This window comes from Brevundimonas sp. (assembly GCF_003248455.1).
In the GTDB taxonomy this organism is placed as follows: domain Bacteria; phylum Pseudomonadota; class Alphaproteobacteria; order Caulobacterales; family Caulobacteraceae; genus Brevundimonas.
Map to the genome: position 1 here is coordinate 113,637 of NZ_QFNM01000004.1, position 55,402 is coordinate 169,038.

Sequence of the window (55,402 nt, forward strand, 5' to 3'; positions counted from 1 at the left end):
AGCTTGGCCGAGCGGGCGCGGGGATTGGTCGAACGCTCTTCGTCGCCCGCCTCGCGCGCGCCCTTGAACTGCAGGGTGAAGCTGGGCCGGCGCGGATCGACCGCCATCGGGGCGTGGCGCGAGCCGGCGGGCGCATTGCCGGTGCGTTCGGTCAGGAAGGTCTTGACGATGCGGTCTTCCAACGAGTGGAAGGTCACGACGGCCAGACGGCCGCCGGGCGCCAGGGTCGCCTCTGCCGCCTCCAGCCCGCGCTCCAGCTCGCCCAGTTCGTCGTTGACCGCGATGCGCAGGGCTTGGAACACCCGCGTCGCCGGGTGGATCGGCGCGCCGCGACGACCGCCCAGGGCCTTTTCGACCACCTCGGCCAGATCCAGGGTGCGGGCGAAGGGCTGTTCGACGCGGCGACGCAGGATTGCGGTCGCCACGCGGCCCGACTGACGCTCTTCGCCATACAGTTTGAAGATGTGGGCCAGGGGGCCGTGGTCCCAGCCGTTGACGATGTCGGCGGCGGTCGCCCCCTCATCCGACATCCGCATGTCCAGCGGCCCGTCGCGCATGAAGGAGAAGCCGCGCTCGGCCTGGTCCAGCTGCATCGACGAGACGCCGATGTCGAACACGGCGCCGTCCAGCCTCGCCTTGCCCGTCTCGGCGAAGGCGTCCGCCAGGCCCGAGAAAGGGGTCCGCACCAGCTGGAACTTGCCGGGGTAGTCGTTGGCGAGCGCATCGGCGTGCGGCTGGACCGTCGGGTCGCGATCCAGGGCGACGACCTCGGCGCCGGCCTTCAGGATGGCGCGGCTATAGCCGCCGGCGCCGAAGGTGGCGTCGATCACGACATCGCCGGGCGCGGGCGCCAGGGCCTCGATCACCTCGGGCAGCAGGACGGGGGCGTGGGGAGAAGCGTCGGTCACGATCCGCCCCCCGCCAGCTTCATCTGAGCCGCCAGTTTCAGGGCGCCGATCTGGGCCATGCCGGCCTTGGCCAGCGCACGCTGCTCGGCGCGCCGGGCCGCCCATTTCTCGCGCGACCAGATCTGGAACCGGTCGTTCAGGCCGACGATGACGACGGTGTCGCCCAACCCGGCTTCGGCGCACAGGGCTTCCGGCAAGGTGATCCGACCGCCCGCGTCGTAGGACAGACGCACCTGCTCGCCCATCACCTGCCACTCCAGCGCGGACCGCTCCTCCGACCCGAACGGCAGGGCCTCGATCATCTCGGCATAGACGGCGAACAGCCGGTCCCCGCCCGCTTCCAGGCAGTCCGCCTCGATGGAGGGGAAGATGAAGACGCCGCCTGCGGCGCCGTTCTCGGTCGTGCGGAAATCGTTGGGGATCAGGAGACGGCGCTTGCCGTCCAGCTGCTTCTCGTAGGTGGAGAGAAACACGCCCTGCCCAATCGAGCCCTTCGGCCCGTCCCTAGATGCCTTGGCGAACGCCCGCCGCGCCCGCCTCTCAGCCCCAAATCATGAAGCTGGGATAGCATGGGATGAAATGGGCCTCAATGGGATCGAAGCCCAGATTTAACCATGTTTTGACGTGTGACGACTTGAGCACGCCCGCCAAGCCAGAACATACATGGAACAAACGAAGTATTCACAGGCTGTGAGCGGTTCTAACCTTTCCAGAACAGACAAGAAGTTAACGGGCGACCCCCTGTGCACGTCCCGTCAGAACGCTGAAATGCGGGGATAATCCGGCAGCCGACCCAGCGACGTGCAAGACGATCGCTGGGTCGGCGGGCGAGGCGCCCTGTCCGCAGGCCCCGAGCAGGCGGAAAGCCGAAAGGCGATAAAAAATGCCAGACGGCCTGTAAGCCGGGTTTTGTTCCGCCCCTTGCCGAAGCACGAGACGGCGACGATCATTCCTCTGGACCGACCATTGCTGATCGGTTCTCGCGACCTACCCGGACATCTGGGGCGGTGAGCCCTGCGAAACAGGACGAATCCTGTCCCGCGCGATGTCCCTATTTGGTCTTGCTCCAGGCGGGGCTTGCCATGCCGTCCCTGTCGCCAGGTCCGCGGTGGGCTCTTACCCCACCCTTTCACCCTTGCCGCCCGCGAACGGGAGGCGGTTTGCTTTCTGTGGCGCTATCCCTCGGGTCGCCCCGGGCGGAAGTTATCCGCCGCCTTTTCACCGTGGAGCCCGGACTTTCCTCGACGGACGCGAAGTCCGCCGCGACCGCCCGGCCGTCTGCGCCGAGGTCAACCTCGCGCCGGCCCTCGGTGGGCGAATGACGAAATCTCAAACGCCTCTTGCAAAACGGACACCGTTGTCCATTTAAGCGCGACATCATGTCGCGCCCCGCCTCCAAATCCGTCCGCAAGGACGCCGCCCACAACCACGCAGCCCTGCTGGAGGCCGCGCGCGAGGTGCTGTCCGAACAAGGGCTGGACGCGCCGCTGGACCTGATCGCGGAAAAGGCCGGGGTCGGACGCGGGACCCTGTATCGGCATTTCGCCGACCGCAGCGAACTGGCCCTGGCCGTTCTGGAAGCCGATGTCGCGGACCTGGGCCGCCGCACCGAGGAACAGGGCGACGATCCGGCCGTCTTCTTCTGGTTCTTGGACCGGCTGGCCGAGGACATGGTGCGCAACGCCGGCCTGGCGGGGGTGGTGCGGAACGTGCGCTCGCCCGACGCGCTTACCCCCCTGCGGCAGAGCTTGATGCAGGCGGGCGCCGCGCCGTTGAAGCGGGCCCAGGCGGCCGGCCTGGTCAGAGGGGATTTGCGGCCGATGGACATTCGTCTGATCGCCACGCTGCTAGGCGCCGGTTTCCAGGGCGCGGACGCAGCCGAGCGCCAGGCGGTGTCGCGACGCACCCGCGCCATCATCCTGGACGGGCTGAGGCCCCGCGCGGGGGCCTGCTGATGGCGCGCGTCGACCGTCATTGGCACCTGCCGTGGGACCAGTATGTCGCCACGTTGAAGCCGCACGAACTGCCCGCCCTGCCCGGCTCGCCCGCCACGCCGGACCATCCGGCCTGGCTGAGGGTGCAATACGCCCTGACCGGCGTCCTGGTGGCCATGGTCGGCGCCCTGGGCAATGCGGCCGTCACCGCCAACATCGCCAATCTGCAGGGCTCGCTGGGGATCACCCTGACCGAGGCGGCGTGGCTGCCGGTCGTCTTCGTGATGACCAACGCCTGCATGAACCTGATCCTGGTCAAGTTCCGCCAGCAGTACGGGCTTCGCCTGTTCACCCAGATTTGCCTGGGGGCGTTCGTGGCCACCTGCGCAGCGCACCTGCTGGTCGACAACTACGAATCCACCCTGGTCGTGCGCGCGGCGGCCGGCATGGCGGCGGCGGGCCTGAGCAGCCTGGGCTTCCTCTATATGATCCAGGCCTTCCCGGCCAAACACCGCCTGAAGGGGCTGGTGATCGGGATCGGCCTGGCCAGTTTCGCCGTGCCGCTGGCGCGCCTGGTCATGCCGACCCTGCTGCAGTTGAACGACTGGAAGGCCTTCTACACCTTCGAACTGGGCATGGCGCTCCTGGCCTTGGCGGCCGTGCAGGTGCTGCATCTGCCGCCATCCGAGCGGCTGAAGCTGTTCGAGCCGCTGGATTTCGTCACCTTCGCCCTGTTCGCGCCGGGCGTCGCCCTGCTGGCGGCGGTGCTGGGGCTAGGCCGGATCGTCTGGTGGACGGAAGCGGCCTGGATCGGCTGGGCGCTGGTCGGCTCCATCGTGCTGCTGACGGTCGCCCTGGTGATCGAGCACAACCGCGCCAATCCGCTGATCAACACCCGCTGGCTGACGGGCCGGGACGTGCTGCGCCTGTTCGGGGCGATCATCCTGATCCGCGTCACCCTGTCGGAACAGACCTCGGGGGCCGTGGGGTTCCTGAGCGTCGTGGGCCTGGGGCAGGACCAGCTTCATGGCCTGTTCCTGCTGATCCTTTTGTCGATGATCGCGGGCACGGCGGTCAGCGCCCTGACGCTGAACATGACCAAGCTGCACAAGCCCATCGCCATCGCCTTGGGGCTGATCGCCATCGGCGCCTTCATCGACAGCCACGCGACCATACTGACGCGCCCGGCCCAGCTTTATTTCAGCCAGGCCCTGGTCGCCTTCGCCTCGGCCATGTTCGTCGGCCCGGCCCTGCTGATCGGCGTGGGCCGGGTGCTGCAGACCAATCCGCGCAACCTGATCAGCTTCATCGTCATGTTCAGCGTGCTGCAGAACGTGGGCGGCCTGGCCGGCTCGGCCCTGGTCGGCACGATCCAGGTCCTGCGCGAGAAGTTCCATTCCAACGAACTGGCGGCCGGGATCAGCGCCGTCGACCCGCTGGTCAGCCAGCGCCTGGCCCAGCTGTCCGGCGCCTACGCCCACGTCATCGCCGATCCCGCCCTTCTGAAGGCCGAGGGCGTGGCCATGCTGAGCCGCCAGGTGACGCAGCAGGCCAACATCCTGGCCTACAACGACGTCTTTCTGATCGTTTCCGTCATCGCCGCCCTGGGCTGCGCCTGGGTGACGGCCATCCATCTTCGCCCCCGTTTCAAGGCCCGCAAACAAGCGCGCCGCGACGCCCGGCTGGCTGAGCGGCAGGCCGCAGCCGCCGCCGCCGTCGATTGAATTTCGAAAGCTGACCCCGCCATGACCGACACCGCCGCCCCCGCACCCGCTCCCGCCGCCCCCCAGGCCGCGCCCGCGCCTGAACCGAAGAAGCGCGTGCTGTGGTCGGTGATCGCGGCCTGCGTGGCGGTGGCGGCCGTCGGCCTGGTGCTTTACGCTTGGCAGTTGCCGCCCTTCACCGGCCATATCCAGCGGACCGACAACGCCTATGTGCGCGGCCAGGTGACGCTGATCAGCCCGCAGGTCAGCGGCTATGTCACCGACGTTCCGGTCCAGGACTTTCAGATGGTGCGACAGGGCCAGTTGCTGGCCCAGGTCGACGACCGCATCTATCGCCAGCGGCTGGAGCAGGCCGAGGCCAACCTGCACTCGGCCGAGGCGGCCCTGTCCAACTCTACCCAGACCCAGGCGTCGGCGCGCGGATCGGTGGCCCAGCAGCGCGCCTCCATCGCCGCCGCCGAGGCGACCCTGACCCGCGCCCAGGCCGACGCCGATCGCGCCCGCACCCTGAAGGCCGGCGGCTGGGTGTCGCAATCCAATGTCGACATCGCCGAGGCCGCCCTGCGCAGCGCCCAGGCCCAACTCGCCCAGGCCCGCGCCGCCGAGGGCATCGCCCAGACCGGCGTCGCCTCCGCCGTCGTCGGTCGCGACAGCCTGGCCGCCGCCGTGGAGAATGCGCGCGCCGCCGTGCGCCTGGCCCAGATCGACCTGGCCAACACCCGCATCGTCGCCCCCCGCCCCGGTCGTCTGAGCGAGGTCGGCGTGCGCCAGGGCCAGTATGTCACCGCCGGCACCCAGCTGATGGGCCTGGTGCCCGACGTGGTCTGGGTCACGGCCAATATGAAGGAGACGCAGATGCGCGACATCCGCGTCGGCCAGCCCGTGATCCTCACCGTCGACGCCCTGGGCGGCCAGCGCCTGACCGGCCGGGTCGAGCGCATCGCCCCGGCCGCCGGGTCCGAATTCAGCGTCATCCGTCCCGACAACGCCACCGGCAACTTCACCAAGGTCGCCCAGCGCATCCCCGTGCGCATCCGTATCGACCCCGGTCAGGCCGCCGCCCAGCGCCTGGCGCCGGGAATGTCGGTGGTGGCCAGGGTGAACACGGCGGGCTGAACGGCGGCCCGACGGAACGGGATCGGCCGCGCCGCGCTCCTCTTTCGAAAATCAGGAGCGCATCATGGACCGCCAACAGACCGAAGGCCGCGAAAAGAACGGAGCCGACCCCGCCGGCAAGCCAGACCCCGCCACGTCGGACAAGGCCGTAAAGGCCGTAGGCGAGGCCGAACAGCAGAGCGCCGGCCCGGACGGCCCGGATGCATCGGCCGTCGGCGAAACCTTCAAGCGCAAACCCTAGCGGCGGTCAGCAGCTAGGCGGCCCTGCGCCGCATCGACAGGCGCGCCGCCAGCAGATGGGCGTCATGGGCGCGCATCCGCTCGAAGTTGCCCAGGCCCAGGGCCAGGGCGCGCAGGATCTCGGCCTGACGGATCTGCTCGGGGCAGGCCGGCAGCGACGGCTCGGCCCGCGCCAGTTCGGCGTCCAGTTCGGCCATCATATCGGCCAGTATCGCATCGTTCATCTGATCCTCCATCGCGCCACGACCGCAGAGGCGTTTAGAGCACGAACGGAACAAAAGCGGAACACCAGAGACGGCGCCGATTGTGGACGAACGAAAAAGGGCCGGGCGACGCATCGCCCGGCCCCTTTGATCGGTAGATCGCGCCAGCGTCAGCCGTCGGCCTGCCAGCCGCCGGCCAGAGCGCGGAACAGGGCGATCTGGTAGGTGGTGACAAGAGCGTCCGACTGGGCCAACGCCGCCTCGGCCGCCGCCTGGGTGCGCTCGGCGTCCAGCACCAGCAGAAAGCTGTCGGCCCCGGCGTTGAAGCGCTGCCGCGACAATTCGGCGGCGCGGGCCGCCTGGTCGCGCGCCTCGGTCAGGGCCGCGCGGCGGTCCAGCTCGTTGGCGTAGTTGGAAAGCGCCGTCTCGGTTTCCTGAAGCGCCGTCAGAACCGTCTGGTCGAAGGTCGCCAGCGCCGCGTCGGAACGGGCGCCGGCGGCCCTGATCTGGGCGCGGGCGGCGAAGACGTTGGGGAAGGACCAGCTGATCAGCGGGCCGAAGCTGAAGCGGAAGTTCTGGTCGTCGCCCAACTCGCCCGAGTCCAGCGCGGTCGAGCCGTAGGACCCGCCCAGGCTGATCTGCGGAAACAGATTGGCGGTGGCCACGTTCACGCGGGCGGCGGCGGCGGCCAGTTCGGCCTCGGCCTGGCGCACGTCGGGGCGACGCGCCAACAGGGCCGCGCCGTCGCCGACCGGGATGGGCTGGCTGAGCTGGGGCGGCCGGACGCAGGCGGCCGCGGCCTGGCTGGCCTCGGCCGGGGTGCGGCCGATCAGGGTGGACAGGCGGAACAGCGCCTCGTTGCGAGCCGCGCGCAGGGTCGGCAGCGTCGCCGCCGTCTGGGCCACGGCCGCGCGGGCGCCGGCCACGTCCAGCCCCGTTCCTGCACCGCCGTCCAGCAGGGTCTGGGTCAGATTGGCGGTGTTGCGTTGCAGCTCAAGCGTCCGCTCGGCCACCGCGATCTGGGCGTTGGCCGAGCAGGCGTCGGCATAGGCGCGGGCCGTTTCGGCCGCGACCGTCACCTGGACCGTGGCCAGGGCGGCCTCGGCGGCGCGGGCGTCGGCGCGGGCGGCGCGGATGGTTGATTCCACCCGGCCGAACAGATCGACCTCGTAGGCCGCCTGCACGCCCACGTCGTAGGTGTCGATCTCGGGAGCCTCTTCGCCGGCCGGCAACCCCTGGACCGTGGCGGCCGAGGCGCGGCTGCGCTGGGCCTGGGCGCTGGTGGTCGTGGTGGGGAAGCGGCCGACGCGCGCCTCCGACAGCGACGCCCGCACCGCGCGCAGATTGGCGAAGGCCGCCTCCAACTGGTTGTTCTCGGCGAAGGCCTGCTGGATCAGGGCGTCCAGCTGCGGATCGTCGTAAAGCCGCCACCAGTCGTCGCGCGCCGCAGCGGTCGAGACGACGGGGCTGGTCGAGCCGACGAAGGCGCCGGTTCCGGCCGTCGGCAAGTCCGCCGGCGGCGCCTTCGGCCCGACCGCGCAGGCGGCCACGAGGGCGCTGGACGCCGCGGCGCCCAGAAGGCTGAGGGTTCGATTGCGGCTCATCAGATATCCCCTCCCCGGCCGGTCGCGGGCGCAGGCGCGTTCGGATCGGTCAGGTCGCTGGTTTCGTCGTAACGCTCGATCCGATCAGGGTTCGAGGTCGGCTTGGGTCCGGGATTGTGGCCCTGCGGCAGCTTGGAGGAAAGCCAGCGGCAGACCACATAGAAGACCGGGGTGAAGATCAGGCCGAAGAAGGTCACGCCCAGCATCCCCGAGAAGACGGAGGTGCCCAGCGATTGGCGCATCTCGGCCCCCGGCCCCGTCGCCAGCATCAGGGGCACGACGCCCAGGATGAAGGCGAACGACGTCATCAGGATCGGGCGCAGGCGGGTCCGGGCGGCGGCGACCGCCGCATCGAACCGGTTCATGCCATGCTCTTCCTCGGCCTGTTTGGCGAACTCCACGATCAGGATGGCGTTCTTGGCCGCGAGCGCGATCAGCACCACCAGCCCGATCTGGACCAGGATGTTGTTGTCCAGGCCGCGCAGATTGACCCCCAGAATGGCCGCCAGCAGACACATGGGCACGATCAGGATGACCGCCAGCGGAAGGGTGAACGCCTCATACTGCGCCGCCAGCACCAGGAAGACGAACACCACCGCCATCACGAAGATGAGCGTCGCGCCCGAACCGGCCGCCTTCTGCTGATAGGCCAGACCCGTCCATTCGTAGGAGAAGCCCTGGGGCAGGGTCTGGGCGGCCATGTTCTCCATGATCTGCAGCGCCTGGCCGGACGATACCCCAGGCGCGGCGTTGCCCTGAAGCTCGGCCGCCGGGAACAGGTTGTAGCGGACGATCCGCGACGGGCCGGAGTCGTCGATCAGGTTGGCGACGGAACCGATCGGCACCATGGCTCCCGAGGACGAGCGGGTCTTCAGGTTGGCGATGTCGGCGATGTCGTCGCGGTACTGCGGCTCGGCCTGGGCCGTCACGCGGAAGGTGCGGCCCAGCATGTTGAAGTCGTTGACGTAGGACGACCCCAGATAGACCCCCAGCGTATCGAACACCGCGCTGGGCTGGACGCCCAGCATCAGCGCCTTGCTGCGGTCGACGTCGGCGGTCACGCGCGGAGAGGCGGTGTTATAGGTCGAGAAGACCTGGCTCACCTCGGTCGGTGCCTGGGCGGCCGCCCCCATCATGGCGAAGGTCGCCCCTTCCAGCGCGCGATAACCGGCCCCGTCGCGGTCCTGGATCATCATCGAGAAGCCGTTGCCGGTGCCCAGACCCTGGACCGCCGGCGGGGCGATGACGAAGATCTGCGCGTCCTCGATCTGCCCGGTCGCCTGGGTGATGGCGCCGGCCAGGGCGGTGGCGGCCTCCTCCTTGGTGCGATCCTCGAACGGATTCAGACGCACGAAGATGGTGGCGGCGTTGGAGCCGAACGAGAAGCTGGACCCGTCCAGGCCGGCGAAGGCCACGGTGCCGTTGACGCCGTCGGTGTCCTGAATGATCTGGCGGGCGCGCTGCATCACATCCTCGGTGCGGTCCAGCGAAGAACCGGCCGGAAGCTGGATCACGCCGATCAGGAAGCCCTGATCCTGCTCGGGGATGAAGCCCGAGGGCGTGTCGATCAGACGCCAGGCCGTCAGGCCCAGCAGGCCGACGTAGACGACCAGCACCAGGCCCACCGTGCGAACCAGACGCGCGGTCAGGCGGCCGTAGCGGTCCGACAGCCAGTCGAAGCCCTCGTTGAACTTACGTCCGGCCCAGCCGCCGTAATAGACGATCGTGCCCCAGACGCCCGGCTTGCGGGCATGCTCATGGTGATCCTTGTGCGGCTTCAGCAAGAGGGCGGCCATGGCGGGCGACAGGGTCAGGGAGACGAACAGCGAAATGACCGAGGCCGAAGCGATCACCACTGCGAACTGGCGGTAGAAGATGCCGGGGATGCCGGGCAGGAACATGGTCGGGATGAACACCGAGATCAGCACCAGGCCGATGGCGATCAGGGCGCCGGACACCTCCTGCATCGAGCGATAGGCGGCCTCCTTGGGACTGAGTCCCTCGCTGATGGCCCGCTCCACGTTCTCGACCACGACGATGGCGTCGTCGACCACGATGCCGACCGCCAGAACCAGGGCGAACAGCGACAGGGAGTTGATCGAATAGCCCAGCGCCAGCTGCACCGCGAAGGTGCCGACCAGGGCGACCGGAATGGCGATGATCGGAATGATGGCCGCGCGCCAGGTCTGCAGGAAGACCATGATCACGATGACGACCAGGATGACAGCCTCGACCAGCGTATGCTCGACCGATTCCACCGAGGCCGCGACGAATTCGGTCGGATTGTAAGGCACCGCGATGTTCATGCCGGCGGGAAGCTCGGCTTTGATCGCCTCGACTTCCTGCAGGACCCGCTGGGCGGTGCCCAGCGCATTGGCGCCCGGCTGCTGAACGATGGCGACGCCGATGCCGCGTTGGCCGTCGAAGAAGCCGCGAATGCCGTAGTCCTGCGCGCCCAGTTCGATGCGGGCCACGTCGCGCAGACGGGTCACACGCCCTTCGGCGTCGGTCTTCAGGACGACATCGGCGAACTGGTCGGGATCGCTCAGGCGGCCTTGGACCTGGACCGGCAACTGGAAGGCGGCGGCGTTGGTGGGGAAAGGCGGCTGGCCGATGGAGCCGGCGGCGGCCTGGACGTTCTGCGCGCGCAGGGCGGCGACGACGTCGGGTCCCGTCAGGCCGCGCTCGGCCGCCTTGGCTGGGTCGATCCAGACGCGCATCGAATAGTTGCCGCCGCCGAAGACGTTGACCGCCCCCACGCCCTCGATCCGCAGCAGGCGGTCCCGCAGCGTCGAGTTGGCGTAGTTGCCGACATAGTCGTTATCCAGCGAGCCGTCGGGCGAGGTCAGGCCCAGGATCATCAGGAAGCCGCTCTCGGCCTTGTTGACCACCACGCCGGTCTGTCGCACGGCGTCGGGCAGGCGCGGCTCGGCCAGGGCGACCCGGTTCTGGACCAGCACCTGGGCGGCGTCCAGATCGGTGCCGGGCTGGAAGGTCACGGTGATGGCCACCGCCCCTTCGGAGGTCGAGGAAGAGGAGATGTAGAGCATGTCCTCGACGCCGTTCACCTCCTGCTCGATGGGGGCGGCGACGGTCTCGGCCAGGGTCTCGGCCGAGGCGCCGGGGTAGGAGGCGTTGATGGTGATCGTCGGCGGGGCGATCTCCGGGTACTGCGATAGGGGCAGCAGCGGATAGGCGGCCACGCCGATGATGGAGATCACCACCGCGATCACGGCCGCGAAGATCGGCCGATCGATGAAGAAACGAGAAATGTTCATGGCTTAACCGCCAGTGGGGAGGGCGTTGGCGAACGAGGCGCTGGAGGCCGGGGCCGCCTGGGTGACGGGCGCGGGAGAAGCGGCGGCGGCGACCGGCGTGATCCTGCCGGTCTTGGGCGTGACCTTGGAGCCCGGCTGGGCGGCGCGTTGCAGGCCGGCGATGATGACGCGGTCGGTCGGCGCCAGGCCCGAACGGACGACGCGCAGGCCCTGGACGATCGGACCCAGCTGAACCGCCTTGTTGGTCACGGTCCCGTCGGCGTTGACGACGGCCACGGTGCGGCGGGTCTGGTCGGTGCCAATGGCCGAATCCGGCACCAGCAGCGCGTCGTAGGCGCCGGCGCCGGCGACCTGGGCGCTGCCGAACATGCCGGGGCGCAGGAAACCGTCGGCGTTGGGCAGGATGGCGCGCAGGCGGATGACGCCGGACGCCGTGTCCACCGCGTTGTCCGAGAAGTCCAGACGGCCGGTGTGCTTGTAGGTGCTTTCGTCCTGCAGGCGCACATTGACCACGGCGCCCTGGTTGGCGCCGCCCTCGCGCAGATATTTCAACAGGACCGCCTCGGACCCGTCGAAGACGAAGTGGATCGGGCCGCCCGAGATGATGGTGGTCAGCACGTCGCCGGCCGACGATCCGCCGGCGATGACGTTGCCGGGATCGACGCGCCGGTCCGACACCCGACCCGAGGTCGGCGCCGTGACGCGGGTGTAGTCCAGGTTCAGGCGCGCGGTGCGGACCGCGGCGTTGGCGGCGGTCAGATTGGCCTGGGCCGCCTCTACGGCCGCCTTGTTGGCGTCATACTCGGCCCTGGACACCGCCTGGGAGGCCAGCAGGGTCTCGCTGCGGGCCAGGTTGGCGCGGGCCAGGGTCAGTTGCGACTGCATCTGGGCGACCTGGGCCTGGGCCTGGGCCAGGGCGGCCTGGGCCGGACGCGGGTCCAGGGTGAACAGGAGCTGTCCGCGCTGCACCATCTGGCCGTCGCGGAAATGAACCGCCTGGATATAGCCGCCGACGCGCGCGCGCACGTCCACGCTTTCGATCGCCTCGAAGCGGCCCGTGAACTCGTCCCAGTCGCGCACCTTCTGCTGCAGCGGCGTGGCCACCGTCACCGGCGGGGCGCCTTGCGCCGGAGCCTCCGCCTTAGGCGAACAACCATAAAGCGCACCCGTCACCATGACGGACACGGCCGCAATCTTCAGCCCGCGCATCTGCGCAATCTCCCTGTCGGAGGTCAAATTCCAGTCAAGCGGACGTAGGCCGATGGGGAGGCGGCCGTTTCAACGCATGGTGACTTAATGGTCGGGGCCGAAGCGCTTGTCAACAGACGTTGTCAAAGCCATATGGGGTTTGCGGTTATTGTTCCTGTGGAGTGTTATTGCCTTGTTATGCCCCGGCCCCCGCCCGAGAAACGCCGCCGCCACGCGCACGGCCATTCTCGAGGCCGCGCGTGAGCGGTTCGCGGCCGAGAGCTATGACGATGTCGGCATGCGCGACATCGCCCGTGACGTCGGCGTCGATGCGGCCCTGATAAGCCGCTATTTCGGGTCCAAGGACGACCTGTTCCTGGCCGCCTTGGACAGCTGCGGCGACGGCAGCGAACTGATGTCGGGCGACAAGGCGGACTTCGGACGCCGGGTGGCGCATGAGATCGTTTTCGAACCCAAGAAGGCCGACAAGCTGAAGGGGATGTCGATCATGCTGCGCTCGATCGGCTCCGCCAAGGCGTCCGAAATGGTGCAGACCACCTGCACGACCCAATTCTTCGGACCGCTGGAGGACTGGCTGAGCGGAACGGATGCGACGGTGCGCGCGCGCCTGCTGGCCGGCTTCATCATGGGCATGTCGATCAGCCGCGAGCTGGGCGGCGGCACGTTCGACATCGAACCGGCCCAGTGCGAGCAGATGCGCGACCGGCTGGCGGTGATCCTGCAGTCCCTGATCGACGGCTGAGGCCTCCGTTTCGAAAACGACAAAGGGCGCGGAAGGCTGGCCTTGCGCGCCCTTTGGTTCGTGCGGCGACCGCCTTTAGTGCGATGCGGTCGTGGTCGCCTCGGCCCGCGCCCGGGTGCGGACGCAGGCGATGGCGAAGATCGTCAGTCCCACATAGCCCAACATCGGCACGACGAAGGCCGGCTGCAGGCTGCCCGCCGCATCGGCGATGCGGGCGGCGACCTGGGGCAGCAGGGCGCCGCCGATGATGCCGAACACCAGAAGCCCCGAGGTCGCCGAGGTCGGCGCCGTCGACCGCTCCAGCGTCAGGGTGAAGATGGTCGGGAACATGATCGAGTTGAACAGGCCGATGGACAGGACCGCATAGGCCGCCGTCGGACCGCCCAGCTGGCTGACGACCAGGCACAGGACGGCGGCCGCGACCGTGCAGAAGGCCAGCACGATCCCCGGACGCACGCGCGTCAGCACCGCCGAGCCGATGAAGCGGCCGACCATGGCTCCGCCCCAGTACAGGGCCACCATCTTGCCCGCCGTCTCGATGGGGGCGTTCAGGATTTCGGGGCTTTCCAGGAAGTTGGTCAGCATCCCGCCGATGGCCACCTCGGATCCGACATAGAGGAAGATGGCCAGGGCGCCGAACACGGCCCAGGGCGAGGACAGGGCTTTCAGCGGCGAAACCGCCTCGGTCGCGGCGGGGGCCGCCGCATTGATTTTCTTGCGCGCCGTGAAGATGAAGACGGCGACCAGGGCGAAGAAGGCGCCCATGCCCAAAAAGGCCATGTCGATGCTGCGCAGCGACTGGGTGCGGGTGGCGGCGGTGACGACGGCGCCGGCGGCGAACACCCCGCCGGTCAGCAGCACATGCGATCCCAGCCAGGGCCCGACCGTCGTGCCCAGCGAGTTGAAGGCCTGCGACAGGTTGAGGCGGCTGGACGCGCCCTTGCGGCTGCCCAGTTCGGCGACCAGCGGGTTGGCGGCGACCTGAAGCAGGGTCACGCCCGAGGCGATGACGAACAGGGCGACCAGCACGCCCGGATACCAGTCGGCGGCCGTCGCGGCCGGCACGATCAGGCAGCCCGCCACCATGACGATCAGGGCGCCGATGATGGATCGGCTGTAGCCCAGCTTGCTCAGCACCGAGGCGGCCGGCAGCGACATCAGCCCATAGGCGATGAACCAGGCGAAGGTGGTCAGGAAGGCTTCGGCGTTGTTCAGGTCGAACACGCGCTTCACCGCCGCGATCAGCGGATCGATCAGCGAAGTGGCGAAGCCCCAGGCGAAGAACAGGGTGGTGACATAGGCGAAGGCCAGCCCCGCGCCCTGGCGTTTTCCGGTATCCGGCGTGGTCATGGATCGATCCCCCAATGAATGTAGAAGCGGCCGCGCTGTGGTCGCGCGGTTCTCAGGCTGACGTGGTTCCGACATCGCGCGCCATGCGTCCAGCCGAAAAGCACGCCCTGTAACGAAACTTTTCCGATCCGCCGCGTCCGGTTCGAAAAAAAGGGCCGCCTCGCGAACGGGGCGGCCCAAGTCTGCTCAGAAGAGAGGGAGGATCAGAAGCGGTAGTTCATGCCCACCGCGAAGGTGCGGCCGTAGCTCTGGTAGTCGATGGTGCGACGCTCATCGCCGTTCTCGAACGTCTTGAACGGTTCGTCGGTCAGGTTGTTGACCTGGGCCAGGATGGACAGGCCCTCCAGCGGGCCGGACTGGAACTCGTAACCGACCTGGGCGTCGACCACGGTTTCCGCCGCAACCGAACGCAAGACGCGACCATTGTCGAACCCGGAAACCTCACCGAGGAAATCCGAGCGATACCGCGCCGAAATCCGCGACTGGAAACCGTAACGTTCATAGTAGAGCGAACCGTTGATCACGTTCTCCGACAAACCCGTTAGCGGCGTGGGCGGCTGGGTCGGATCGGGCTGAACCTCGCTGTCGGTCGTGGAGGCGCTGAACTGGGCGCCGAAGCCTTCCAGAGCGGGATGGAAGATGTCGAACGGCGCCGAGATCGACAGTTCTAGACCCTTGATCCAGCCGCCTTCGCCGTTGTCGGGGGCCGACGACTGACCAAAGTTGATGACAGGGGTCACGCCGCCGGTCGGATAGCCGGTGAAGTCAAAGATCTGGTCGTGGGTATAAACGTAGCTTTCCAGATGCTTGTAGAAGGCCGCCAGCGAGATGTAGCCCTTCCGATTGGCGAAATACTTCTCAAACGAAATGTCCGCGACATCAGCGATATAGGGGTTCAGCGTCGGATTGCCGCCCGAGGCGCTCCAAGGAGAGTTCTGGTCGGCCGTGGCGCCCGGCACGTTCTTGCCGTTGTCGAAGAAGTAGTTCCGCGAAGCACGCATATCATTCATGCGGGCGCGGGCCAGGGTGCGGGCCGCCGCGAAACGCACGAAGCTGTCGTCCGCCACCTGCAGGATGAAGTTCGAGCTGGGCAGGATTTCCAGATAGTCCTTGCCGCCCGAAACGGCGACCGTTTGGGACACGCCCGGCGCGACCTGACGCGCCGAGAAGCCCGACGAGCTTTGGTCCGTATAGACGAACTGCATGCCGACGTTGCCGGTCAGAGGCATGCCGAACAGGTTGTGGTCGATATTGGCGCGAACATAGGCGGTCGAGACCTTTTCCGTCACTTCCCAGTTGCCGGCGGCGACGTCGGCGTTGGGATTGCGGATGCGATTCAACGCGCCGCTGTTGACCAGGCCCAGGGCGTCATAGCTCAGCACCTGCGAGATGCCGAGATAGCCCAGGTCGGTCGGGTCCAGCAGGAAGGCGGTCGGCACGGTCAGATCGCCGCCGCCGGGGACGCCGAGATAGTATTGATCGTTGACGAAGCTCTTCTGGCGTTCGCTGTAGTTGAAGCCGAAGTCGATGGACTTGAACGGGCTCTGGTGCAGTTGGCGCGTGACCGAGAAGCGGGCGGCCTTCAGCTCATCCTCGATGGACGGAGTGTTCATGTAGCCGGCCTGACCTTCCGGGATCACGTCGCCGCCCCAGCCTTGCGGGCTGGTGATCTTGATCAGGGTCGGATCGGCGTAGTTCAGGCGGCTGGTGAAGCGGGTCACGCCGTCGCCGGTCAGTTGGAAGCCCAGGGTGTCCAGAGCGCCGTTGATGTTGCGGCCCGTGCCGGCGTTGGTTTCCAGGATGATGTCGTTGCGCTCGACCTTCGAATAGCTGAGGTCCAGGTTCGCCGACCAGTCGTCGTTCAGGGTGAACTCGGTGTTCCAGCCCAGGGCCGTGATGTTGCTGTCGCGCTTGTTCAGGTCGTTGCGGACCACGCCCTTGATGTTGTCCCAGGTCCCCGCGACGATCAGGCCGTCTTCGACGGTATAGCCGGGACGCAGCGACGGCCCCGGACGGCAGATCGCCGACGGCACGTTCACGGTGCAGTTCCCTGCCGAACCGCCCCAGGCCAGCGGGAATTCGATTCCGCGCAGAACCTGGGTGTTCTTGAACTCGGAATAGAAGGCGTCGATGGTGGAGTGGATGCGGTCGTTCGGGCGCCATTCCAGCACGCCCATATAGCCGTCGCGCTCCAGCTCCGACGACATGACGTAGGGTTTGACGCCGCCCGTCAGCAGATTGCCATCGGTATGGTTCGGATAGCCCCAGCTGTTGAACCGCTCGGACTGATAGGGCGAGCTCATGTGGGCGTAACCCAGGGCCACGCCCAGGGTGCCGTCCAGGAACTGGTCGACGTAGGAGACGGTGTAGCGGTCGCCCTTGTCGGTGGTGCCCGAGTTCAGGGCGCCGATGTCGTTCCACTCGTGGCGATAGTTCAGGGCGATGGCCTGGCGGCCATAGGCCAGCGGGCGCACGGTGCGCAGATCGACGGTGCCGCCCAGCCCCTGACCGATCAGGGCCGAATCCGGGGTCTTGTAGACGACGACGCTCGAGAGCAGCTCGGCGGGGAACTGGTCGAACTCGACGCCGCGGTTGTCGCCGGTCGTGACCAGTTCGCGCCCGTTCAGCAGGGCGGTGGTGAAGTCCGGCCCCAGGCCGCGGATCGAGATCGCCTGGCTGCGGCCGTCCAGCCGCTGCATCGTCACGCCCGGCAGGCGCGCCAGCGATTCGGCGATCGAGACATCGGGCAGCTTGCCGATGTCTTCCGAGGAAATGACTTCCACGATCGAGGTGTTGTTGGCCTTGGCCGAGATCGACGCCTCGATCGAGCGGCGGATGCCGGTGACGACGATTTCGCCGACCTCGGTCGGTTGGTCGCCGGCCTGGCTCGCGGCCTGGCCCGTGGTCGCGGCGGTCTGGGCGTGGGCCGAGCCGACGGCCATGACGGCGGCGGCGCCGAAGGCGGCGCCCGACAGCAGACGTGCGCGACGGTTGAGACGTTGGAACATGATCATCCTCCCTGGGGCTGATCGCGTTTCTGAACGTCGCGACCCTAAGCCGTCGCAAAAATATGCAAATCTTCGCGAACCTTGCAAGCAGTTAATGTTGCGCGCCCATCGCGGCCGCCAAGCGGGCGGGATATTTTCGTTTCTCCAAGCTGCATTGCGGCAGAAACCCCGCATCATGTTTGCATCGCAGCAAAAACGAGCCGCGTTGACAGGTCGGAACATTGCTGCAAAATCTTGCAAACTGATCTGGAAGGCTTTGCATCGGCCAGACGTGAGGGAGGAAGCGATGAGCGAGAGAGGCAGGAGGCGGAACGTTTGGCGCTCGGTCGCGGCTGCGGCGGCCTTGCTGTCGACCGCCGGGGGCCCGGCCGTCGCCGCCCCGACGCCCGCCGTGCTGGAGGCCCTGCGCCAGCGCCCGCCGCAGGACGAGGTGATCTATTTCCTGCTGCCGGATCGGTTCGCCAACGGCGACCCCGCCAACGACCACGGCGGCTATGCGCCCCAGCGGCTGGTCAGCGGTTTCGACCCGACAGACGCCGACTTCTATCACGGCGGCGACCTGGCCGGGGTGATCCAGCGGCTGGACTATATTCAGGGCCTGGGCGCCACAGCCGTCTGGCTGGCGCCGATCTTCAAGAACAAGCCGGTCCAGACGCACGGCGACTATACCGGCGCGGCCCACCACGGCTACTGGATCACCGACTTCACTGCGGTCGATCCGCATTTCGGCGACGAGGCGACCATGCGCGCCCTGGTCGACGCCGCCCATGCCCGGGGCATGAAGGTCTATCTGGACATCGTGGCCAATCACACGGCCGACGTGATCCGCTATCGCGAATGTCCCGACCGACCCTGCGCCTACCGCAGCCGCGCCGACTATCCCTATGTCCGCAAGGGCGGGATCGACGGGGCGCCGATCAACGACGGTTTCGACGGCCGCGACTTCTCGCGCCTGACCCGGCCCGACTACGCCTACACCCCTTACGTTCCGGCGGGCGAGGAGACCGTCAAGGTTCCGGCCTGGCTGAACGACCCCATCCGCTATCATAACCGCGGCGAAAGCACATTTTCGGGCGAAAGTTCGCTGGACGGCGACTTCGCGGGTCTCGACGACCTGATGACCGAGGACCCGGTGGTGATTCAGGGCATGATCGAGATCTTCGGCGGCTGGATCGACAAATACGGCGTCGACGGCTTCCGCATCGACACGGCCCGTCATGTGAACCCGGAATTCTGGCAGGCCTTCATCCCCGCCATGCTGGAGCGGGCGCAGGCCAAGGGCATCCCGAACTTCCACATCTTCGGCGAGGTCTACGATCCCGATCCGGCGGTGACGGCGCGCTTCACCCGGACCGACGCCTATCCGGCCGTGCTGGACTTCCCGTTCCAGAAACAGGCGGCCGACGTCGCGGCGGGCAAGATCGGGACCGGCGCCCTGGCCCGGCTGTTCGACGCCGACGCCGTCTATGACAAGGGCGCCGACACCGCCGCCATTCTGCCGACCTTTCTGGGCAATCACGACATGGGCCGGATCGGCTTCTTCGTGAAACAGGCCAACCCGGACGCCGACGACGCCGAACTTCTGGCGCGAATCAAGCTGGCCCATGCGCTGATGATGTTCAGCCGGGGCGTGCCCACCCTCTATTACGGCGACGAACAGGGGTTCGCCGGCGCGGGCGGCTATGGAAACGCGCGCCAGGACATGTGGCCCAGCCGGACGCCCGCCTATGCGGACGAGACGCCCGTCGGGGGCCGCCAGCCGGCCTATTCGACCCAGGCACCGCTTTATCGCGCCATCGCCGAAATGGCCCGTATCCGCGCCGCCGAACCCGCTCTGCGTCGCGGCCGCCAGGTCGTGCGCGCCTATGGCGACAAGCCCGGCCTGTTCGCCCTGTCGCGCCTCATGGACGACGGCGCCGAGGTGCTGGTTCTGTTCAACAGCGCCGCCGCGCCCCTCACGGCCCAGGTGGAGGTGGAGCCGGGCTCGCTTCGATGGCAGGCTCTGCGCGGCGACTGCGCGGTCGGGTCTTCCGCGCCGGCCAGCGTCCGCGTCAGCGTGCCTCCCCTCGATTACCTCGTTTGCAAGAGGGTTCCGTGACCGTCCAACCTCTCGACCTCGCCACGGCCGACGCCGCCCCCGCGCCCGCTTCCGGGCCTGCGCGCGAATGGTGGCGCGGCGCGGTCCTGTACCAGATCTATCCGCGCAGCTTCGCCGATGCGAACGACGACGGCGTGGGCGACCTGAAGGGGATCGCCGCGCACCTGGACCATGTCGCCAGCCTGGGCGTGGACGGCGTCTGGCTGTCGCCCTTCTTCAAGTCGCCGATGAAGGACTTCGGCTACGACGTGTCGGACTATTGCGACGTCGATCCGATCTTCGGAGACCTGGCCGACTTCGACGCCCTTGTCGCGCGCGCCCATGCGCTGGGACTGAAGGTCGTCATCGACCAGGTCTTCTCACACACCTCCGACGAGCATCCCTGGTTCGTCGACAGCCGCGCCAGCCGCACAGGCGAACACGCCGACTGGTATGTCTGGGCCGACGCCAAGCCGGACGGCTCGCCGCCGTCGAACTGGCAGTCGGTGTTCGGCGGGCCGGCCTGGACCTGGGACGCCCGGCGCGGCCAGTATTACATGCACAACTTCCTGGCCTCCCAGCCGCAGCTGAACGTCAGGAACCCCGAGGTCCAGGAGGCGCTGCTCGCCGCCGCCCGGTTCTGGCTGGACCGCGGCGTCGACGGCTTCCGCCTGGACGCCATCAACTTCGCCATTCACGACCCGGCCCTGCGCGACAATCCGCCGATCGCCGACGGCAGGAAACGCACCCGCCCGTTCGACTTCCAGGACAAGATCTACAACCAGTCCCACCCCGACATCATCGGCTTCCTGAACCGCATCCGCGCCCTGACCGACAGCTACGACGGCCGCTTCACCGTGGCCGAGGTCGGGGGCGACCACGCCGACCGCGAGATGAAGGAATTCACCGCCGGGAGCGACCGGCTGCATTCCGCCTACGGCTTCCTCTACCTTTACGCCGATACGCTGCGCAGCGAGCTGATCAGGGTCGGCGATTCCATGTGGCCGGACCAGCAGGGCGAGGGCTGGCCGTCGTGGACCTTCTCCAACCACGACGCCCCGCGCGCCGTGTCGCGCTGGGCCCAGGGGCGCGACGAAAAAGCCTTTTCCGAGATGGCGCTGCTGTTGCTGATCAGCCTGCGCGGCAATGTCTTCGTCTATCAGGGCGAGGAACTCGGCCTGCCCCAGGCCCAGGTGCCGTTCGAGCGGCTGGTCGATCCCGAAGCCATCGCCAACTGGCCCCAGACCCTGGGCCGCGACGGCGCCCGCACGCCGATGCCCTGGACGGCCGGGGCGCCCAACGCCGGCTTTTCCACCGTGGAGCCGTGGCTGCCGGTCGATCGGCGCCACCTCGCCCTGGCCGTGGACGCACAGGAAGCGGACCCCGCCTCCACCCTGCACGTCGCGCGCCGGGTGATCGCCCTGCGCCGCGCCCATCCGGCCCTGCGGACGGGCGGGCTTGAGCTGGTCGAGGGACCGCGCGACCTGCTGGTCTTCCATCGCTTCGAGCGCCCCGGCGGCGAACGCCTGCTGTGCGTCTTCAACCTCAGCCACGCGCCGATCGACTGGTCTCCGCCCGTCGACGCGCGTCGGATCGAGGCCGTCAACTGGACCGAGGCGGACGGCGCGACGCTGAAGCCGCTGGCCGGCCTGATCTTCGCCGAAGCCGGATGAAGGGGTCAGCCGCCGCAGGTCTCGCGGACGATCAGTTCGGTCGGAACGCGCTCGGATCGGCCGACGCCCGTGCCTGCGGATGCGCCGCCGTGATCCAGCAGTTTGGAGACCATCAACCGGCCCGCCTTCATCGTGTCCTGGGAGATGGTGCTCAGCGCCGGGCGCGAATAGCGGCTGAACGGCACATTGTCGAAGCCGATGACCGATACCTGGCCCGGCACCTCGATCCCGGCGTGCAGCAACGCTCGCACGGCCCCAAGCGCGATCTGGTCGGACGCCGCCACCACCCCGTCGAAGGCGACGCCGCGCCGGATCAGGGCGTCCACGGCGGCCTCGGCCGATTCGACCTCGAAATGGGCGGGCACGATCCGTTCGGCGTCCGCCTCCAGCCCGCTCTGGTTCAGGGCGTCCAGATAGCCGCGATGCCGCTGCATCGCCTCGGGCGGGTCCAGGTCGCCCAGGAAGACGATGCGCTTTCGCCCCAGCCGGGCCAGATGCAGGGTCGCGCGGCGCCCGCCCGAAATATTGTCCGAACCGATGGAGCAATAGTCCTGGTCCGGCAGTTCGGCGCCCCAGACGACGAAGCGGTGATCGGCGTCCACCAGCCGGTTGAAGGCCGAATGCAGGCTGGACTGACCCAGGAAGATCACCCCGTCCGCCCGGCTGGTGTTCAGCGCCGCCGACAGCTCGTCGTAGTTGGCGGGCGAGATGTGGCTCATCAGCAAGTCGCAGCCGCGTTCGCGCGCCGCCTCCCCCACCCCCGCCAGAAGCTCCAGGAAGAAGGGGTCGCTGAGGCGTCCTTCCCGGCCCTGCGGGCGCGGCACGACCAGGGCGATGGTGCCCTGGGCGCCGATGGGTCCGGCCGGCATATGGCGCCGGAACGGATAGTCGTGCTCCTTGGCCAGTTTCCAGATCGTCTGTTTGGTGCGGTCGTTGACCGCGGGGCTGTCGTTCAGCGCGCGCGAGGCGGTGGCGATGGACACGCCGGCCAGGCGGGCGATGTCTTCCAGACGGGTGGTCTTGCGGCTCAAGGTCGCGGATCCTCGGGGCAGCATGGCGACGCTGCAAAATTTTCTGCAAATATTTCAGCCACCGTTCGCGGCGGTTGGCAAGAGGCGGCGTGACGGAGTTCCCATGATGCAGCGCAGATCCTTCCTGGCCCTCGGCGGCGTTTCCATCCTGGCCTTCGGCGCCACGGGCGTTCGCGCCCAGACCACATCCGCCCATGCCCGCGCATCGTCGCCGGGCGGGGTGCTGACGGTCGAGGCCTTCGCCGACAACGACGGCCGGCCGATGTATTCGGTCCTGCGTCAGGGCCGGGTCGTGGTGGCGCCGTCCAAGCTGGGCTTTCTGCTGACCGACGCCCCCGCCATCGAGCGCGGCCTGGCGATCGTCGCCAGCCAGCCGGTGACGGTCGACGACACCTGGGAACAGCCGTGGGGCGAGCGCCGCTTCATCCGCAACCACTATAACGAATGGCGTGTCGCCTACGCCGAGACCGCCGGCCTGCAACGCCGCGTGGACGTGGTGTTCCGCCTGTACGACGACGGCCTGGGCTTCCGCTACGAGTTCCCGGACCAGCCCGCCTTGACGACCGTGCGCATCGGCTCGGAACTGACCGAGTTCAACCTGGCGGAAAACGGCGAGGCCCTGTGGTGCCCCGCCTGGGAATGGAACCGCGAGGAATATCTCTACCACCGCACCCCCATCGACGCGGTCGGCAGCGCCCAGACGCCGATGACGGTCAAGGGCCGATCCGGCCTGCACGTCTCGATCCACGAGGCGGCCTGCATCGACTACGCCGGCATGAACCTGCGTCGGTCCGAGGGCACCAGCTTCCGCGCCCAACTGACGCCCGGCCTGACCAATGCGGCGGTGGTGCGCCAGGCCCCGTTCAACACGCCGTGGCGCACGCTGCAGATCGCCGACACCGGCGCGGGTCTGATCGATTCCAGCTTGATCCTGAATCTGAACGAGCCGAACAAGCTGGGCGACGTCAGCTGGTTCAAGCCGATGAAATACGTCGGCGTCTGGTGGGAGATGCACCTGGAGCTGAAGACCTGGGGCTCGGGCCCCAAGCACGGCGCCACCACCGAAAACACGATCAAGCACATCGACTTCGCCGCCAAGCACGGCTTTGGCGGCGTGCTGGTCGAGGGCTGGAACAAGGGCTGGGACGGCCAGTGGTTCGCCAATGGCTCCGACTTCAGCTTCACCGAGGCCTATCCCGACTTCGACATCGAGGCGGTCTGCGCCCACGCCCGGTCGAAGGGGGTGCAGTTGATCGGCCACCACGAGACCGGCGGCAACGCCTTCCACTACGAACAGCAGCTGGAACCGGCCATGGCCCTGTATGAGCGGCTGGGCGTCCATTCGGTCAAGACCGGCTATGTCGCCGATGCAGGCGGCGCGCGCGTGGCCGGGCCGGACGGCCGGATGGTCATGGCCTGGCACGAGAGCCAGGCGATGGCCCGGCATCACATGAAAGTCGTCGAGACCGGCGCCCGCCACAAGGTGGCGATCAACGCCCACGAGCCGTTCAAGGACACGGGCCTGCGCCGCACCTATCCGAACATCATCGGCCGCGAGGGCCAGCGCGGCATGGAGTATTCGGCCTGGGGCAATCCGTCGAACCCGCCCGAGCACGTGCCGAACCTGGTCTTCACCCGTCTGCTGGCCGGGCCGATGGACTATACGCCCGGCATCTTCGGCATGGAGACGCGCAGCCCGCAGGGCGTTCAGACGACCTGGGCCAAGCAACTGGCCTATTACGTCGTCATCTATTCGCCGATCCAGATGGCCGCCGATCTTCTGGTCAACTACGAAGCCAATCCCGGCCCGTTCCAGTTCATCAAGGACGTGCCGGTCGACTGGGAAGAGAGCCGCACCCTCGCCGCCGAACTGGGCGACTACGTCGTGATCGCCCGCAAGGAACGCGGATCGGACATCTGGGCCCTGGGCGCCGTCACCGACGAGAACCCGCGCGTCCTGACCGCCGACCTGGACTTCCTGGACGCCGGCCGCCGCTACCGTGCAGAAATCTACCGTGACGGCCCGGACGCCGACTACAAAGGCAGGCGCGAGGACATCGTCATCGAACAGCGCGAAGTCTCTGCGGCCGACACCCTGACCCTGGCGCTGGCGCCCGGCGGCGGCCAGGCCATCCGCTTCGTGCCGGTCGGAAGGGCGCGGCGGTGACGATGACTACTCAGCCGTATTCCCTGTCGTCGAAATCACACCTGAATCCGTCGTCGAATTCTCTTACGAGCAACACCCCCCTTTCGTCATCCTCAGGCTTGTCCCGAGGGAGGATCGCATGACCCTCCTCGCCCGCCGCCCGCGCCTGTCCGGCCTGGCGATCTGGAACATGTGCGTCGGCTTCTTCGGCATCCAGATCGGCTTCGGCCTGCAGAACGCCAACACCAGCCGCATCTTCCAGACCCTGGGCGCCGAGGTCGATGCGCTGGCCATCCTGTGGATCGCCGCGCCGCTGACCGGCCTGTTGGTCCAGCCGATCATCGGCCATTTCAGCGACCGGACCTGGACCCGCTTCGGCCGCCGCCGTCCCTATTTCCTGGTCGGGGCGATCGCGACCACCCTGGCCCTGATCGCCATGCCCAACAGCCCCAGCCTGTGGTTCGCCGCGGCCATGCTGTGGATCATGGACGCCTCGATCAACATCACCATGGAGGCGCACCGCCGGCTATGCGATGCAGAGTTTCTTCATCGGGGCGGGGGCGGTCTTCGCCTCGGTCCTGCCCTGGCTGCTGTCCAACGTCTTCGGCGTGGTCTCGACGGCCGAGGCCGGCGTCGTGCCCCTGTCGGTCAAGATCGCCTTCTATGTCGGCGCCGCCGGCCTGTTCTCGGCCGTGCTGTGGACCGTGCTGAGCACCAAGGAATACAGCCCCGAACAGATCGCCGCCTTCGAACGCGCCAAGACCGGCGCCGTGGTCGCCGACGACACGCCCGAACCGCCCGCCCGATCGGTTCAGGGCTGGCTGGGCTCGGGCCTTGCCTGCGGCGTCGTCGGCCTGCTGGCCCTGGGCCTGATCACGCTTCTGAACCTTGAGAAGGAGTTGCTGATCCTGGGCGGTTTCCTGGCCGGTTTCGGCCTGTTGCAGATCGCGGTCGGCATGATGCAGCGGCGCGGCATGGTCAACGCCGCGACCGAGATCCTGAACGACATCTTCCGCATGCCCGCCACCATGCGCGGCCTGGCGGTGGTGCAGTTCTTCAGCTGGTTCGCCCTGTTCGCCATGTGGATCTACACCACCGCCGCCGTGACCCGCGTCCATTACGGGGCGACCGACACGACCTCGGCCGCCTATGCGGCGGGCGCGGACTGGGTGGGGGTTCTGTTCGGCGTCTATAACGGCGTCGCCGCCCTGGCCGCCTTCACCCTGCCCGTGATCGCCAGGCGGATCGGGCGAAAGGCGACCCATGCCCTGATGCTGCTGCTCGGCGCGGCGGGCCTGTTCGGCGTCTTCGCCATTCGCGAGCCGGGCTTCTTGTGGCTGCCGACGATCGGTGTCGGCTTCGCCTGGGCGTCCATCGTCTCCATGCCCTACGCCATCCTGTCGGCGGCGGTGCCGGACCGGAAGATGGGCGTCTATATGGGCGTCTTCAACATTTTCATCGTCGTGCCCCAGTTGCTGGCCGCCACCGTCCTGGGCCTGATCCTGAAGACCCTGTTCGACGGCCAGGCCGTCTGGGCCCTGGTCCTGGGCGCCGTCTCCTTCGTGCTGGCCGCCGTCAGCGCGCTTCTGGTGCGCGAACCTATCCCCTCCCCCACGCGCAACCCGTGAGGTTTCTCGATGCGTAAACTCAAGACCTTCTGCCTGGCCGGCGCCGCAGGCCTGGCCCTCGCCTCCGCCGCCTCGGCCCAGTCGGGCGTCGCCCCCGGCGCGCCCGGCGCGCCGCCTGTCTGGTCCAGCGCGGCCAAGACCGGCGCCGGCTCATCCTACGAAGCCTATGTGGACGGCCAGTATCGCGACGGCGGCCCCACGGGCGCGGTGTCCAAGGTCTGGTATTCCATCGCCGACGGCGTCCTGACCGAGACCATGTACGGCCTGATCCACGAGGCCCAGATCAAGGCCCTGCGCTTCGGCCTGGTCACGTCCGACGGCCTGTCGCTGGAAGGCGACGACACCACCGCCAAGACGGAATACATCGACGTGGACGACCAGGGCCGGCCGATGGCGCCGGCCTATCAGATCACCACCCGCGACACGTCCGGCCGCTACGAGATCGTCAAGCGCATCTACAGCGACCCGGACCGCGACGCGCTGGTCCTGCGCGTACGCATCACGGCCCTGAGCGGCCGGGTGACGCCCTACCTGCTGCTGGAGCCGCACATCGCCAACACCGGCGTCGATGACCGGGGCGAAGTCGCGCGCGACGGCTTCCACGCCTGGGAGGGCGCCGCCCATCTGGTCCTGAAGCCCAGCCAGCCGTTCGAAAAGGCCAGCGTCGGCTTCGTCGGCGCTTCGGACGGCCTGACCGATCTGAAGGACGGCAGGCTGGACTGGACCTACGCCTCGACCGGCGACACGGCGGGCAACACCCTGATGACCGGCGCCCTGCCGACCCTGCGGCAGGGTGAGAGCGTGCAGCGCGACTATGTCATCGGCTTCGGTCGCAGCGAGGCCGAGGCGCGCACGGCGGCTGACGGGTCGTTCTCCACCGGCCTGGACGAAGTCCTGGCGCGGTTCGTCGGCGAGGGCGACCGGATCGGCTGGCGCGACTATCTGGCCTCGCTGACCGAACTGCCGCGCATCGCCGAACAGGCGACCGACGGCGGCAAGCTGGCCTACGCCTCGGCCCTGATGCTGAAGGTGCAGGAAGACCGCACCCACGCGGGCGCCCTGATCGCCTCGCTGTCCAACCCGTGGGGCGACACGGTGGACGCCTCCAAATCCTCGACCGGCTACAAGGCCGTCTGGCCGCGCGACTTCTATCAGGTGGCCATGGCCCTGGCGGCGCTGGGCGACAAGGAGACGCCGCTGGCGGCCTTCAACTATCTGCCCCAGGTCCAGGTGGGGCCGAACACGCCAGGCAACACCGGCGTCGGCGGCTGGTTCCTGCAGAAGACCCATGTGGACGGCGAACTGGAATGGGTCGCGGTCCAGTTGGACCAGACGGCCATGCCGATCATGCTGGGCTATCGTCTGTGGAAGATGGGCTGGCTGTCCGACGCCCAGATGACCGAACGCTACAACGCCATGCTGAAGCCGGCGGCCGACTTCCTGGTCGACGGCGGCAAGATCGGCCTGTTGTGGAACGACGCCGAGATCAAGCCGCCCTTCACCCAGCAGGAGCGCTGGGAGGAGCAGCAGGGCTACTCGCCGTCATCGACCGCCGCCGTGGTCGCGGGCCTGACCGTCGCCGCAGAGATGGCCCGCGCCTCGGGCGACGAAGCCGGAGCGAGCCGTTATCAGGCTGCGGCCGACAGCTATGCGTCCAAGATCGAAGACCGGATGTTCACCACCAACGGCGACTTCGGCGACGGCCGCTACTACATTCGCATCACCCAGAACGAGAACCCGAACGACAAGGCCCCGATCGGCGCCGCCAACGGCCAGATCGCTCCGGCCGAAGACCGCGTCGTGGACGGCGGCTTCCTGGAACTGGTGCGTTATGGGGTGCGCAAGGCCGACGATCCGCGCATCCTGTCCACCCTGCCCGTCTATGACGATCAGTCGCTGGAGCCGCTGTACCGCGTCCGTTACGACTTCGGTCCCGAGGGCGACAAGACGCCGGGCTGGCGCCGCTACGGCGTCGACGGCTATGGCGAGGATCATCTGACGGGCGCCAACTACGGCGTCGGCGGCGAGATGAGCCCCGGTCAGCGCGGCCGGGTCTGGCCCTTCTTCACCGGCGAACGCGGCCATTACGAACTGGCCCGCGCCAGCGTGAACGGCGCGCCCTCGGCCGCCGACATCGCCGCCATCCGCCAGACCTATGTGCGCGGCATGGAGCGGTTCGCAAACGGCGGACTGATGCTGGCCGAACAGGTCTGGGACGGGGTCGGAAATCCGACGGCCAAGGACTACGCCCTGGGACAGAACACGGATTCGGCCACGCCCCTGGCCTGGACCCACGCGGAATATCTGAAGCTGCTGCGATCGCTGGCCGACGGCAAGGTCTGGGACAGCTACGATCCGGTCCACGACCGTTACGCTCGCTGAATGAAAAAGGCCCCGGAGATCGCTCCGGGGCCTTTCTCTTCTAAGTCGGTTGGGATCAGAAGGCGAGCTTGATCGCGCCAACGACCCGGTCTTCCGCGCCGGGCACGCCATCGACGTCGGTGTCGTAATAGCGGACATCCACCCCGATCTTGTCGGTGAGGGCATAGCCCACGCCGGCGTTCCAGGTGGTGTAGTCGTCGGTCACATTAAGCCACTGCTTGCCGACGGCGCCCGAGATGGTCCACTTGTCAGCCGGGCTAAAGGCGGCGTTGATCTCGGCATAGGTCGCTTCGTCATCGACGCCGAAGAAGTCGGGCGAGTAATAGACGGCCGCGCCGAATGTGGCGGGACCTACGGCGCGCGACGCCGCAGCCTTGAACTCGGCGTAGTTATAGTCGGCGCCGTCCGGCTCTCCGGCGTACAGGTAGCCGATCACGCCGAAGTCGAGCGCGAAGCCGCCCGCCTCGGTGCGATAGCCGCCATAGACATCGATCTCCGCGTCGGTGTCGTCGCCGAAATCGACGTTCGAGGCCCAGGCGCCGGCGTAGAAGGCGCCCGAAGTCAGGTCGACTCCGCCCTGGATCGCCGGATCCTCGCCCGTCTGGCTGAAGCCGCGGAAGACATAGTCGCTGACGACGCCCACGTTCCAGGCGACCTGCACGTCGCTTTGGGCGGAGGCGGGCGTCGACAGACCGATCAGGGCGGCGGCGACGGTTGCGGCGGCGGCCGCACGAAACAGGCTCTTGGTCATATCTGTATCCCCTTGTTTTTGATTTTTCGAACCGCAGTTAAGACCGGGCGCGGGGTAGAAGCCGCGCCCGGCCGCCGGATCAGGGCTCCAACGCTTCGCCGTGCAGCGAAGTGTCCAGGCCGGCCGTTTCCTCCGCCTCGCTCACGCGCAAGCCCGTGGTGAACTTGCAGACGAACAGGATGATCAGGGTGCCGATGGCGCTGTAGACGATGGTCCAGAGCAGCCCCAGGGCCTGGGCGCCGATGTTGGCGCCTTCCGACAGGCTGTTGATCGCGGTGGAGGCGAACACGCCGGTCAGCAGGGCGCCGATCAGGCCGCCCGCGCCGTGGATGCCGAAGGCGTCCAGGCTGTCGTCATAGCGCAGCAGCTTCTTGATCCACACCGACGAGGCGTAGCAGACCGGCCCGGCGATCAGGCCGATGATCACAGCGCCCTTCGGATCGACGAAACCGGCCGCCGGGGTGATGGCGACCAGACCGGCGACCACGCCCGACAACATGCCGATCAGCGAGACCTTCTTCTTCTCGATATATTCGACGATCTTCCAGGTCAGGGCGGCGGCGGCGGCGGCCAGCAGGGTGTTCAGCAGGGCCACGCCCATCAGGTCGTTGGCCGCGCCCGCCGAACCGGCGTTGAAGCCGATCCAGCCGACCAGCAGCAGGCTGGCGCCGATCATGGTCAGGACCGGATTGTGCGCCAGGATCGGCTCGACGCCATACCCCTTGCGACGGCCGAGAACGATGGCGCAGACCAGACCCGCGACCCCCGAGTTGACGTGAACGACCGCGCCGCCGGCGAAGTCCAGCACGCCTGCCGAGCCCAGGAAGCCGCCGCCCCAGACCCAATGGCAGATCGGCGCATAGACCAGCAGCGACCACAGGGCGGTGAACAGCAGAAGCGCGGAATATTTCATCCGCTCGGCGAAGGCGCCCGTCACCAGCGCCGGGGTGATGATGGCGAAGGTCATCTGGAACGAGATGAACAAAAACTCGGGGATCCCCGGCAGCAGCGCGTTGGCGGTCTGTAGCGACACGCCGTTCAGGAACAGCATGTCCAGGCTGCCGATGAAGGGCTGGAGCCCTGCGTTGCCATTGGCGCCGAACGCCAGGCTGTAGCCGGCGATGAACCACACCAGCGACACCACGGCGAAGACGCCGACCGATTGGGTGATGGTGGCGATGACGTTCTTCTTGCGCACCATGCCGCCGTAGAACAGCGCCAGACCGGGAAGGGTCATCAGCAGGACCAGGGCGGTGGAGGTGCCAAGCCAGGATGCGCCAGCGCTATCCAGTTCCAGGGCCGCTTGGTGGCCCAGAAGGGCCGGCGCGGCGGCCTGTGCGTGGGCAGATCCGGCGGCCATCAGACAAAGCGTGGGAAGGACGAGGCCGGCGGCCCCGATAAGTCGTTTTTCGATCTGCGACATGAAATAGTACCCCCTATGCAATCTCGCAGTTGCGAAGGTTTTACCGCATTTGCGTCGTGCGCAAGGGGATTGGCGGCGAACAGCGCAACTTTCTTGCAACGGTACGGTCATAAAAAGTTAAGGCCGCAAAATCTTTCGATTATGCGCCCTTAGCAAGCAGTCGCTATGCCGTTACAGCCAAGGTTGACGAAAGGATTTTCGCGCCCTGCCGTCGCCGATTACGCCCAGTGCATCTGCACCCGGTGCGCCGCCGCCCAGTGGATGGCCCGAATGGCGTCGATCACGGCCTCGGTGGCGGCGCGCGTGCCCAGTTCGCCGCCCAGATCGGCGGTCACGGCTCCCGCGGCCAGAACGGCGGCGACGGCGGCCTCGACGGAGTCGGCTTCGTCTTCCAGCTTCAGGCTGTGACGCAACAGCAGGGCCGCCGACAGGATGGCGCCGACCGGATTGGCCAGATCCTGCCCGGCGATGTCGGGCGCCGAGCCGTGGATCGGCTCGAACAGGCCCGGACCTTCCGCGCCCAGCGAGGCCGACGGCAATAGGCCGATGGAGCCGCCCAGCACCGAAATCTCGTCCGACAGGATGTCGCCGAACATGTTCTCGGTCAGGATGACGTCGTATTCGCGGGGCTTTCTGATCAGGTGCATGGCCATGGAATCGACCAGGGCGTGTTCCAGCTCGATGTCGGGGAACTCCTCGGCGTGGATGCGGCTGACGACCTCGCGCCACAGACGGCTGGTCTCCATGACGTTGGCCTTGTCCACCGACGTCACCTTGCCGCGACGCTGGCGCGCGGTCTGGAAGGCGGCGCGGGCGACGCGCTCGATTTCGACCACCGTATATTCGCACAGGTCGGTCGCGCCCTTCTCGTCGCGCGTCTTCTTGCCGAAATAGACCCCGCCGGTCAGTTCGCGGAAGACGATCAGGTCGACCCCCTCGACGATCTCCTTCTTCAGAGGCGAGCGGTGGGCCAGGACCGGCGAGACCTGCAGGGGACGCAGATTGGCGAACAGGCCCATCAGCTTGCGGATGGCCAGCAGCCCCTGTTCGGGCCGAACCTTGCCGCCGTCCCACTTGGGTCCGCCGACCGCACCCAGCAGAACCGCATCGGCGGCGACGCAGGCGTCCTGCGTTTCCTGCGGCAGGGCCTCACCCGTGGCGTCGATGGCGGCGCCGCCGATCAGATGCTCGCTGAAAACGAAATGATGGCCGTAGAAGTCGCCGATCACGGACAGGACGTCGCGTGCGGCGCGCGTCACCTCGGGCCCGACGCCGTCCCCGGGCAGCAGGACGATGGTGTAGGTCTCGGCGGCGGTGGTCATCTTACGGTCTCTCTCGATCGCTCGTAGGCTTCGATCTCGGGCATGTTTGATTGCAGCCAGCCCAGGGTGTCCACCCCGTCCAGCAGGCATTGGCGGGCGAAGGATTCGACCCCGAACGGCACGGGCTCGGCATTGCCCCGCTGGATCTGGTTGGCTTGAAGGTCGATCGTGACCGGCTGATCCGGCTGCGACGCCAGATCGTCCCACACGGCCTGGCTGACGACGATGGGCAGAAGGCCGTTTTTCAGCGCGTTCGATGTAAAAATGTCAGCGATCTCGGTGGAGATCACCGCCCGGAAGCCATAGTCCAGCAAGGCCCAGGGGGCATGCTCGCGCGACGAACCGCAGGCGAAGTTCCGGCCGGCCAGCAGGATGCGGTGCTCCGCCGGGTCGATCCGATTCAGGACGGCCTCGGGCTTCTCCGATCCATCGTCCTCGTAACGCCAGTCATAGAAGGCGGCCTTGCCCAGACCTTCGCGCGTCGTCGTCGTCAGGAACCGCGCGGGGATGATCTGGTCGGTGTCGATATTGGCCTGGCTCAGCGTGACCGTCTTCGAGGTCAGGGTGGTGAACGGCTCAGGCATGAGAAACTCCGCTCATCCCCGCGAAAGCGGGGACCCAGTTCTGTGGGCGATAGCTCTTGCCACTCACATTGCGACGGTCATTCCTCACAGCGTGCCTTACGAAAGCACTGGGTCTCCGCTTTCGCGGGGATGAGCGGAAGGGGGTGAAGTCACGCATTCGCCGCCTCCTGCAGATAGACGCGCGGATCGGTCAGCACCCCGGCCACCGCCGTCGCCGCCGCCGTAGCCGGGCTGGCCAGGATGGTGCGGGCGTCCTTGCCCTGGCGCCCTTCGAAATTGCGGTTGGAGGTCGAGACGGCCAACTGTCCCGGCGCGACGAAATCGCCGTTCATGGCGATGCACATCGAACAACCGGGGATGCGCCATTCGGCCCCGGCGGCGATAAAGACCTGGTCCAGGCCTTCCGCCTCGGCGTCGCGCCGCACGGCTTCGGAGCCCGGCACCACCAGCATCCGCAGACCCGGCTTGACCTTGCGGCCGCGCAGCACCTCGGCGGCGGCGCGCAGATCGGGCAGACGGCCATTGGTGCAGGAGCCGATGAAGACCACGTCCACCGGCTGACTGGTCGTCGCCTCGCCCGCCGTGAAACCCATATAGGCGATGGCCTTGCGGTCGCTGTCCGACTGCGGCTGTGGGACCGGCGAGCCGATGGGCGCCCCGGCGTCCGGGGTCGTGCCCCAGGTCGCCATCGGCCGGATGGCGGCGCCGTCGATCACCACTTCCTTGTCGAAGACCGCGCCCGGATCGGTGGCCAGTTTCAGCCATTCGGCCGCCGCCGCCTCATAGTCGGCGGGGACGTGCTTGCGGCCGCGTAGCCAGTCGATGGTCGTCCGGTCCGGCGCGATCATGCCCGCGCGGGCTCCGGCCTCGATGGACATGTTGCACAGGGTCATCCGCCCTTCCATATCCAGCGAGCGCACGGCCTCGCCGGCGTATTCGATGACATAGCCGGTGCCGCCGCCGAAACCGATGGCGGCGATGACGGCCAGGGCGACGTCCTTGCCCGACACGCCCGGCTGTAGTTCGCCCGTCACCGTCACCCGCATGGCCTTGGCCCTGCGTTGCAACAGGCACTGGGTCGCCAGCACATGGCCGACTTCCGAGGTGCCGATGCCGAAAGCCAGCGCGCCGAACGCGCCGTGGGTCGCGGTGTGGCTGTCGCCGCAGACCACCGTCATGCCCGGCTGGGTCAGGCCCAGTTCAGGCCCCATCACATGGACGACCCCCCGGTCCTCGGACCCCCAGCCCGCCAGGGGCACGCCGTGGGCGGCGCAGTTGCGCTCCAGCGTATGGACCTGGGCCTCGGCCTGGGCGGTGACATAGGGTTTCAGGCCGTTCAGCCCCGCCGGCAGGGTCGGGGTCGAATGGTCCAAAGTCGCATAGGTCCGGTCGGGGCGGCGGACCTTCAGGCCCCGCGCCTCTATCTCGCTGAAGGCCTGGGGGCTGGTGACTTCGTGCACCAGATGCAGGTCGACATACAGCACCCCCGGCGTCTCGGCCGTTTCGGCCCTGACGACGTGCGCGTCCCAGACCTTGTCGAACAGGGTCTTGGGATCAGGCATATTGGACCACGACCTCGGACACGCCGTCGACACGGTCGATGATCGCGATCAGTTCGGCGTCGTTGATCTCGCCGATCTGGTCGGCGCGCTGTTTGAAGCTCGCGACCACGGCGGCCAGACGCTCGCCCTCGATGGGACGGCCGAGGGTCTCGGCGCGCTTGGCGATGGCGTGACGGCCCGAATGCTTGCCCAGGACGAACCAGCTGCCCTCGAAGCCCACGTCCTGAGGCCGCATGATCTCATAGGTGCGGCTGTCAGCCAGCATGCCGTGCTGGTGGATGCCGGCCTCGTGGGCGAAAGCGTTGACGCCGACCACCGACTTGTTGCGGGCGATGACCGTCTCGGTGATCTCGCACAGGATCTTTGAGGCGCGCACCAGATGACGGCTGTCGGCGCCGGTCGTGACGCCATAGCGGTCCTCGCGCACCTTCAGGGCCATGATCACCTCCTCGATCGAGGCGTTGCCGGCCCGTTCGCCGATGCCGTTGATCGCGCCCTCGACCTGGCGCGCCCCACCTTCTACGGCGGCCAGGGAGTTGGCGACCGCCATGCCCAGGTCGTCGTGGCAATGAGCCGAGAAGATCACCTGCGGATGCCGCGCCTTGATGCGGGCGGCCAGATAGGCGAACCGCTCGCGCACCTCTTGCGGCGTCGCATAGCCGACGGTGTCGGGTACGTTCAGGGTCCGCGCCCCGGCGTCGGCGGCGGCCTCCAGCACATCGGCCAGGAACTCGGGCTCGGTGCGGAAGGCGTCCTCGGCCGAGAATTCGACGTCGTCGAACAGGGTGCGCGCATATTCCACCGACCGGACAGCCGTCGACAGAACCTCGTTGGTCGACATCTTCAGCTTGGCCGCCCGGTGGATCGGGCTGGTGGCCAGAAAGACGTGGCAACGGCGATTGGCCCTGGGCGCGGGTTGCAGGGCGCGGAAGCTGGCGTCGATGTCCTTTTCATTGGCGCGCGACAGAGAGCAGAAGATCGGTCCCTCGACTTCGCTGGTCACGCGACGGATGCAGTCCTCGTCGCCGGGCGAGGCGGCGGCGAAACCGGCCTCGATGACGTCGACGCCCAGATCCCGCAGGACCTGGGCCATCTTGACCTTGGCCTGGGCGGACATGGAAAAGCCCGGCGCCTGCTCTCCATCCCGCATCGTCGTGTCGAAGACGATGACGCGGTTCGGATCGGCCGCGATCTGTTCGGTTCGCGACCCGCCGGATACTCGTACGTCGGAGCCCATCACGCGGCCTCGGATTGAATAATGTCGTTTGAGATGCGGCGCATGCCGAACAGCCGGTCGATCTGGCGACCCAGATTGTCCACGCAGCGTCCGGCGTCGCGGCCGCGCACGGTCAGGGCGATGCGGCGCAAGGCGCCTTCATCGGCCATGTTGATGCCGTCGATGTGGAAGCCCCGGCGCTCCACCAGGCCGATGAGCCGCTGAAGCGAACCGTCCGCACGGTCGATCTGGATGTGGATCGTGTCGCTCATCTCAGGAGCCCTCCATCATTTCAGCATTGCTCTTGCCCGGCGGAACCAGCGGCCAGACATTGTCTCGGGGGTCGATGACCACATGGGCCAGGCAGGGGCCGTCGGCGGCCAGCAGGCGCCGCACGCCGTCCGACACCTGATCGCGGCGGTCGATGCGGAAGGCTTCGACGCCGAAGGCCTCGGCGACCTTCACGAAATCCGGATTGTCGGACAGGTCGATCTCGGAATAGTTCTCGGCGAAGAACAGCTCCTGCCACTGGCGCACCAGGCCCAGGCTGGAGTTGTCGATCAGCACGATCTTCAGCGGGATGCCGTAACGCTTCAGCGTCGCCAGCTCCTGGATGTTCATCATGAAGCCGCCGTCGCCGGCGATGGTCACGACCGTCGCGGACGGATCGGCCAGCTTGGCCCCGATGCCGGCGGGCAGGCCGAAGCCCATGGCCCCCAGCCCGCCCGAGGTGATGTGCGCCTCGGGCTTGGCGAAGCGGCAGTGCATGGCCGCCCACATCTGGTGCTGGCCCACGTCGCAGGCGGCCACGAAATCGTCGCCCGCGGCTTCCGAGATTTCCTTCAGCAGGGCGGGCGCATAGACCCCCTCGCCCGGCGCGTCATAGCGGTGCGCCCCGTCCTTGGCCCCGCGGGCGCAGTCGTCGGCCCAGGCCTGGATGTCCAGCGCCGCGCCCGCGCGCATCCGCTGCGTCAGGGCCTCGACACCTTCCTTCAATTCGCCGACGACGGCGACATTGGCGCTGCGCAGCTTGCCGACTTCCGAGGCGTCGATGTCGAAATGGACGATGCGGGCGTTCGGCGCGAACTCGGCCAGCTTGCCGGTCGCGCGGTCGTCGAACCGGGCGCCGACGACGATCAGCAGGTCGCTGTCCTGCACCGCATGGTTCGCCGCGCGGCTGCCGTGCATTCCCAGCATCCCCAGCATTCCGGCGGCGTCGGTCGGGATCGTGCCCAGGGCGTTCAGGGTCGAGACCTGGGGGATGCCGGTCGTCTCGACGAAGGCGCGCAGGGCCTCGGTCGCGCCGCCGATCTTCACTCCGCCGCCGATATAGACCAGCGGCTTCCTGGCCGAACGGATCGCGGCCTCGGTGGCGGCGATGGCGTCGTGATCGACGCGCGGCGTCTCGTTGGGAATGGAAAAGCCATAGTCCTCGCCCGTCGTCTCGAACTGGACGTCCTTGGGCAGGTCGACCAGGACCGGACCGGGGCGGCCCGACCGGGCGATATGAAACGCCTCCTCGATCGCGGCCGGGACCTCGGCGGCCGAACGGACCAGGATCGAATGTTTCACGATCGGCAGGGTGACGCCCAGGATGTCGATTTCCTGGAAGGCGTCGGTCCCCATCAGCCCCTGGGCGACATTGCCGGTGATGCAGACCATCGGCACGGAATCCATCATCGCATTGGCGATGCCCGTGACCAGGTTGGTGGCGCCGGGTCCCGATGTGGCCATGCACACCCCGACCTTGCCGCTCTTTCTCGCATAGGCGTCGGCCGAAAAGGCGGCGCCCTGTTCGTGGCGGACCAGGATGTGCTTCAGCTTCGATCCGGCCAGGGCGTCATAGACCGGCATGATGGCGCCGCCCGGATAGCCGAACACCACCTCCACCCCCAGCCGCTCCAGGGTGGAGACCAGCAGGCGCGCCCCGGACTGGGGGACGGCCTCGGCTGAGGGTTTGAAGGCGGCGGCGGTCATCAGGGTCATCCGGTCGTTCAGGCGGCGATCAGGCCGCTTCGGCTTTCGGCGCGTTCAGCCAGGCCATCCGCTCGCGCAGACGGGCGCCGACCTGTTCGATCTGGCTTTCGCGGTCCGCCTTCAGCCAGGCTTCGTACTGCGGCTTGCCGGCCTCGTTCTCGGCGATCCAGTTGCGGGCGAAGGTTCCGTCCTGGATCTCGTCCAGGATGGTCTTCATCCGGGCCTTGGTCTCTGCGTTGACGACGCGCGGACCGCTGGCCACGGCGCCGTATTTGGCCGTTTCCGAGATGAATTGGTGCATCTTGGAGATGCCGCCTTCGTAGAACAGGTCCACGATCAGCTTCAGCTCGTGCAGGCATTCGAAATAGGCGATCTCCGGCTGGTATCCGGCCTCGACCAAGGTGTTGAAGCCCTGGATGACCAGTTCCTTGGCGCCGCCGCACAGGACCGCCTGTTCGCCGAACAGATCGGTCTCGGTCTCTTCGCGGAAGGTGGTTTCCAGCAGGCCGCCGGTCGCGCCGCCGTTGCCCTTGGCGTAACCCATGGCCCGGTCGCGCGCCTTGCCGGTGACGTCCTTCTCGACGGCGAACAGGCTGGGCACGCCGCGGCCGCGCTGGAACTCGCGACGGACCAGATCGCCCGGTCCCTTGGGCGCCACCAGGATCACATCCATGTCGGCGCGCGGGGTGATGCGCTCGTAGATGATCGAGAAGCCGTGGGCGAACAGCAGGGCCGAGCCCTCCTTGGCGTTCGGCTCGATGATGTCGCGATAGACCTGATCCTGGACCATGTCGGGCGTCAGGATGGCGATGATGTCGGCGCCCTTGACCGCCTCGGCGGGCTCGGCGGTCGGGACGCCGTCCTCGGTGGCGTGTTTCCAGCCCGTGCCCCCGTGGCGGACGCCGGCGACCACGTCATGGCCGCTGTCCTTCAGGTTCTGGGCGTGGGCGCGGCCTTGCGAGCCATAGCCGATGATGGCGATGCGCTGGCCGGCGATGGCGCCGGGGCGGATGTCTTCGTTGGTGTAGATGGTGATGGCCATGGGTCAGGCGTCCTGGGCGGCGGCGGATTTGTGAGATGCCGGAACTTGCACCGGCGGCGGGTTGGGAATGGTGACGGCGCCCTGGGCGGCCGAGGCGACAGAGGCGCGGTATTTGGCGAAGACGCCTCGCGCCGGGCGGACCACGTGGGGCGTAAAGCCCGCCCGGCGCGTCGCCAGATCGACATCGACGTCGATCCGGCGGTTGGTGACGTCGATGGTGATGCGATCACCATCGCGAATGAGTGCGATCGGGCCGCCGACGGCGGCTTCCGGCGAGACGTGGCCGGCGACGAAACCATAGCTGGCGCCCGAGAACCGGCCGTCGGTGATCAGGGCGACGTTGTCGATCTTGCGCCCCTTCAGGGCCGCCGTGACCTGCAGCATCTCGCGCATGCCGGGGCCGCCCTTGGGGCCTTCGTAGCGGATGATGATGACATCGCCCTCGCCGACCGAACCGTCCTGGACGGCGTGGAAGGCGTCTTCTTCCGAGTCGAAGACGCAGGCCGGACCTTCGAACACATCGACCTTGTGCCCGGTCAGCTTGATGACCGCGCCTTCGGGCGCGACGTCGCCATAGATGACGGCGTAGCTGCCGCGTTCCATGACCGGCGCATCGAAGCTTGCGACCACGACCTGGCCCGGTGCCTCTTCCGCCTCGGCCGCCTCGGCGAACAGGCTGCGGCCGCTGACGGTCGGGGTGTTCACGATCTTGCCGGCCTCGGCCATCCGCTGCGTGACCAGGCGCGTTCCGCCCGCCGCGAACAGGTGCGAGGCCAGGAAGCGCCCGCCCGGCTTCAGGTCGCAGATGACCGGCGCCTCGACGCAGGCCTGGTGGCAGTCCTCGACGCCGAAATCGACGCCGGCCTCGGCGGCGATGGCCGTCAGGTGCATGACCGCATTGGTCGATCCGCCCGAGGCCGAGACCGCGACGGCGGCGTTCTTCAGGCTGGCGCGGGTGATGTATTTGCGGGCCGTGTCGCCGGAGAAGACGCGCTCGACGATGATCCGGCCGCAGCGTTCGCCTTCGGCGCCCTTGTTCGGATCGACAGCCGGCACGTCGTTGGCGCCCATGGGCGAAATCCCCATGACCGACAGGGCCATGGCCATCGTATTGGCGGTGAACTGGCCGCCGCAGGCGCCGGCGCCGGGGCAGACCGCGCTCTCGACCGCCTTCAGGCCCGCATCGTCCAGAGCCCCGGCCGCATGGGCGCCGATGGCCTCGAACACTTCCTGGACCGAGACCTCCCTGGTCCCCCCGGGAGCGGGCAAGACGCCCGGCATGATGGTGCCGCCGTAATAGACCAGGCCGGGGATATCCATCCGCGCCAAGGCCATGGCCGCCGCCGGGATCGTCTTGTCGCAGCCGACGATGCAGACCACCCCGTCCAGCTGATGGCCCTCGATGGCCAGTTCGATCGAGTCGGCGACGACCTCTCTGGAAATCAGCGAGGCCTTCATGCCCGCCGTGCCCATGGAGATGCCGTCGGTGACGACGATGGTGTTGAAATCGACCGGATAGCCGCCCGCCGCGACGACGCCCGCCCGCACGTCCTTGGCCAAACGGTCCAGATGCATGTTGCACGGGGTGACGGTCGACCAGGTGTTGACGATGCCGATCATCGGCTTGTCGAAGTCGGCGTCCTGCATCCCGGCGGCGCGCAGATACGAACGGGCGGCGGCCCGGTTCGGGCCGGCCGTCACCGCCGCGCTGCGCGCATTGGGCTTTTTGGGTTCTGAGGTAGAATCTTGCGTCATCGGTCCGGTTCTTTTCGAACCGCCAAGCACGAAAAACCCCGCTTCCTTTCGGGAGCGGGGTGGTGCGAGGCGATCCTGAGTGCGTTTAGGTCAGGTCGCGTGCATCCACGCCGCTTGCGTAAGCAGGCCGAGGAGTACGAGGGTAATGAGGAAAATCGGGGCTTCCAGGCTGATCGGCGCGCGAACGGCTGCGACCGCCTTGGCGGTGCGTCCCTTCATCATGTCGCGCGTCGTCGTGGCCACGGAGGGCTCCCTGTTCTGACGGCAAGAAACCATACCGCCCGAACCGGCACAACCCCTGTCGCAAAAATTTTGCCGAATGCGCTCCATTGCGCGCGGCAAGGGGTGTTTCTTGCCTTCGCACGACGAAGCCATGTGACCACCTGAAACGGTTCATCACATCACGTTACAGGCCCAGGGTTGCAAGCCGCGCCCGACCGCTCCATTGAGACGCCAAACCTATATAAGCGCCATACCTACCGTTCAGAGGAGCCTTCCATCATGACCGTTCGCGTCGCCATCAACGGCTTCGGCCGCATCGGCCGTCTCGTCCTTCGCTCGATCGTCGAGCATGGCCGCAAGGACATCGAGGTGGTGGCGATCAACGACCTGGGTCCGGTGGAGACCAACGCCCACCTGTTCCGCTACGATTCGGTCCATGGCCGCTTCCCCGGCACGGTGACGTCGGGCGAGGACTGGATCGACGTCGGCGCGGGCAAGATCAAGGTGACGGCCGAGCGCGACCCGGCCAACCTGCCCCACGCCGAGCTGAAGGTGGACATCGCCCTGGAATGCACCGGCATCTTCACCTCCAAGGACAAGGCCAGCGCCCACCTGAAGGCGGGGGCCAAGCGCGTCCTGGTCTCGGCGCCCGCCGACGGCGCCGACAAGACCATCGTCTTCAAGGTCAACCACGAGACCCTGACCGCCGACGACATCGTCGTCTCGAACGGCTCGTGCACCACCAACGCCCTGGCGCCCGTCGCCAAGGTGCTGAACGACCTGTTCGGCATCGAGCGCGGCTACATGACCACCATCCACTCCTACACCGGCGACCAGCCGACGCTGGATACGATGCACAAGGACCTGTACCGCGCCCGCGCCGCCGGTCTGTCGATGATCCCGACCTCGACCGGCGCCGCCAAGGCCCTGGGCCTGGTCCTGCCGGAACTGAAAGGCAAGCTGGACGGCTCGTCGATCCGCGTCCCGACCCCGAACGTCTCGGTCGTGGACCTGAAGGTCGTCGCCGGTCGGGAGGTGACGGTCGAAGAGATCAACGCCGCGCTTCAGGCCGCCGCCGACGGTCCGATGCAAGGCGTCCTGTTCACCACGACCGACCCGCTGGTTTCGCACGATCTGAACCACATCGCCGCTTCCTCCACCGCCGCCCTGCCCCAGACCCAGGTCGTCGACGGCAAGCTGGCCCGCGTGCTGAGCTGGTATGACAACGAATGGGGCTTCGCGACCCGCATGAGCGACACGGCGCTGCAGATGGCGAAGTTCCTGTAAGAAACCGCGCGTCTCCTCCCCGTTCGCGCAGCGAATGGGGAGGTGGCTCGAAGCGTAGCGAGAGACGGAGGGGCTCTTTGCTACGTGTATGAAGAACCCCTCCGTCACGGCGCAAGGGCGCCGCGCCACCTCCCCATCGCTTCGCGACAGGGAGGAGACTGGGAAACGATAATGACCTTCCGCACTCTCGACGACGCTCACGACCTCGCCGGCAAGACGGCCCTGGTCCGCGTGGACTTCAACGTCCCGATGGAGGACGGCAAGGTCACGGACGATACACGGCTGCGCGTCGCGGTTCCCACCATCCAGCGCCTGCGCGACGCGGGCGCCAAGGTGGTGCTGCTGGCCCACTTCGACCGCCCCAAGGGCCAGCGCGTGCCGTCCATGAGCCTGAGGCCCGTGGTCGAACCGCTGGAAAACGTGCTGGGCGCGCCCGTCCGCTTCGCCGACGACTGCATCGGCGCCCCCGCCGTCGATGCCATCCGCGATCTGGACGCCGGCGGCGTGCTGCTGCTTGAAAACGTGCGCTTCCATGCGGCGGAAGAGGCCAATGATCCGGTCTTCGCCCAGAAGCTGGCGGATCTCGGCGACCTCTATGTCGACGACGCCTTCTCGGCCGCCCACCGCGCCCACGCCTCCACCGAAGGGATCGCCCACCACATTCCCGCCTATGCCGGCGAATCCATGCGGCGCGAACTGGACGCCCTGGACGCCGCCCTGGGCAATCCGCAGAAGCCGGTCGTCGGCATCGTCGGCGGTTCCAAGGTCTCGACCAAGCTCGATCTCCTGAAGAATCTGGTCGGAAAGCTGGACAAACTGGCCATCGGCGGCGGCATGGCCAACACCTTCCTCTATGCCCAAGGCGTCGACATCGGCGGCTCGCTGGCCGAAAAGGACATGGCCGACACGGCGCGCGAGATCATGGCCGAGGCCGAGGCCCAGGGCTGCGAATTGCTGCTGCCGGTCGATGTCGTCGTGGCGACCGAAGTCAAGCCCGGCGCCGAGGCCCGCACGGTCAAGACTGGCGCTGCCTTGTCCGCCGCCGACAAGATCCTCGACGCCGGTCCCGAGACCGTCGCCCGCCTGAACGCGGCCATGGACGCCTCCAAGACTCTGATCTGGAACGGCCCGCTGGGCGTGTTCGAGGTTCCGCCCTTCGACGCCGCCACGGTCGCCGCCGCCAAACACGCGGCCGAACTGGCCAAGGCCGGCAAGCTGATCGCTGTCGCCGGCGGCGGCGACACGGTGGCGGCCCTGAACCACGCAGGCGTCTCGGACGACATGACCTTCGTCTCCACCGCCGGCGGCGCCTTTTTGGAGTGGATGGAGGGCAAGGCCTTGCCGGGCGTCGAGGCGCTCAGGGCCTGATCGGGGCCTGATCGGGGCCTGATCCGTCGACCGGCGAAAGACGGCTGTAACGCGGCGTGACTTCGGCGCGTCTCGCGGCTAGTCTTTCGCCCAATCAAAAAGACTATTCGGCTCAGGAGACTATCATCATGGCGCGCATCACGCTGCGACAGCTGCTCGATCATGCGGCGGAAAACGACTACGGCCTGCCGGCCTACAATATCAACAACATGGAGCAGGGTCTGGCGATCATGGAGGCGGCCCACGAGGTCAATGCTCCCGTGATCATTCAAGCCAGCCGGGGCGCCCGCAGCTACGCCAACGACATCGTCCTGGCCAAGCTGATCGACGCCCTGGCCGAGCTTTATCCGCACATCCCGGTCTGCATGCACCAGGACCACGGCAACGGCCCCGCCACCTGCGCCACCGCCATCCAGTACGGCTTCACCAGCGTCATGATGGACGGCTCGCTGGAAGAAGACGCCAAGACCCCCGCCTCTTACGACTACAATGTCGACGTCACCCGCCGCGTCACCGAAATGGCCCACGCCTGCGGCGTCTCGGTCGAGGGCGAGCTGGGCGTGCTGGGCTCTCTGGAGACCGGCATGGGCGAGGCCGAGGACGGCCACGGCTTCGAGGGCAAGCTGGATCATTCGCAGCTGCTGACCGACCCGGACCAGGCCGTCGATTTCGTCGCCGCCACCAAGGTCGACGCCCTGGCCATCGCCATGGGCACCTCGCACGGCGCCTACAAGTTCACGCGCAAGCCGGACGGCGAAGTCCTGGCCATGAACGTGATCGAGGAAATCCACCGCCGCCTGCCCAACACCCACCTGGTGATGCACGGCTCCTCGTCGGTGCCGCAGGACCTGCAGGACATCATCAACGCCTATGGCGGCCAGATGCCCCAGACCTGGGGCGTGCCGGTCGAGGAGATCCAGCGCGGCATCAAGCACGGCGTGCGCAAGGTCAATATCGACACCGACAACCGCATGGCCATCACCGGCGCCATCCGCAAGGTGCTGGCCGAAAAGCCGGGCGAGTTCGATCCCCGCGCCTATCTGAAGCCCGCCAAGGAAGCGATGAAGAAGCTGTGCATGGAGCGCTACCAGCAGTTCGGCTGCGAAGGTCAGGCATCCAAGATCCGCCCGCTCTCCACCGCCCAGATGGCCAGACGCTACGCCTCGGGCGACCTGGACCCGTCCTTCCGCGGCGCGTCCGTCAAGGCGGCCTGATCCGCCGGCGCTAGACCGGGTAGCGGTCGGCCAGTTCCCGCCGCACCCGGCGAACGTCCCATTCAGCGCGGTCCTGCGCGTCGCGCGCCTCGCGGGCGCTGCGGCGCGCATCCCTGATCTCGCCGCGCACCTCCCGGATTCGCTCGCGGATTCGCCCGCGTTCCTCCTCGGTCAGCCCCTCGCCGGCCAGTTCGCGTTCCTTCGCCTCCAGCTTGTCCTGGCGGTTGTCGATCCGGGCCTCGGCGCTGCTCAGCGCGCCCTGCGCCGTCCGCAGCGCGTCCTCCACCGCGTACAGCCGCAGGCCGTCGCGATAGGCCGGCATGAAGACCGTCTCCTCCTCGGGCCGGCAGACGCCGTAATAGGCGTTTCCCGCCCGTCCCTCGGCCCAGCCCCGCTCGAAGGTGCAGTAGGACCTCAGGCCGTCCTCTCGCGCCGATTCATAGGCGGCCGGGTTCGGGGCGACCTGGTATTTGGCGCAGGCCTTGGCGTGGTCGTCCAGCCGGCTGATCGGATAGCCCGCCGCCCCGTCGGCGTATCCCTTCTCGCCCCAGGCGCCGGCCAGGCACTGGTCCTTGCTCATGGTCGTGCAACTGCCCAGCAGCGCCGCCACGGCCAGCACGCTACCGGCGATCCTCAGTCGCGTCATCGCATGTCCCCGCGTCCTTGACGTCACTATCGACCGGCTGCGCGCCCTCGCGCAAGCCGTCCGTCGTGCTAGGGAGAACTGTGCCTGATCCCGATCCGATCGACGACGACGACCTGTCCCCCGCCGCGGCCTCGATCGAGGCGCCGGAGGCGCGCATCGACGCGTCCGGCGTCCGGCTGGACAAGGCCCTGGCCGACGCCTTCCCCGCCCTGTCGCGTGCTCGCCTCCAGGCCCTGTTGGCCGAGGGTGCGGTCAGGCGCGACGGCGTGGTCGTGACCGATGGATCGGCCAAGGCCCGGCCCGGCCTCTACGCCGTGACCCTGCCCCCCGTCGCCCCGGCGGCGCCCCGGCCGCAGGCCATCCCCTTGACCGTTCTTTTCGAGGACGCGGACCTGATCGTCATCGACAAGCCGGCCGGCATGGCCGCCCATCCGGCGCCCGGCACGCCAGACGGCACCTTGGTCAACGCCCTTCTGGCCCATTGCGGCGCTGGCCTGTCGGGCATCGGCGGCGTGGCTCGTCCCGGCATCGTGCATCGGCTGGACAAGGACACCTCCGGCGTCATGGTCGCCGCCAAGAGCGACCGCGCCCACGCCGGTCTGTCGGCTCTGTTTTCGAGTCACGACATCGAACGGACCTATATCGCCCTGACCCGGGGCGCCCCCTCGCCCGCGACCGACCGCATCCAGACCCGCATCGGCCGCTCGACCGGCGATCGCAAGAAGATGGCGGTCCTGAAGGCCGGGGGCCGCGAGGCGATCACCGACTATGTCGTTCAGGCCGCCTTCGGCCAACCCGCCCGCGTCGGCGGACCGCCCCTGGCCGCGCGCGTCGCCTGCACCCTGCATACCGGCCGCACCCACCAGATCCGCGTGCATCTGTCGTCCAGGGGCGCGCCCATCCTGGGCGACGCGACCTATGGCTCGGGCAGCCCGTCCCTGCCCGTCCGCGCCGCCATCGCCCAGGCGGGCCTGACCCGCCAGGCGCTGCACGCCGCCGTCCTGGGCTTCGTTCATCCCGTGACCGGCGAAAGCCTGCGCTTCGAAACCGCGCCGCCCGCCGATATGCTGGCGCTCGAAGCCCTGCTCCGCGAACTCTGAAGGACCGCCATGCTCGATCCCGACATCCGCGACAACGCCGAACTGAAGCGTTACGAACTGCCCGTCGACGGCGACGTGGCCGTCGTCACCTACAATCTGTCGCCGCCCAATCTGATGATCACCGAGACCCTGACGCCCGAGCGGCTGGAGGGCCGGGGCATCGCCAGCCGCCTGGCCAAACACGTCCTGGCCGACGCCAAGGCGCGCGACCTGCTGATCCTGCCGGTCTGCCCCTTCTTCTCGGCCTATCTGCAGAAACACCCCGAGCACGCCGATGTCGTTCACCCGACCTATCGCGGCATACTGGGGCTTTGACCACCGAGAACGCGCGTCTTGAATGGAAACGGACCAGTCCCTACATTCGACGTCAGCTGGCGCGAGTGGCGCCGGGGTTGCGGTCACGCCTTCGTGTGACCATCCGCCTCTAACAATGGCCGCAACCCATCGCCATTTGACCGGTTGAGGGGTGAGGCGTCGGCGCACGAACGTGGCCGATGACGAAGTGCCCGCTCGTTCAAGACGGTCGGAGGGACCTTTACTATGGCTGCCAACAACACGCTCGCGGTGATGTCGCCCGAACAGGGCCTGTCGCGCTATCTGACGGAAATCCGCAAGTTTCCGATGCTGACCAAGGACGAGGAGTTCATGCTGGCCAAGCGTTGGTCCGAGCACCAGGACCCCGAGGCCGCCCACCGTCTCGTCACCTCCCACCTTCGCCTCGTGGCCAAGATCGCCATGGGCTATCGCGGCTATGGTCTGCCGATCGGCGAAGTGATTTCCGAGGGCAATGTCGGCCTGATGCAGGCCGTCAAGAAATTCGACCCGGACAAGGGCTTCCGCCTGGCGACCTACGCCATGTGGTGGATCAGGGCTTCGATCCAGGAATACATCCTGCGCAGCTGGTCCCTGGTGAAAATGGGCACCACCGCCGCCCAGAAGAAGCTTTTCTTCAACCTGCGCAAGGCCAAGAGCCAGATTTCCGCCTTCGAGGACGGCGACCTGCATCCCGAACACCTCGCCGCCATCGCCACCAAACTGGGCGTCAGCGAGGAAGAGGTCACCAACATGAACCGCCGGCTCGGCGGCGACGCTTCGCTGAACGCGCCCCTGCGCGTCGATGGCGAAAGCGAATGGCAGGACTGGCTGGCCGACGACACGGCCGTCTCTCAGGAAACCCAACTCGCCGACGACGAGGAAAAGGGCATCCGCATGAGCCTGCTTCAGGAAGCGATGGAAGAGTTGACCGACCGCGAGAAGCACATCCTGACGGAACGCCGCCTCAAGGACGATCCCGTCACCCTCGAAGAACTGGCCGGCCAGTACGGCGTCTCGCGCGAGCGCGTGCGTCAGATCGAAGTCCGCGCCTTCGAGAAGCTGCAGAAGGCCATGCGCGCCGCGGCCGAAGAACGCAATCTGGTCGACGCCTGACCGCGCTCCGGCTCTGCGTCAGCAGGCTTGGGCCAAGGGCGCCGTCTGCGTCGATGCGGCGTCGGCGGCGCGGGCGGCCGCCACCACGGCGTTCACCGGCTGGATCAGGCCGGCCTTCGTGACCTGTCCTGTCGCCAGATAGGCCTGCAGCGTCGCCACAACCATCGCCAGCCTGGGGTCCGCCGCCTTGACCGCAAGGCCGTTCAGCGTCTCGGCCTGCTGGCGAATGGCGCGCGTGGCCTGCGAGGGGTCTTGCTCGAACTGGTTCATGGCCGAGATCAGGATGCGCGTCGCCTGGTCGCGCATCTCCGCCGCCCCGCCGGCCGCGCCGTCGCTGCGACGCTTCTTGGCGCCGGTGTATTCGCCCGAGTTGAATCGTCTGCGGTCCGGCCCGACATAGCCGACCGCCTCGATCCACGGACGCGGCTTCAGGGCCACGTTCTCGACCCGCTTGAACAGGTCGCCGGTCGTGAAGGGCTTTCGCAGGAACTCGTGCACCCCGGCGTCGCGCGCGCCCTTGATGGCGGCGGCGGTGGCCTCGGCCGTCACCATGATGATCGGCGACATCCGGCATGACATGCTGGAGCGGCGCACCCGCCGGGCCAGGGTCTCGCCGTTCAGCGTCTCGCCCGACCGTTCGGTGAAGATCACGCCCGGCTCGACGTCGCGCAACAGTTCCAGCGCCCGCTCCTCGTCCGTCTCGCAATAGACTTCGCGGGCGCCCATCCCCTTCATGATGTCGGTCAGCAGGCGCGTGGCGGACAGATTGGGGTCGATGATGACGACCCGTCGGACGGCGGGTTCGATGCGGCTCAGGGTTTTGGCGTTGGCGGCGAACACGGTCGGCTCCCTTCCTGGAGCCGTTATCCTTACCTGGCCCCGGTTAAGGCCTGTTGAATAAGCACAATTGCGTCGCCTTACCCTTGGAAGGGGTCGCGCATCAGGATCGTGTCGTCCCGCTCCGGGCTGGTCGACAGCAGGGCGACGGGCGCGCCGATCAGCTCCTCGATGCGCCGCACATATTTGATCGCATTGGCGTTGATATCCTTGAAGCTGCGGACGCCGGCCGTGCTTTCGCTCCAGCCTTCCAGTTCCTCGAACACCGGCTCGGCGGCGCCCTGCGCCTTCAGGCTGCTCGGCAGATAATCCAGAACCTCGCCGTCGACCCGATAGCCGACGCAGATTTTCAGCGTCTCCAACCCGTCCAGCACGTCCAGCTTGGTCAGGGCGATGCCGTCGATGCCGTTGATGGCCACCGACTGGCGCACCAGCACGGCGTCGAACCAGCCGCAGCGTCGCGCCCGGCCCGTGTTCACCCCGACCTCCCGCCCCACGGTCGCCAGATGCTCGCCCACCGCGTCGTTCAGTTCGCAGGCGAACGGCCCCTCGCCCACCCGCGTCGTATAGGCCTTGACGATGCCCAGCACGTATCCGACGCCGCGCGGCCCGACGCCCGATCCGGCCGCCGCCTGCCCCGCCACCGTGTTGGAGCTGGTCACATAGGGATAGGTGCCGTGGTCCACGTCCAGAAACGCGCCCTGCGCGCCCTCGAACAGCACACGTTTGCCCGCCTTCTGCGCCTGGTCCAGCACGCGCCATGCCGGCTTCACATAGGGCAGGATCTTGGGCGCGATCTCCAGCAGCTGGGCCAACAGCGCATCGGGATCGATCGGCTCCAGCCCCAGCCCGGCCCGCAGCGGATCGTGGTGCGAGCGCAGCCGGTCGATCTTGACCTTCAGGTCGTCTTCGTTGGCCAGGTCGCAGACGCGGATGGCGCGCCGGCCCACCTTGTCCTCATAGGCCGGGCCGATGCCGCGTCCGGTCGTGCCGATCTTGGCGCCCGGCGCGCTGGCCGCCGCCTCGCGCGCCACGTCCAGCGCCGGATGGATGGGCAGGATCAGACAGGCGTTGTCGGCGATGGTCAGGATGTCGGGGCTGATCGCCACGCCCTGGGCCTCGATCTTCTGGATCTCGCCCACCAGATGCCAGGGATCGACCACCACGCCGTTGCCGATGATCGACGGCTTGCCCTGGACCACGCCCGAAGGCAGCAGCGCCAGCTTATAGACCTTGCCGTCCACGACCAGGGTGTGGCCCGCATTGTGCCCGCCCTGGAACCGCACCACCATGTCGGCGCGGTTGGACAGCTCACTCTCCGCACTTGAATGCGGGCGCAGCCTATAGCGGGGGAATCGTCCGGTGTCGTCCTGTCAGGCGGATTTATCCGACTTCGGCGACCGCCGTCTCGAACGCCCATTCCAGCCAAGGCGTCGCGGCGATCACATCGGCCGTCTCGACGGTGCAACCGCACCACAGTCTCAACCCAGGCGGCGCATTGCGATGCGGCTCCATGTCGAACACCGCCCCCTCGCCCTCCAGCAGGGCCTTGAAGCGTTTGACGAAGGCCTTCTGCCCCTTGTCGTCCAGCCCGGTCACGCGCGGATCGACGAACTTCAGACACACCGATGTCGTCGAGCGTATCTCCGGCCGCTCGGGCAGGAAGTCGATCCAGCCGGATCGCCCCACCCAGTCCGCCAGCGCGGCGTAGTTGGCGTCCGTGCGGCGGATCAGTTCCGTCAACCCGCCCACGTCCCGCGCCCATTCCAGCGCGTCGATCCAGTCCTCTATGGTCAGGATCGAGAAGGTGTTGATCGCCACCCCGTCCGCCAGCGCCCGGTCGAACCGGCCCTTGCCGTCCGTCAACCGCAGCAGCTTGGGGATCGGCCGTTCGGGCCGGTATGTATCCAGCCGCTCGACCGCGCGCGGCGACAGCGCCATCACGCCTATGCCCGCCTCGCCGCCCAGCGCCTTCTGGAAGCTGAAGGTCACGACATCCAGCTTGTCGAACGGCAGGGTCATGGCGAAGGCGGCCGAGGTGGCGTCGCAGATGGCCAGCCCCTCGCGGTCGTCGGGAATCCAGTCGGCGTCGGGCACCCGCACGCCCGAGGTCGTGCCGTTCCACGGGAACACCACGTCCTTGGACCAGTCGGCCTGCGACAGGTCGGGCAGTTCGCCCCAGGGCGCGGTCAGGGCCTCGGGCTCCAGCCCCAGGTGATCCTTCACGTCCGCCAGCCAGGTCAGGCCGAAATTCTCGAACGCGACCACCTGCACCGGCCGCCGCCCCAGCATCGCCCACAGCGCCGCCTCGACCGCGCCTGTGTCGGACCCCGGCGTATAGAGCATGACATGGCTGTCGGGGACCTCCAGCACGTCGCGCGTCAGCCGCAGGCCATGCGCGAACCGCTCCACCACCTCGGGCGCGCGAATGCCCCGCCCCAGCAGATCGGACGGCAGGCCGCCCAGCGCATAGCCCGGCCGTTTCGCCGTCGGACCGGCCGAAAACCACGGCCGCGCCGGCTTCGCATCGGGCTTCGCTGTCATGATCGTCTCCTGCGGCGGCCTGCTCAGCGCCCGGGCGTATAGGGCCGCTTGGCCCGCCAGTCCTCGGCGAACCGGGTCAGCGCTTCGTCCGGCTCGTCCGGCAATGTCACCACCAGCCGGGCCAGCAGGTCGCCGCGCCGTCCCTTGTCGAACGCCCCACGTCCCTTCAGCCGCAGCACCTTGCCCGAGTTCGAGCCTGCGGGAATGGTCATCTGCACCGCCCCTTCCGGCGTCGGCACCCGCACCTTGGCCCCCAGCACGGCGTCGGGAACCGACACGGCCAAGTCCATCGTCAGGTCCGCCCCCTCGCGGCGATAGATCGGATGCGGCTCGATCCGCAGTTCGATCAGGGCGTCGCCGTTCTCGGCGCCCCGCCCCGGCGCGCCCTGGCCGCGCAGACGGATGGTTTGGCCGTCGGACGCCCCCTTGGGGATGGTCACGTCCAGGGTGCGTCCGTCTGAGAACTGGATGCGCCGCGTGGCGCCGGCGATGGCGTCTTCCAGGCTGATGTCCAGCGTCGCCTTCACGTCCTGGCCGCGCGCGGCGAAGTCCCGCGCGCCGCGCTGACGCCCCGCCCCGCCGAACATGCCGAACAGGTCGTCCAGGTCGACGCCGTCGAAGCTGGCCCGACCCCCCGGCCCGCCGCCGCCCGCGAATCCGCCGCCCTGGCCGAAGGGATTGCCCCCCTGGCCGAACGGATTCCCGCCCGCGCGGCCGCCTCCGCCGAAGCCGCGATATTGTTCGTTGCCGTCGCCATCGATCTGGCCGGCGTCGTATTTGGCGCGCTTCTCCTTGTCGCCCAGGATGTCGAAGGCGGCGGTCACACGCTTGAACTTGTCCTCGGTGATCTTGTCGCCGGGGTTCTTGTCCGGGTGCAGCTCCTTGGCGAGCTTTCGGTACGCCTTCTTGACCTCGTCCGCGCTCGCACCCTTCGAAACGCCCAGTTCCTTGTAGGGATCGCCTGCCACGTCCGTTGTCGCTCCAACTGAAAACCGATGGGCCGTCAGTTAAGCCATGCCCCCGCCCCCGCAAAGGGCCGGGCCCGTCATATTTCGTCAGACCAGGCCGATTTCCGCCTCGGCGCCCCAGCCGAAGCCTTCGCCCCACTGGGCGGCGGCGATCCGGGCGCCGCCCGTCGCCCTCAACGGAAAATCCGCCGCGAACGCCTCGGCCGGATAGAGCAGGCTGGTCTCCTCCGTCTCGAAGGTCCGCAGCAGGCCACGCTCGTCCAGCACCCGGACGCGGAACCGCAAGGGATCGACCGCCGCCGGCTCGCCGTCCCAGCCGTCGCCATACAGCCGAACACGCGGCGTCCACCGCACCCTCCGCCCCGCCGCGGTCTTCTCGACGCTCAGGCCGCACGGCGACCAGGGCCGGGCATGAACCCCCGCCGGGGTGAAGCCGATCTGCGTGAACCCGACGCCGCCCGGCGCCGCGCCCGCCGGTCCCGCACGGCAGATCAGGGGCAGGCCCCGTTCGCCCCGCCCGATCTCGGCCCGCGCCAGACGGCCGTCCAAGACCACCGCCGCCGCTCCGACAGGCGCCCCGGCGCGCATCTCGACCTCGGTCCCCTGCTGACCGCGCAACAGGCCCGTCAACCGCCATTCGCCCGGTCCCGCCAGCGCCGCCGACCGGTACTGGATCACCTCCCAGCCCGCGGCCGTCTCGACCGCCAGGGCGTTGGCGCCGCCCAGCACCGCCGTCTCGACCGCGCTTTCCGGCTCTCCGCCCTCGATGCGCAAGACGATGGCGTTCGCCGTGTCCCGGGCCCGCGCCCGAAACCTGTGATTGTTCGCCGCCCGATCCGTCGCTAACCTGGATCGAAAGGAGGGCTGTCATGCTCCCAACCCCGATCTTCGAACGCGGCGATGTCTACGAAGCCAGTCTGTGGTTTGTCGCGCTCTGCTTGATGAGCTTGCTGTTCCCGACAGGCGCATTCTCAAATGGCCTCAAGACTGTGTCGCGTTGGCGCTTCTTCGGCATAGTCGCCGCCTTCGCCTTCGTGACGGGCCTGGCGAAATTGACCGGAGGCGCCTTGCACCAGGGGGCCCAGGCCGCCGGCAGCAATTACGCCTTCGCCTGGGGTGTCCTCGGCGGCCTGACGCCGATACTCATGGCCGTCGTCTGCCTGCGGCTATGGCTGTCTCGTCCTGCTGGACGCAAGACCGGCGAATTCTGATGGCCCACCTCGCGCCGCTCGAAGCCGCCGTCATGGAGGCGATGGTCTGGCAGATGGGCGACAGCGTGCCCGATCTGGCCGCCCAGGCCGCCGCCAGTTCGCCGGGCCTGCGTCGCAACACCGGCGCGGGCCTCTATTCCCAGTTCCTGGTCGACGCCAATCGGCGCGCGGCCAATCCCGACGCCACCGGCCTGTTCGGCACGGTCCACGCCGTGGTCCGGGGCCTGGCAGACCCCGTCGGGTTCCAGATCGAACTGCGCCAGGGCCGGCTGACGGCCCTGCACGGCTGGAGCTATGGCCGCGACACCCGCGTGATCGACTTCTCCAGCGTCCCCGTCGAAGAGGTCTTCACGGTGGACGAGCATGGGCGATCCGTGCCCTATCGCCCCGCGCGCCAGACCGAAGCCCCGGCCGTCCCGCGCGCGAAACCCGGCGTTCCGACGGGCGTCCTCCAACGCCTGCAACAGGAACCGACCCCCGAATCCCACGCCAAAACCTTCGGCGTCCCGCTTGGCTCGCAACCTGCTGCGGCGCCGACGCTGGAGCCGATCTCTCCCGTCGGCCTGACCTTCGTCGGCCTCTATCTGGCGACGGCCTTGGTCGGCCTGATCCTGGTCTTCGCCCTGCGCCTGCCGATCGTCATGGTCCTGGTCGGCGTCGTCTGGGTCCTGCGCGCCGCCCACGGCAAGAAAGGCCGCGCGCAGCTGGCCGATTTCGCCGCCCGCCTGGACCGCCAGGGCGTCTTCCAGTCCTTCAGACCACGCTGAACCGGTAGTTGTCGAAACGTGCCAATCGGTACTTGCCGGGTCCGATTTCGCTTCCCAAATCAAGATGACTCCGGGAGGCTGCCGTGTTCGGAATGTTTTTTCATCCCAGAAGCTCCGACCCCGGCCGGCCAGTTGCGGTGCGTGTCGTCGCCGGCCAGCGTCGAGGAGAAAGCACGGATGCACCCCCCGTGGTTGTCGCTCATGACCCTTCCCGCCCTAAAACCACGCTGAACCGCGCGCCCGGCAGCATGGGAAACGTCACCAGCGAAACCTCCCACAGTTCGACCGCGCTCAACACCCGCAGCCGTCCCTGACGCCGCGCCCGCGCCGTGCGGTATCCGATCGACAGCCCGTCCAGCGCCCCGGCCCGGCTCAGGGCGCCGGCGAACCGCGCCTCGGCCGACCAGTCCTCGATCCGGCCGCGCACGAACAGGCCGCGCGCGTCCTCCCGGAGCTCGTCCCACACCCCGACCGGCGCCCGCGCGTCGTGCTGGTTCAGCATCCGCACCCCGTCCGCCCCCGTCCGGGCCAGACTGTCGGCGAACGCCCCCGCCTGCACCACGTCCCCGTTCAAATCCGCCACGCCCCACAGGGAGGCGTAGCCCTCGATCAGGAGTGGCGAGTGGCGAGTGGTCAGTGGCGAACCGCGCCGCCCTGTCCCTTCCTTCTCGTCACTCGTCACTCGCCACTCGCCACTCATTTCCCCTCCAACCGCCGCTCGATCCGCTCCACGGCCGCCGCCGTCGCCTCGCCTTGGACCTCCAGTCGCGCCAGCCGTTCGGCGACCAGCCGCTGCTCGCCGACCCGCTGCTCCAGCGTGGCGATCCGCGCCGCCGCCCCGCCCGCCCAGACCAGTCCGCCCACGGTCTGCACGACCACCGCGATCAGCAGGGCCGTCGGCACGCGGCGGATGTGATGTTCTGTCATCGTCGCTCTCCTTGAAGTGTCGAGTGAGGAGTGGCGAGTGACGAGGCGTCCAGGCCGCCCTTACGCACCGCTTTCTCGCCACTGACCACTCGCCGCTCGCCACTCAACTTCCCAGCCCCGCCATCCGCCGACGCTCTTCGTCCGTCAGGAAGCTCGCCGCTTCCAGCCGCGCCCACAGGGCGTCGCGCTCGGGTTGCAGGGCCGAGACTGCGTCCAGGTCGGCGCGCACCTCGCACCCCGCGAACCGTCCGCCCAGCCAGCCCGTCATCGCCCCCGCCGCCTTTCGGACCAGCGGGATCACCGTCTGCCGCCAGAAGGCCGCATTGGCCTCGCGATAGTTGGCGTAGGTCGCATCCCCCGGTATCCCCAGCAGCTGCGGCGGAACCCCGAAGGCCAGGGCGATCTCGCGCGCCGCCGCATGTTTGCCGGCCGTGAAATCCATCTCCGCCGGCGTCAGGCTCAGCGGTTTCCAGTCCATCCCGCCCTCCAGCAGGATCGGCCGCCCCGCGTTCGTCGCCCCGGCGTAGACGTTCGACAGCTGGTCCTTCAGCGCCTCGAATTGCCCGTCCGTCAGCCGCTCGCCGTTCCTCGCGCCACAGACCAGCGCCCCCGAGGGCCGCGCCGCATTGTCGAGCAGCGCCTTGTTCCAGGCGCCGGCCGCATTGTGCGCATCCACCCCTTGCGCCGCCGCCTCCAGCGGCGACAGGCCGTACCAGTCGTCCAGCGGATGCCACAGCTTCAGGTGCATCACCGGCGCCCAGCCGTCCGCCGCCCGCCCGATCCGCACCGAGCGTCCGTCCACGGAATAATCCCAGGCCTCGGGCCAGCCCGATCGGCCGGGAACCACCTTCACCCGGTCCGATCGCAGCGCCCACAGCTCGTCCGGCGCCCCGTCCCCGTCCGCATCGCCGGTCGCCTCGACATAGGCGTTGCCCGACACCTGCAGCGCCCCATAGACCGCCTCCATCAGCTCCGCCCCCGACTGTTCGGGATTGGGC

General features: G+C 68.0%; 47 protein-coding genes, 1 other RNA gene and 1 pseudogene (1 of these 49 running past the window's edge). 19 read left to right on the top strand and 30 right to left on the bottom strand.

What is annotated here, in order from left to right:
* Together rsmH and DI624_RS16070 are read right to left on the bottom strand one after the other, a co-directional pair.
* Positions 1-908: the 5' portion of a 16S rRNA (cytosine(1402)-N(4))-methyltransferase RsmH gene (gene rsmH, locus DI624_RS02470; protein ID WP_291535811.1), read on the bottom strand. 76 nt of this gene lie to the left of the window's left edge; the window shows 908 of its 984 coding nt (coding positions 1-908); its start codon is at positions 906-908; its stop codon lies off the left edge, out of view.
* The gene (locus tag DI624_RS16070; RefSeq protein ID WP_366098665.1) at positions 905-1,153 is read right to left on the bottom strand and encodes a division/cell wall cluster transcriptional repressor MraZ; all 249 of its coding nucleotides are present in this window, start codon (positions 1,151-1,153) and stop codon (positions 905-907) included. The genes rsmH and DI624_RS16070 overlap by 4 nt, the downstream gene beginning before the upstream one ends.
* Here DI624_RS16070 and DI624_RS16075 point away from each other — a divergent pair.
* Positions 1,152-1,220 carry a hypothetical protein gene (locus DI624_RS16075; RefSeq protein ID WP_367142071.1) on the top strand — a complete coding sequence of 23 codons (69 nt, stop codon included), beginning with the start codon at positions 1,152-1,154 and terminating at the stop codon, positions 1,218-1,220. The two genes, DI624_RS16070 and DI624_RS16075, sit on opposite strands and share 2 nt — an antisense overlap.
* A 570-nt stretch (positions 1,221-1,790) precedes the next feature.
* Here the strand turns inward: DI624_RS16075 and rnpB are convergent.
* Positions 1,791-2,190: RNase P RNA component class A (gene rnpB / locus DI624_RS02480), an RNA gene on the bottom strand.
* Between the two features lie 97 nt (positions 2,191-2,287).
* Here rnpB and DI624_RS02485 point away from each other — a divergent pair.
* The 4 genes from DI624_RS02485 (at position 2,288) to DI624_RS02500 (ending at position 5,923) form a co-directional block, all read left to right on the top strand.
* Positions 2,288-2,863, top strand: coding sequence for a TetR/AcrR family transcriptional regulator (locus tag DI624_RS02485; RefSeq protein ID WP_291535813.1), 576 nt, complete (start codon positions 2,288-2,290; stop codon positions 2,861-2,863).
* Positions 2,863-4,566: an MFS transporter gene (locus DI624_RS02490; protein ID WP_291535814.1), complete on the top strand. Its 1,704-nt coding sequence runs from the start codon at positions 2,863-2,865 to the stop codon at positions 4,564-4,566. The genes DI624_RS02485 and DI624_RS02490 overlap by 1 nt, the downstream gene beginning before the upstream one ends.
* A gap of 21 nt (positions 4,567-4,587) precedes the next feature.
* On the top strand, positions 4,588-5,682 hold the full coding sequence (locus tag DI624_RS02495; RefSeq protein ID WP_291535815.1) for an HlyD family secretion protein: 1,095 nt from the start codon (positions 4,588-4,590) through the stop codon (positions 5,680-5,682).
* 64 nt (positions 5,683-5,746) lie between these two features.
* On the top strand, positions 5,747-5,923 hold the full coding sequence (locus DI624_RS02500) for a hypothetical protein (protein ID WP_291535816.1): 177 nt from the start codon (positions 5,747-5,749) through the stop codon (positions 5,921-5,923).
* Positions 5,924-5,936: 13 nt separating this feature from the next.
* Here DI624_RS02500 and DI624_RS02505 read toward each other — a convergent pair whose 3' ends face one another.
* The 4 genes from DI624_RS02505 to DI624_RS02520 all read right to left on the bottom strand — a co-directional run bounded on the left by DI624_RS02505 (position 5,937) and on the right by DI624_RS02520 (position 12,216).
* Entirely contained in the window at positions 5,937-6,146 is a 210-nt protein-coding gene (locus DI624_RS02505) for a hypothetical protein (protein ID WP_291535817.1), read from the bottom strand.
* 149 nt (positions 6,147-6,295) lie between these two features.
* Positions 6,296-7,729, bottom strand: a complete 1,434-nt coding sequence (locus DI624_RS02510; protein WP_291535818.1) for an efflux transporter outer membrane subunit — start codon at positions 7,727-7,729, stop codon at positions 6,296-6,298.
* Positions 7,729-11,007 (bottom strand): efflux RND transporter permease subunit, encoded by a 3,279-nt coding sequence (locus DI624_RS02515; RefSeq protein WP_291535819.1) that lies wholly within the window; start codon positions 11,005-11,007, stop codon positions 7,729-7,731. The genes DI624_RS02510 and DI624_RS02515 overlap by 1 nt, the downstream gene beginning before the upstream one ends.
* A 3-nt stretch (positions 11,008-11,010) precedes the next feature.
* Positions 11,011-12,216 carry an efflux RND transporter periplasmic adaptor subunit gene (locus DI624_RS02520; protein ID WP_291535820.1) on the bottom strand — a complete coding sequence of 402 codons (1,206 nt, stop codon included), beginning with the start codon at positions 12,214-12,216 and terminating at the stop codon, positions 11,011-11,013.
* A 139-nt stretch (positions 12,217-12,355) separates the two neighbouring features.
* Between DI624_RS02520 and DI624_RS02525 the strand changes: the two genes are divergently transcribed.
* Positions 12,356-12,958, top strand: a complete 603-nt coding sequence (locus DI624_RS02525; protein WP_291535821.1) for a TetR/AcrR family transcriptional regulator — start codon at positions 12,356-12,358, stop codon at positions 12,956-12,958.
* Positions 12,959-13,033: 75 nt separating this feature from the next.
* On the opposite strand, the gene DI624_RS02530 is transcribed toward DI624_RS02525, so the two are convergent.
* Positions 13,034-14,308: a sugar MFS transporter gene (locus DI624_RS02530; protein ID WP_291535822.1), complete on the bottom strand. Its 1,275-nt coding sequence runs from the start codon at positions 14,306-14,308 to the stop codon at positions 13,034-13,036.
* A gap of 203 nt (positions 14,309-14,511) precedes the next feature.
* Entirely contained in the window at positions 14,512-17,316 is a 2,805-nt protein-coding gene (locus DI624_RS02535; protein ID WP_291535823.1) for a TonB-dependent receptor, read from the bottom strand.
* Between the two features lie 286 nt (positions 17,317-17,602).
* On the opposite strand from DI624_RS02535, the gene DI624_RS02540 reads away from it, so the two are divergent.
* Positions 17,603-19,414: an alpha-amylase family glycosyl hydrolase gene (locus tag DI624_RS02540; RefSeq protein WP_291535824.1), complete on the top strand. Its 1,812-nt coding sequence runs from the start codon at positions 17,603-17,605 to the stop codon at positions 19,412-19,414.
* A gap of 86 nt (positions 19,415-19,500) precedes the next feature.
* Positions 19,501-21,066, top strand: a complete 1,566-nt coding sequence (locus DI624_RS02545) for an alpha-amylase family glycosyl hydrolase (RefSeq protein WP_291535857.1) — start codon at positions 19,501-19,503, stop codon at positions 21,064-21,066.
* Between the two features lie 5 nt (positions 21,067-21,071).
* Here the strand turns inward: DI624_RS02545 and DI624_RS02550 are convergent, their stop codons facing one another.
* Positions 21,072-22,097: a LacI family DNA-binding transcriptional regulator gene (locus tag DI624_RS02550; protein WP_291535825.1), complete on the bottom strand. Its 1,026-nt coding sequence runs from the start codon at positions 22,095-22,097 to the stop codon at positions 21,072-21,074.
* 103 nt (positions 22,098-22,200) lie between these two features.
* Between DI624_RS02550 and DI624_RS02555 the strand changes: the two genes are divergently transcribed.
* From DI624_RS02555 to DI624_RS02570, 3 genes and pseudogenes are all read left to right on the top strand, one after another.
* A complete protein-coding gene (locus DI624_RS02555) occupies positions 22,201-24,264 on the top strand; it encodes a glycoside hydrolase family 97 protein (protein WP_291535826.1) in 2,064 nt (687 codons plus the stop codon).
* A gap of 118 nt (positions 24,265-24,382) precedes the next feature.
* Positions 24,383-25,871: pseudogene (locus DI624_RS02565) on the top strand (MFS transporter).
* Between the two features lie 9 nt (positions 25,872-25,880).
* The gene (locus DI624_RS02570) at positions 25,881-28,253 is read left to right on the top strand and encodes a glucan 1,4-alpha-glucosidase (RefSeq protein ID WP_291535827.1); all 2,373 of its coding nucleotides are present in this window, start codon (positions 25,881-25,883) and stop codon (positions 28,251-28,253) included.
* Between the two features lie 55 nt (positions 28,254-28,308).
* Here DI624_RS02570 and DI624_RS02575 read toward each other — a convergent pair whose 3' ends face one another.
* The 11 genes from DI624_RS02575 to DI624_RS02625 all read right to left on the bottom strand — a co-directional run bounded on the left by DI624_RS02575 (position 28,309) and on the right by DI624_RS02625 (position 40,128).
* Positions 28,309-29,004, bottom strand: coding sequence for a TorF family putative porin (locus DI624_RS02575; protein ID WP_291535828.1), 696 nt, complete (start codon positions 29,002-29,004; stop codon positions 28,309-28,311).
* A gap of 79 nt (positions 29,005-29,083) precedes the next feature.
* Positions 29,084-30,364, bottom strand: a complete 1,281-nt coding sequence (locus DI624_RS02580) for an ammonium transporter (RefSeq protein WP_291535829.1) — start codon at positions 30,362-30,364, stop codon at positions 29,084-29,086.
* A 281-nt stretch (positions 30,365-30,645) separates the two neighbouring features.
* Entirely contained in the window at positions 30,646-31,749 is a 1,104-nt protein-coding gene (gene leuB / locus DI624_RS02585; protein ID WP_291535830.1) for a 3-isopropylmalate dehydrogenase, read from the bottom strand.
* The gene (gene leuD / locus DI624_RS02590) at positions 31,746-32,333 is read right to left on the bottom strand and encodes a 3-isopropylmalate dehydratase small subunit (protein ID WP_291535831.1); all 588 of its coding nucleotides are present in this window, start codon (positions 32,331-32,333) and stop codon (positions 31,746-31,748) included. Before leuD ends, leuB begins: the two co-directional genes overlap by 4 nt.
* 149 nt (positions 32,334-32,482) lie before the next feature.
* Positions 32,483-33,895, bottom strand: coding sequence for a 3-isopropylmalate dehydratase large subunit (leuC, locus tag DI624_RS02595; RefSeq protein ID WP_291535832.1), 1,413 nt, complete (start codon positions 33,893-33,895; stop codon positions 32,483-32,485).
* Positions 33,888-35,132, bottom strand: coding sequence for a 2-isopropylmalate synthase (locus DI624_RS02600; protein WP_291535858.1), 1,245 nt, complete (start codon positions 35,130-35,132; stop codon positions 33,888-33,890). The genes leuC and DI624_RS02600 overlap by 8 nt, the downstream gene beginning before the upstream one ends.
* Positions 35,132-35,383: an ACT domain-containing protein gene (locus DI624_RS02605; RefSeq protein WP_291535833.1), complete on the bottom strand. Its 252-nt coding sequence runs from the start codon at positions 35,381-35,383 to the stop codon at positions 35,132-35,134. Before DI624_RS02605 ends, DI624_RS02600 begins: the two co-directional genes overlap by 1 nt.
* A 1-nt stretch (position 35,384) precedes the next feature.
* Positions 35,385-37,097, bottom strand: coding sequence for an acetolactate synthase 2 catalytic subunit (gene ilvG / locus DI624_RS02610; RefSeq protein WP_291535834.1), 1,713 nt, complete (start codon positions 37,095-37,097; stop codon positions 35,385-35,387).
* Positions 37,098-37,116: 19 nt separating this feature from the next.
* Complete coding sequence (gene ilvC, locus DI624_RS02615; RefSeq protein ID WP_291535835.1) at positions 37,117-38,130, bottom strand: ketol-acid reductoisomerase; 1,014 nt, start codon at positions 38,128-38,130, stop codon at positions 37,117-37,119.
* 3 nt (positions 38,131-38,133) lie between these two features.
* Positions 38,134-39,885 carry a dihydroxy-acid dehydratase gene (locus DI624_RS02620; RefSeq protein ID WP_291535836.1) on the bottom strand — a complete coding sequence of 584 codons (1,752 nt, stop codon included), beginning with the start codon at positions 39,883-39,885 and terminating at the stop codon, positions 38,134-38,136.
* Between the two features lie 90 nt (positions 39,886-39,975).
* Positions 39,976-40,128 (bottom strand): hypothetical protein, encoded by a 153-nt coding sequence (locus DI624_RS02625; protein WP_291535837.1) that lies wholly within the window; start codon positions 40,126-40,128, stop codon positions 39,976-39,978.
* 258 nt (positions 40,129-40,386) lie between these two features.
* Between DI624_RS02625 and gap the strand changes: the two genes are divergently transcribed.
* The 3 genes from gap (at position 40,387) to fba (ending at position 43,976) form a co-directional block, all read left to right on the top strand.
* Positions 40,387-41,394, top strand: coding sequence for a type I glyceraldehyde-3-phosphate dehydrogenase (gap, locus tag DI624_RS02630; RefSeq protein WP_291535838.1), 1,008 nt, complete (start codon positions 40,387-40,389; stop codon positions 41,392-41,394).
* Positions 41,395-41,565: 171 nt separating this feature from the next.
* Positions 41,566-42,762, top strand: a complete 1,197-nt coding sequence (gene pgk / locus DI624_RS02635; RefSeq protein ID WP_291535839.1) for a phosphoglycerate kinase — start codon at positions 41,566-41,568, stop codon at positions 42,760-42,762.
* A 128-nt stretch (positions 42,763-42,890) separates the two neighbouring features.
* A complete protein-coding gene (gene fba, locus DI624_RS02640; RefSeq protein WP_291535840.1) occupies positions 42,891-43,976 on the top strand; it encodes a class II fructose-bisphosphate aldolase in 1,086 nt (361 codons plus the stop codon).
* A 10-nt stretch (positions 43,977-43,986) separates the two neighbouring features.
* Here the strand turns inward: fba and DI624_RS02645 are convergent, their stop codons facing one another.
* The gene (locus DI624_RS02645; RefSeq protein ID WP_291535841.1) at positions 43,987-44,622 is read right to left on the bottom strand and encodes a DUF2799 domain-containing protein; all 636 of its coding nucleotides are present in this window, start codon (positions 44,620-44,622) and stop codon (positions 43,987-43,989) included.
* A gap of 113 nt (positions 44,623-44,735) precedes the next feature.
* Here DI624_RS02645 and DI624_RS02650 point away from each other — a divergent pair, with 113 nt between their 5' ends.
* From DI624_RS02650 to rpoH, 3 genes are all read left to right on the top strand, one after another.
* Positions 44,736-45,722 carry an RluA family pseudouridine synthase gene (locus DI624_RS02650; RefSeq protein WP_291535859.1) on the top strand — a complete coding sequence of 329 codons (987 nt, stop codon included), beginning with the start codon at positions 44,736-44,738 and terminating at the stop codon, positions 45,720-45,722.
* 9 nt (positions 45,723-45,731) lie between these two features.
* The gene (locus DI624_RS02655) at positions 45,732-46,037 is read left to right on the top strand and encodes a GNAT family N-acetyltransferase (RefSeq protein WP_291535842.1); all 306 of its coding nucleotides are present in this window, start codon (positions 45,732-45,734) and stop codon (positions 46,035-46,037) included.
* 225 nt (positions 46,038-46,262) lie between these two features.
* Entirely contained in the window at positions 46,263-47,150 is an 888-nt protein-coding gene (gene rpoH / locus DI624_RS02660) for an RNA polymerase sigma factor RpoH (RefSeq protein ID WP_291535843.1), read from the top strand.
* 18 nt (positions 47,151-47,168) lie between these two features.
* On the opposite strand, the gene DI624_RS02665 is transcribed toward rpoH, so the two are convergent.
* The 5 genes from DI624_RS02665 to DI624_RS02685 all read right to left on the bottom strand — a co-directional run bounded on the left by DI624_RS02665 (position 47,169) and on the right by DI624_RS02685 (position 52,273).
* Positions 47,169-47,990: a response regulator gene (locus DI624_RS02665; protein WP_291535844.1), complete on the bottom strand. Its 822-nt coding sequence runs from the start codon at positions 47,988-47,990 to the stop codon at positions 47,169-47,171.
* A 77-nt stretch (positions 47,991-48,067) separates the two neighbouring features.
* Positions 48,068-49,327, bottom strand: a complete 1,260-nt coding sequence (locus DI624_RS02670) for an adenylosuccinate synthase (protein WP_291535860.1) — start codon at positions 49,325-49,327, stop codon at positions 48,068-48,070.
* Positions 49,328-49,370: 43 nt separating this feature from the next.
* The gene (locus DI624_RS02675) at positions 49,371-50,531 is read right to left on the bottom strand and encodes a phosphoserine transaminase (protein WP_291535845.1); all 1,161 of its coding nucleotides are present in this window, start codon (positions 50,529-50,531) and stop codon (positions 49,371-49,373) included.
* Positions 50,532-50,554: 23 nt separating this feature from the next.
* Entirely contained in the window at positions 50,555-51,499 is a 945-nt protein-coding gene (locus tag DI624_RS02680) for a DnaJ C-terminal domain-containing protein (protein ID WP_291535846.1), read from the bottom strand.
* A gap of 87 nt (positions 51,500-51,586) precedes the next feature.
* Positions 51,587-52,273 carry a hypothetical protein gene (locus tag DI624_RS02685; RefSeq protein ID WP_291535847.1) on the bottom strand — a complete coding sequence of 229 codons (687 nt, stop codon included), beginning with the start codon at positions 52,271-52,273 and terminating at the stop codon, positions 51,587-51,589.
* A gap of 95 nt (positions 52,274-52,368) precedes the next feature.
* On the opposite strand from DI624_RS02685, the gene DI624_RS02690 reads away from it, so the two are divergent.
* Entirely contained in the window at positions 52,369-52,710 is a 342-nt protein-coding gene (locus tag DI624_RS02690; RefSeq protein ID WP_291535848.1) for a hypothetical protein, read from the top strand.
* On the top strand, positions 52,710-53,477 hold the full coding sequence (locus tag DI624_RS02695) for a hypothetical protein (RefSeq protein WP_291535849.1): 768 nt from the start codon (positions 52,710-52,712) through the stop codon (positions 53,475-53,477). Before DI624_RS02690 ends, DI624_RS02695 begins: the two co-directional genes overlap by 1 nt.
* A 199-nt stretch (positions 53,478-53,676) precedes the next feature.
* Here the strand turns inward: DI624_RS02695 and DI624_RS02700 are convergent, their stop codons facing one another.
* The 3 genes from DI624_RS02700 to DI624_RS02710 all read right to left on the bottom strand — a co-directional run.
* Positions 53,677-54,090 (bottom strand): HK97 family phage prohead protease, encoded by a 414-nt coding sequence (locus tag DI624_RS02700; protein ID WP_291535861.1) that lies wholly within the window; start codon positions 54,088-54,090, stop codon positions 53,677-53,679.
* 83 nt (positions 54,091-54,173) lie between these two features.
* A complete protein-coding gene (locus DI624_RS02705) occupies positions 54,174-54,404 on the bottom strand; it encodes a hypothetical protein (RefSeq protein WP_153926101.1) in 231 nt (76 codons plus the stop codon).
* 103 nt (positions 54,405-54,507) lie between these two features.
* On the bottom strand, positions 54,508-55,402 hold an 895-nt coding region (locus DI624_RS02710; RefSeq protein ID WP_291535850.1), incomplete at its 5' end, for a phage portal protein.

Bases quoted from the DNA above. Each gene is read 5' to 3' on its own strand.
- DI624_RS16070 (WP_366098665.1), bottom strand. From the start codon at position 1,153: ATGGGCGAGCAGGTGCGTCTGTCCTACGACGCGGGCGGTCGGATCACC.
- DI624_RS02485 (WP_291535813.1), top strand. From the start codon at position 2,288: ATGTCGCGCCCCGCCTCCAAATCCGTCCGCAAGGACGCCGCCCACAAC.
- DI624_RS02490 (WP_291535814.1), top strand. From the start codon at position 2,863: ATGGCGCGCGTCGACCGTCATTGGCACCTGCCGTGGGACCAGTATGTC.
- DI624_RS02495 (WP_291535815.1), top strand. From the start codon at position 4,588: ATGACCGACACCGCCGCCCCCGCACCCGCTCCCGCCGCCCCCCAGGCC.
- DI624_RS02500 (WP_291535816.1), top strand. From the start codon at position 5,747: ATGGACCGCCAACAGACCGAAGGCCGCGAAAAGAACGGAGCCGACCCC.
- DI624_RS02505 (WP_291535817.1), bottom strand. From the start codon at position 6,146: ATGAACGATGCGATACTGGCCGATATGATGGCCGAACTGGACGCCGAA.
- DI624_RS02510 (WP_291535818.1), bottom strand. From the start codon at position 7,729: ATGAGCCGCAATCGAACCCTCAGCCTTCTGGGCGCCGCGGCGTCCAGC.
- DI624_RS02515 (WP_291535819.1), bottom strand. From the start codon at position 11,007: ATGAACATTTCTCGTTTCTTCATCGATCGGCCGATCTTCGCGGCCGTG.
- DI624_RS02520 (WP_291535820.1), bottom strand. From the start codon at position 12,216: ATGCGCGGGCTGAAGATTGCGGCCGTGTCCGTCATGGTGACGGGTGCG.
- DI624_RS02530 (WP_291535822.1), bottom strand. From the start codon at position 14,308: ATGACCACGCCGGATACCGGAAAACGCCAGGGCGCGGGGCTGGCCTTC.
- DI624_RS02535 (WP_291535823.1), bottom strand. From the start codon at position 17,316: ATGTTCCAACGTCTCAACCGTCGCGCACGTCTGCTGTCGGGCGCCGCC.
- DI624_RS02540 (WP_291535824.1), top strand. From the start codon at position 17,603: ATGAGCGAGAGAGGCAGGAGGCGGAACGTTTGGCGCTCGGTCGCGGCT.
- DI624_RS02555 (WP_291535826.1), top strand. From the start codon at position 22,201: ATGATGCAGCGCAGATCCTTCCTGGCCCTCGGCGGCGTTTCCATCCTG.
- DI624_RS02570 (WP_291535827.1), top strand. From the start codon at position 25,881: ATGCGTAAACTCAAGACCTTCTGCCTGGCCGGCGCCGCAGGCCTGGCC.
- DI624_RS02575 (WP_291535828.1), bottom strand. From the start codon at position 29,004: ATGACCAAGAGCCTGTTTCGTGCGGCCGCCGCCGCAACCGTCGCCGCC.
- DI624_RS02580 (WP_291535829.1), bottom strand. From the start codon at position 30,364: ATGGCCGCCGGATCTGCCCACGCACAGGCCGCCGCGCCGGCCCTTCTG.
- leuB (WP_291535830.1), bottom strand. From the start codon at position 31,749: ATGACCACCGCCGCCGAGACCTACACCATCGTCCTGCTGCCCGGGGAC.
- leuD (WP_291535831.1), bottom strand. From the start codon at position 32,333: ATGCCTGAGCCGTTCACCACCCTGACCTCGAAGACGGTCACGCTGAGC.
- leuC (WP_291535832.1), bottom strand. From the start codon at position 33,895: ATGCCTGATCCCAAGACCCTGTTCGACAAGGTCTGGGACGCGCACGTC.
- DI624_RS02600 (WP_291535858.1), bottom strand. From the start codon at position 35,132: ATGGGCTCCGACGTACGAGTATCCGGCGGGTCGCGAACCGAACAGATC.
- DI624_RS02605 (WP_291535833.1), bottom strand. From the start codon at position 35,383: ATGAGCGACACGATCCACATCCAGATCGACCGTGCGGACGGTTCGCTT.
- ilvG (WP_291535834.1), bottom strand. From the start codon at position 37,097: ATGACCCTGATGACCGCCGCCGCCTTCAAACCCTCAGCCGAGGCCGTC.
- ilvC (WP_291535835.1), bottom strand. From the start codon at position 38,130: ATGGCCATCACCATCTACACCAACGAAGACATCCGCCCCGGCGCCATC.
- DI624_RS02620 (WP_291535836.1), bottom strand. From the start codon at position 39,885: ATGACGCAAGATTCTACCTCAGAACCCAAAAAGCCCAATGCGCGCAGC.
- gap (WP_291535838.1), top strand. From the start codon at position 40,387: ATGACCGTTCGCGTCGCCATCAACGGCTTCGGCCGCATCGGCCGTCTC.
- pgk (WP_291535839.1), top strand. From the start codon at position 41,566: ATGACCTTCCGCACTCTCGACGACGCTCACGACCTCGCCGGCAAGACG.
- fba (WP_291535840.1), top strand. From the start codon at position 42,891: ATGGCGCGCATCACGCTGCGACAGCTGCTCGATCATGCGGCGGAAAAC.
- DI624_RS02645 (WP_291535841.1), bottom strand. From the start codon at position 44,622: ATGACGCGACTGAGGATCGCCGGTAGCGTGCTGGCCGTGGCGGCGCTG.
- DI624_RS02655 (WP_291535842.1), top strand. From the start codon at position 45,732: ATGCTCGATCCCGACATCCGCGACAACGCCGAACTGAAGCGTTACGAA.
- rpoH (WP_291535843.1), top strand. From the start codon at position 46,263: ATGGCTGCCAACAACACGCTCGCGGTGATGTCGCCCGAACAGGGCCTG.
- DI624_RS02675 (WP_291535845.1), bottom strand. From the start codon at position 50,531: ATGACAGCGAAGCCCGATGCGAAGCCGGCGCGGCCGTGGTTTTCGGCC.
- DI624_RS02690 (WP_291535848.1), top strand. From the start codon at position 52,369: ATGCTCCCAACCCCGATCTTCGAACGCGGCGATGTCTACGAAGCCAGT.
- DI624_RS02695 (WP_291535849.1), top strand. From the start codon at position 52,710: ATGGCCCACCTCGCGCCGCTCGAAGCCGCCGTCATGGAGGCGATGGTC.
- DI624_RS02705 (WP_153926101.1), bottom strand. From the start codon at position 54,404: ATGACAGAACATCACATCCGCCGCGTGCCGACGGCCCTGCTGATCGCG.